Below are 57,671 nucleotides of genomic sequence, written 5' to 3' on the forward strand. Positions count from 1 at the left end.
ATTACGCATTAAAGTACATCGCATTTACCTTTAAACTGTTTCCGCACGGCATAGTGTTGCCGATAAACACCACTACGCCCAAACACAGCATTAAAGATATCAATTCGTTAGTTAATTTTTATGCGTTACATAACCAAGAATTACCTGATCAGGTAAAAGCAAACCCGTTTTTTGAAATTAGCCAAAGCGGGTATCAATTAACTGAGGGTACAGAGGTACACAGTGCATGTTTTGTTCACTTAGTACTTTGTAATTTGGTTTACTTAGGTCAAACGTTAGAACAACAGCCGGCGTACATAAAGCAGCAGATGATTTATGCTCAACAACAACTTCAAATAGAAAATTTAGATAATTATTTAACCAAGTTATTAGACTTTAGTCCTGTTAACAGGGTTTTATAATTACAAATACCGTCATTTTTACGCCTTTTGTGGATTAATCTGCTAAAAATTGCTATAAATAGCCGTTGAATAATAATATGAGCAAGCATTAATAACTAACCAGTTGGCATCATGATGCTATGCTTGTTCGTGACAATCTCACGTACACAGTTACCCAACCGGGTAGCTCGATTCAGTTAAAGGAAAATTTAATGTCTAAGCAAACCATTACGGTTATTAAAGGCGATGGTATTGGTCCAAGCATCATTGATTCAGCGCTTGAGATCCTAAATGCAGTTGGTTGCGATTATGAGTATGAATTTGTTGATGCGGGTCTTGCTGCACTTGAAAAAACAGGTGAGCTTTTACCACAAGCAACCCTTGATGCAATCGAACGCAACAAAATCACTTTAAAAGGCCCACTAACAACACCTGTAGGTGAAGGCTTTACGTCAATTAACGTTACATTACGTAAAAAGTTTAACTTGTACGCTAACGTTCGCCCAGTTAAGTCATTTGAAGGTACTAAAGCGCGTTACGACGACATTGATATCATCACAATCCGTGAAAATACTCAGGGCATGTACTCTGGTCTTGGCCAAGTTGTATCTGAAGATGGTACTGAAGCAGAGGCAATGTCAAAGATCACACGTGAAGGCGCTGAGAAAATCGTTACTTTTGCTTACGAACTAGCAAAGCGTGAAGGTCGTAAAAAAGTAACTGCTGTACACAAAGCAAACATTCTGAAATCGACATCGGGCCTTTTCTTGAAAGTAGCGCGTGAAGTTGCTGAGCGTTACCCTGAAATTGAATCTGCTGAAATGATTGTTGATGCGACATGTATGAAGTTAGTAATGAACCCAGAAGAATTCGACGTGATGGTTACAACTAACCTATTCGGTGACATCCTTTCTGATTTATGTGCTGGCCTTGTTGGTGGTTTAGGTATGGCACCAGGTGCAAATATTGGTAAAGATGCTGCTATTTTTGAAGCGGTACACGGTAGTGCACCAGATATCGCTGGTAAAAACCTTGCAAACCCAACATCTGTGATTCTTGCGTCTATTCAAATGCTAGAGTATTTAGGTGAAGCAGAAAAAGCTGAGCGTATTCGTAAAGCCATTGCTCACGTAATTAAAACAGGCGACCGTACTACACGCGACTTAGGTGGTAGCCACGGAACGACTGACTTTACCCAAGCAGTTATCGAAGCATTATAATTTTTAAAAAGGTGACGTAAGTCACCTTTTTTTATCGCATTTTCTTGCCTTTTACTTTCGTCATTTTAGACTACTACCCGCTGACAATCAGTAAACGAGGACCCAATGAAACTAATCAAATCAGCATTAGCTGTCGCGCTAGGTTTATCTACAAGCGCTGCCTTTGCTAATGACACACTAACACTAGAAGATTTAACAAAAATCCAATCAGTTGGCCAAACTGCAATTAGCCCAGATGGCGATGCAGTTGCATTTACCCGCTCTGTGCCACGTGAAATTTATGTAGAAAAAGATGGTTTTAACTACAGCGAACTTTATCTTACTGACGCTAAAGGTAATGAGCGCCCTTTCATTACTGGTAAAGTAAATATCTCAAGTCTTGAGTATTCCGCGGACGGTAAGTTTGTTTACTTCTTAGCAAAGTTTAAAGAAGACAAATTTAAAACCCTTTACCGCATTCCGGTAAATGGTGGTCAATGGCAAAAAGTAATTTCCTTAAAAGGCACGTCTATTTCGTCTTATGACCTAAGCCCAGACAACAAACACGTTGCGATTATTGCAAAGCCTGCTAAACCGAAAACAGACAAAGAATTGGCAAAATTAGGCTTTAAAGCAGAAACTTATGAGCTTGGTTTAACAACTGCAGAATTAATGGTTGTTGATTTAGCTGTAAACGAAAAGCCAATCGCCCTTGAAGGGTTAGGAATTGATCAATACGTAAGCGATGTTAACTGGTCAAGTGATGCTAAAAAGCTACTAGTTAAAACACAGCCTTCAGCACTTATCGACGATAAGTACATGAAATCAACATGGCATATCTTTGATCTTTCGAGCAAAAAAGTAGTTACTTCATTTGCAACTGAAGGCAAATTAGGTGCAGCTGAATTTTCACCAAATGGTAAGTATGTCGCAATTCTTGGTGCACAAGACAAGCACGACCCAGCAACAGGCCGCTTATATTTGGCAGATGCAGAATCAGGTAAAATTGAAAACTGGTTACCTAATTTTGAAGGCCACATCAGCGATTTCGAATGGGCAAATAAGTCAAATACTCTGCATTTCGTAGCGCAAATTGATACTGAGAGCTTTATCGCAACAATTAAGCCGGGTTCAAGTAAATACAAAACTAAGCTTAAACGCGGTAAATTAATTGCTGGCCGTTTATCTATTTCAGATTCAGATAAGACAGTTGCGTTTGCGGGTCACTCACGTAAACATCCGACTGAAGCGTTTATGCTACGTGGCAAAAAAGATATTCGCGTATCAGATTCAAACGCGTGGTTAAATGACAAACGTCTAGCTAAACAAGAAACTATCTCGTTCAAAGCCGAAGATGGAACACGTTTAGATGGCGTACTTGTTTATCCATTAGATTATCAAGAAGGTACTCGTTATCCGCTAATTATGTCGGTTCACGGTGGCCCTGAAAGTCACGACAAAGATGGGTGGGTAACTAACTACTCTCGTCCTGGTCAAGTAGCTGCTGCACGTGGTTACGCAGTTCTGTACCCTAACTACCGTGGTTCGACAGGTAAAGGCGTTGACTACTCTAAACTTGGTCAAAATGACTATGCAGGCGAAGAGTTCAACGATCTTGTTCGTTTTAAGCAACACCTTGTCGATAAAGGCTTAGTTGATACTAAACGCGTTGGTATTACAGGTGGTTCATACGGTGGTTATGCGTCAGCATGGGCCGCTACAAAACTCACTGAACATTTTGCAACATCAGTAATGTTTGTTGGTGTAACTAACCAATTATCAAAATTTGGTACTACTGACATTTCGAACGAAATGCACCTAGTACACGCGCGTTCTTACCCTTGGGACAAATGGCAATGGTATTTAGAGCGTTCACCTATTTATTGGGCTGGTCAATCTAAAACACCATTATTGATCATGCACGGTAAAGACGATCCTCGTGTTCACCCAGCACAATCAATGGAACTTTACCGTTATATGAAAGTACAAGGTAAAGACGTACGCTTAATTTACTACCCAGGCGAAGGTCACGGTAACAAGCGTATGGCTGCTAAATATGATTACAGCCTACGTTTAATGCGTTGGATGGATAACTACTTGTTAAATGGTAAAACTGAAATGCCAGAGTACAAGATTGACCACGCAGCAAATTTAAAAGCGAAAAAAGAAGAAAATAAGTAATTAGCTTCTCATTTGAATAAAGGCCCTATTTGGGCCTTTTTTTATATACAAAATTCCGAAATAAATTAACGTACTAATTCAGTAATAACAAATCATTGTATACACTTTCAAAAGATTGCATTTTCAATTCACCAGCAACCAAAGATAACCCAAAAAAACCACATTTTTAATTTTAATACTGATAATAATGAATTATTTATGTCAATTGAAGAATTCACCGTTGACAACAGTTAACAAAAATAATACAAATACGTTAATCAATTTTTAGAGCAAATTTAAATGACATTATTTCTTCTACTTACAGTCTTCGTCCTGGTCTTAATTAAGTCGCCAGCGGGGAGCTATTAGTTAATTTTGTCATACTGAAGTTAATAAGCCCCCGCAACTAGCGGGGGTTTTTTTTATCTACTGCACAGAGGAATGAGGATGGACAGTAATAAAATGTCGGGTGCTGAGCTTGTTGTTAAAGCGTTAAAAGCACTTAAGGTTAAATATATTTTTGGGTATCCCGGTGGTAGCGTATTAGATATTTATGATGCCCTATTTGCTGAGAACGAGCTTGATCATATTTTAGTGCGTCACGAGCAAGCTGCGACACATATGGCCGATGGTTTTGCGCGCGCAACAGGTGAAGTGGGCGTTGTACTTGCAACATCAGGGCCTGGTGCAACTAACTGCGTTACTGGTATTGCAACTGCTTATATGGATTCAATTCCAATGGTAGTTTTATCTGGCCAAGTACCCACCAATTTAATTGGCGATGACGCTTTTCAAGAAACGGATATTGTTGGTTGCTCACGTCCAATCGTAAAACACAGCTTTAACTGTCGTGATGCAGAAAAGATCCCAGAAACCCTAGCAAAAGCGTTTTATCTAGCTGCGTCAGGTCGACCTGGCCCCGTTGTTGTGGAATTGCCAAAAGATATATTGAATCCGGCACTTGCGTTTGATTACATTATGCCAGATGACATATCGATGCGTTCGTACAGCCCCAATACCAAAGGTCATCCAAAGCAAATCAAAAAAGCAGCATCCGCTATATTAAATGCTAAGCGCCTTGTTATTTACTCAGGCGGCGGCGTTGTGTTATCTGATACATCAGAGCAATTAACAGAGCTAGTTGAAAGCTTGAATGCACCTTGTACCAACACCCTTATGGGATTAGGTGGTATTTCAGGCACGCACCCTAACTTTATTGGTATGCTTGGCATGCACGGTAATTTGGAAGCAAACAAAGCAATGGCAAACGCAGATGTTATTCTTGCATTGGGTGCACGCTTTGACGACCGCGTAACCAATAATGTTAAGAAGTTTTGTCCCAACGCCACGATTGTTCAGGTTGATGTTGACCCTACATCTATCTCTAAAACCATTCACTGTCATATACCGGTTGTTGGCGATCTTGCGACTGTATTTGCACAATTGCAAAGTGCGATTAGTAAAAGCGAGATTCAAATTGATCGCGCTGCGCAAGAAGATTGGTGGCGACAAATTAATAATTGGCGCGAACAGCGTTGTTTAAGTTTTGAAACTGACTCAAAAAAAATTAAACCACAAGCAGCAATTAAAGCACTCTATGAAGTAACTAATGGTGACGCCTATATTAGTTCAGACGTGGGTCAGCACCAAATGTTCGCCGCACAACACTACCCTTTTGCAAAACCACGTCAGTGGATTAATTCTGGTGGCCTTGGCACTATGGGTTTTGGCTTTCCTGCAGCGATGGGAGTAAAACTCGCTTTTCCTGAAAAAGAATCAGTGTGTGTTACCGGCGATGGGTCTATTCAAATGAATATTCAAGAATTATCAACCTGTATGCAATACGGCTTGCCAGTAAAAATAGTGTCTTTAAATAACCGTTCACTTGGCATGGTACGCCAATGGCAAGACATGATTTATTCGGGTCGTCATTCATGTTCCTACATGGAATCCCTGCCTGATTTTGTAAAACTCGCAGAGAGCTATGGCCATATTGGTATACGCATTGACCACCCAAGCGAGCTTAATGAAAAGTTAAAAGAAGCATTTTCTCATAAAGACAAACTCGTATTTATCGACATCAATGTAGATGAAAATGAACACGTGTATCCAATGCAAATTCGTCATGGCTCAGTTGATGAGATGTGGCTGAAAAAAGGAGTAAAAGCATAATGCGTCATATTTTAAGCATTCTTTTGGAAAATGAGCCCGGCGCCCTATCACGTATTGTTGGTTTGTTTTCGCAGCGCGCCTACAACATTGACAGCTTAACTGTGGGTCCAACTGATGATGACTCATTATCGCGCATTACAATAACGACCACAGGTAATGACCGTATTCTTGAACAAATCACTAAGCAAGTTAATAAGTTAGTAGATGTACATAAAGTGATTGACCTGAGTGATGCAAGTCATATTGAACGTGAGTTATTATTAGTTAAAGTGATGGCACATGAAGAGAAAACACGTGCGGCCGTAACCCGTGTGGTTGATATTTTCGGTGCGTCTATTTTAGATATGGGTAAAACAACCTACACACTGCAGTTAGTTGGCGCAGTTGATAAGCTCGCATCTTTTATTGATACCTTAAAAAATGAAACAGAAGTGATTGAGGTTGTGCGCTCTGGTGCGGTTGGTTTAAGTCGTGGCGACAAAGCGTTAAGACCAAAGTAAATAGACAATTTCACTGTTTTGCAAACTAGGTTGGATTATTCAATGTAAATAACTACGTTGCAGGTTCAGCCTGGTTAGCATGTTTCTACCCAGTACCATTTTATCGAATAACTACCAAATGGGTTTAATTCACAGTTGAATAACAAACAATAAAAAAGGAGCTTAACGCTCCTTTTTAAAGTTATTGGGATGATAACTTTTACAAATTAGTTAACGCTGTCTTTAAGACCTTTACCTGCTTTGAAAGTAGGGATGTTAGCTGCAGCGATTTGAATTTCTTCACCAGTTTGTGGGTTACGGCCTGTGCGCGCTGCACGTGCTTTAACAGAGAAAGTACCGAAACCAACTAGCGCTACAGAGTTACCGTCTTTTAATGATGTAGACACTGCACCAGTGAATGCGTCTAATGCGCGAGCTGCTGCTGCTTTAGAAATTTCTGCGTCCGCAGCGATTTTTTCAACTAATTGTGCTTTGTTCATTATAGATTCCTATCTTTATTATTTTGCCTTTGCAGACCCTATAGTTATGCATTTTTTCTGGCTTGGCAATACGTATTTGTCATTTTTTAAGCAAAATCACCAAAAAAATTGATTTTAAGTTAGTAATTTAATGATCTTGTTGCTTAAACGGCCTGCTGCTTAGACTTTACGAGTAATTGTGTTGCGATAAAACAAAGCCATAGGCTTACAACCGGCGAAAGTAATAGGCTTAGAAGGTCTGCATAGTTTGCTAAAAAGTAACTTAAATCCATTTTTATCATCCCAGATATTGAGTATTTATTACTTAGTCGCATCGAGATCAAAAAAGGTTGAAAAAATAATATTTAATTTTAAAAAATGTTGCCGTTTGTTTTGTTTTTAAACAATTAACTGATAAAAATAGACTTAAAAGGATTAATTAGGATTTCGTAATGACAATTCTCACTAGTAAATGGAAGTTATCGGTTGTAACCCTGTTTTTAACTTCTTTTCATACTTCTCACGCACTAGAAAATAAAGATTTGGCAAAGCACGAACAATTCGAAAGTGACTTTATTTACCTTGGCGCTCAAATTGGCTCAATTCGGTATCAACACGGTTGCGAGCCTTGGGCTGTTAATTGTGATAAACGTGACACAGCGTTTAGTGGTCTAATTGGGTATCAATTTAAAAGCAATTATTTAATTGAATCATCCTTGATGAACTTAGGTGATGTAAATGCAACGTATTTTGAAAGTGGTATTAATGTACCTTACCAAGGAAAAATGAAAGCATGGGATGCTGCGATTGGCTATGATTTAGAACTGAGTGATAATTTTTACACATTCGCAAAAGTAGGTGTGCTTAATTGGTATGGTGAAACACAATCACCTTCACAAAAGCGTAAAGATGACGGTTTTACCACTACAGCGTCACTTGGCTTGAAATACAATGTTGCTGAAAACTGGCAAGCGCGTTTAACCTATCAATATATAAATGACTTAGGTAGCCAACAAATTGGGAGCAGTAATGGCCATATTGGTTGGCTAGGCTTGTCATATCAATTTAAACGTAAAAAACAAACTGATCCACAGCATATCGTTCCTGCTGCAAAACCTCAGCAAACTACAAAAGAAAAACCCATTCAAATACCAACTGTTAAAGAACTAACAAAAGTAGTTGCACAACAATCAATTACTACGTTGTTTGCATTCGATAGTAGTTATTTTGTGCCCTCAACTGAATTTAATGAGTTTTTAACACATATAAAAAGCTACCCAACAACTGAAATTACCATCAAAGCGTATACCGACAGTAAAGGCTCAGCTGAATATAACAACCGGCTTTCAAAACAACGTGCTGAAGCGATAAAAAATTATCTAGTAAGTCATGGAATCAACGAAAGCAGAATTACAGTTGCATTCTTTGGTGAAACTCACCCCATTATGGATAATGATACAGAAGATCATCGAAAACATAATCGTCGTGCAGTAGTCACATCGTCAGAAATTGAATTTAGAATTAATAAAGAGGTTCAGTAAATGGCTAAGTTTGTTAAGTTTTTATTGACCCTAAATGCATTTTTACTGCTCAGTGCTTGTGGTGGTGATAATTCTGGCCTACCTAAAAGTGATTGTGGTGGTGATAATAATCCCTGTGATCCCTACCCTGTTGCACTCGTCGTTACGCCTGATAATGTCACTGTGCCTACTGAAGTTGATATAAACTACACCGCCATGGTCACCTTGAGTGATGGCTCGACACATGATGTTACTGACAGTGCGTCTTGGCAAATCACTGAAAATTCTATTGCAACAATTACAGCCTCTGGTATAGCAACAACGGTTAGCGTTGGAGCCACAACTGTTTCTGCAAGTTATTCAGCAAGTAATGGTGTCACCGTATCAGATGACACTGCCTTAACCGTCAATGATGCTGATTTAATTGGGCTTGATGTTACGCCACTGCAGCATCAAACACTAGTAGGGTTAACGACAGAGTACCGTGCATATGCGCGTTATCAAAGTGGTCAACGGTTTGATGTAACACAATCTACTACCTGGCAAATACAAGACGCTGAACTAGCTGAGATCCAAGCAAACGATTCAGACTCTATTTCTGTAGTTGCAAAACAAACAGGTATTACTTATGTCAAAGCTGTATTTAAGTCACTCGAAAACCAAGGTCAACTTGCGATTATTGACAGCCCTGTTTCGTCACTTGTGATAACACCAATCGATAAACGACTCCCTCTTGGTACAAAAGCACAATATCAAGCGAACTTAATTCTTGAAAATGGACAGTCTATAGATGTAACACTGCAATCAAGCTGGAAAATTGAAGACGATACAATCGGTCAATTTAATAAAACACAAGTGTTTAATGCTGTAAATATTGGCTCAACGTCTATTTCAGCAACATTTACTTATGAAGATATTAACTTAGCTGACTCAACTTCTGTTACTGTTACAGATGCTGTTGCAGAACGTTTATTAATTACACCTCAAGATGGTGTATTTCCCTTAGGTACTCAAGGCCAGTATAAAGCTGAAGCGATTTACAGTGATGGTCACGTTGAAGATGTAACCCTTAGCAGCTCATGGAGATTAGCGGATGGCATTGGTTCGATTTCACCAAATGGTAATGACGCTGGCTATGCAATTGCTACCAGTATTGGTAAATCCACCGTTTCAGCTCAATTTGCAAACCTCATTGCCAACACTTCTGTTGAAGTAACGAATGCTGAACTTGTTGAGCTAACATTAACGCCTATTAATTATGTAACGCCTTCAGGTACACATGTTTCATATTCCGGTTATGCTCGTTTTACAGATGACTCTGTACAAAATGTTACTCAGTTAGGTGTTTGGTCAAGTTCTGAACAAGAAATAGCTAATATTGGCTTCACGGGAGCCCAATCTGGTATCGCAAAGACTTATACCCCTGGTGTTACCCAAATCTGTATTTATTATTTAGATAAGCAAGCTTGTACTTCACTCACTGTAACCGCAGCTGCATCAGAAAAACTGGTTATTACCCCAGTTGATGCACAAGTACCACTTGGTACAGAAGGCCAATATACTGCAACAGCACACTATACTGATGGCCACACAGCAGATGTAACCAACATTGCTACTTGGCAAATTAGTGATACAAACATCGCTACCATCGAAACCTCTGGCCTAAATGGTGGCTATACAATTAGTAAATATGTAGGGCAAACAAATGTATCGGCTAGCTTTGAATCACTTACAGACAGTACCTCGCTAACCATTACCGATGCTGAGCTTGTTAACTTAGTAATAAGCCCATCTAATTCAACTATTGCAAAAGGCAATAGCCAATCATATGAAGTTATAGGTCAATATACTGACGGAAGTTTTAAAAATTTAACTAGTCAAGCAACTTGGCAGTCAAATGATAACAATATTGCCTATATATCCTCACCTTCAGTTGCAGTCGGTGCAAATACCGGTAGCGTTAACATTATTGCGACAGTTCAAGGTCAACAAGTAACAGCGAAATTAACCGTTACTTCTGCCGAGATTACCCATATTGCAGTGATGCCTACTTCTTTAAGCATAGCTAAAGGCCATAGAGGTCAGTTAACAGCAACAGCCTACTATGCAGATTCGACATCTGCAGATATCACCCAAATCGCAACGTGGAAATCACTTGATGGCAGTATTGCAACAGTGACAGCTTCTGGCGCTAGTGGCGGATTGGTATATGGATTAGAACAAGGTCAAACAACCGTAACAGCCACTTATAGCGGAATGAAAGATGACGCGTTAATCACCGTCACAGAAGCTGTACTTGAACAAGTTGTGATAGAGCCAAAAGTTGCAACTGTTGCAGCTGGTGTTAATCAAGTATATACCCTTCGTGCAATCTATTCTGATGGTACATCTAATAATGTAACATCATCAGCGAGCTGGGTCTCTAGTACAAGCGCTGTCGCAACAGTGGATACTGCAGGCTTAGCTACAACATACACTGCAGGTCAAACAAATATTACTGGTCAATATCAAGGCATGAATGATTCTGGTGTGCTAACAGTCACACAGGCAGTTATCACTGAGCTACAAGTCACACCGGTAAATATTAAAAAACCAAAAGGCAGCCAAGGACAATACACTGCTAAAGCTATCTATTCTGACAAAACAATAAAAGATGTGACAACTCAAGCGCTTTGGCAATCGGCAGATGCAAGTATCGTGTCTATCGAAACAGGTTCAGTAAACCCAGGCCTCGCGTTTGGTGAAAATGTTGGAACCACTGAAATTTCAGCCCAATTTGACGGTCAAACCGGTAAAACTAATGCAACGGTTACCGATGCTGAGCTTGTATCCATCAACGTATCACCAGTTACAAAAACAACCTATGTAGGTGGTCAAGTACAGTATCAGGCATTTGGTATTTATACTGACGCATCAAATAAAGAACTTACCAAATTTGCAACCTGGTTTAGTAATGATACAAGCATTGCATCCATTGATGCTGCGGGAGTGGCAACTGGAAATTCTGCAGGTGATGTAATAATAACTGCTAGTTATAACAGCATTACATCAAATGACGCTAACCTGACTGTTGGTCCTGCTATTATAGAAAGACTTGTTGTTTACCCTACCCCTCAAGAGACGCCTGCTGGTTCAGAAATACAGTTCAAAGCGCATGCTTATTTCAGTGACTCAAGTAACTTTGATGTTACTAAATTGGTAAATTGGCAATCTTTAGAACAATCGATTGCAGTTCATAATGGTAATGGTTTATTTGCAACACTAGTTGAAGGTGCTACAGCCGTTCAAGCTGATTATCAGGGGCTAACGTCTACTGGTGAGCTTATAGTTACAGCCGCAGTTATCGATTCATTAACTATTTCGCCAGTTAGCGCTGAACTCAATGTGAGTGAAACAAAACAATTTAAAACTTTCGTAAATTACTCTAATGGTACAAGTTTCGAAGTTACTAACAGTTCAAATTGGCAAATTAGTGATACTTCGATTGCTACGGTTTCAACGTCGGGTCTAGTAACAGCGAATCAGCAAGGTAACACCCAAGTGCAAGCTGAATACAGCGGTAAAATTGCTCTTGCAGATATCACAGTGACAGGCAAAGCAATTGACCGTATATCTGTTACACCATTCTTAAAACAAATTAATGAAGGTGAAACCTTTAATTTTCAAGCACAAGCAATTCACCCTGATGGTTCTTTTACCAATGTTACAACACTTGCTACATGGAAATCGGATAATACAGGCGTTGCAACAGTTATTACCTCAGGAGCAGATGGAGGCCTCGCGACCGGTAATAATGATGGTGTTGCTCGAATTTCTGCCACTTATGCTGGGCTAACGGGTAATGGTCAACTTACTGTGTTAGCACTACCGCCACAATTGACCGGTATTGTGATTGAGCCTGCAAATGTTAATGTCTACGTTAATGGTTCTCGTCAGCTCAGTGCGTACGCTATATATGACAATGATTTTACCAATTTAATTGACGTTACCAATACCAGTGATTGGACAATTGATGATGATTCGTTGGCATTCATTTCAACCCCAGGTCTCGTAAATGGTACGTTAATTGGCACAACAGAGGTTAATGCAACATTCCAAGGTCAAACAGGCTCGGCTCAAATTAACGTATTTGATGATCCAGTCGAATATCTCGAAATATCACCTAACGACCCAGAAGTGCCAATTGAAACAATAGGCAGATTTAAGGTAATTGCAGCTTACGTTTCTGGCCATATTGAAGATGTAACAACACAGGCAACTTGGACATCGTCTGATACCTCGGTGGTATCTATCGTGCCGACAGGCGCAGATGGCGGAACCGCAAGCGCAATTGCGGTTGGTACATCTAAAATCAAAGCGATGTTTAAGGGAGAGTTTGATACTACCGTTGCAACGGTTACTGGCCCAACTCTGTCAAATGTGTATATTGACCCAACTTCATTTTCGGTTCACGTCAGTGCCGATGGTAAATCTGAAGTAAAAGCAAAAGCCTATGCTGATTTTTCTGATGGCAATACACTCGATGTAACACAAGATGGTCAATGGCGCATGGCTGATGAATCCATAGCATTTGTGAACCCGCAAGGCCCAAATATCTTTGTAGTAGGTGTAAGCCCCGGAAACACAGAATTACTGTTTAACTATGCAGGGATGAGTGATACAGCCGATGTCGAAGTATATGCATCACAACTTAAAGAGATAATTGTCTCGCCAGCTAATGAGGTTGTTCCCGAGTCACAGACAATCCAATATACCGCAAAGGGGGTATACGCAAACGGCACTGAGCTTGATATCACAGAATCGGTAAATTGGACGATTGAAGATGATTCAATCGCTACCGTTAACGAAAGCAATGGCAAAGTAACGACTAAGCAACGTGGCGTAACTAACGTTATCGCAAGCTCCAACGGCACTTCAGGTGAAGCTAAACTAACCGTTTCTGAGTTCTCGCTTTATTATATGGAAGTAAACCCTGAACCAATTAATATGCGAGTGGGTCAATCCCAACAATTGGCGTGTTACGCCGTTTACGTATTGATTGATGACACAAGTGTTCAGCAGCGAATTGATGTAACAACACAAGCTGACTGGCAGCTAAGATTCTCGTCAGACTTTGTTGAATTAAGTTCAAGTGGTTATATATCTGCAAAATCGACAGGTACAAATCAAGTTGAGTGTCGTTTAGATAATGGAAATGGGTCATTCACCGTACATGAAGTAGATTTAACCGTGACATACTAAAAATAAAAAACCCGCTAGCCCAGCGGGTTTTTGCTTTTCATAAACTCATAAATACTCGGGATATAAACTTAAAATCATCTTTTAGGCTTTAAGTTAGAATCATCATGCCAAAATTAAACTGAACATTAAGTGAACCAAGTAAAACACGCTAGAATCCGTTTTGCCTGAGTGTTAAATTGTAAAAAACAGAAAAACGATATCGCTATGGATTTCAAACAGAAAATAAATGCTAAACGTCCGTTGAATCAAACTAACAATACTAAAACCGCACTTGAGAGCGATCGTGGACGTATTATAAATAGCGCAGGATTGCGAAGATTGCAGCAAAAAACTCAAGTGTTTCCCCTTGAGCGCAATGCAGCCGTTCGTTCACGTCTCACCCACTCTCTCGAAGTGCAACAAAATGGCCGATTTATTGTACACACCATATTTAATACACTGAGCGAAGTCCAACTTACCCAATACGGGTTGAAACCACTTGAGCGTGAATTAGAAAGTTTAGTTGAAATGGCGTGCTTGATGCACGATATCGGTAATCCTGCGTTTGGTCATTTTGGTGAAGCCGCGATAAATGCTTGGTTTAGTAAATACTTAAAGGCTCATCCGCTTTCAAAGCACGCATTTTCAAAAAATATGGGTGAAGAATCCCCGCTTTCACCTACGCATTCGATACTACACGAACTTTGTCATTACGAAGGTAATGCACAGGCGATAAGAAATGTTCACAGTTTATTTGCGCTTAACCTAACCTATTGTCAAACAGCCAGTATCTTAAAATACACACGTTGTGGCACATTGCCTAAACAGCAAGTGCCAGCAAATAAACAGTATTTAATGAAAAAAGTTGGCTATTACTTTAGTGAAAGTGAATTTATTGAAACGCTTTGTGGCGAACTTGGCATAGAGTTAGGTCATCGCCATCCTGCCAGTTACATTATGGAAGCCGCTGACGATATTGCATACTGTTTAGCTGACATAGAGGATGCAGTAGAAAAAGGATTAATCTCGATCCCTTTCTTAATAGACGTATTAGACCGAGAGTACCGCAATGTACTATCACAGTTTAATATTAATGAAGATGAACTTAACTTATTTATGCAGCGTAAGTGCGAACATGCCTACGATTACGCACAAAAACACGATTACAATATCGAAAACAATTTCTTCATTCGTCTGCGCGTTAACTTGCTCCACCCGTTAGTAAAACACAGTGCAATTCGATTTTGCGATAATATTGAAGAAATTTTCCATGGTAGCTTTAATGCCTCTCTTATTGAAGACAATAGCTGTCAACATGCTATTACGAAAGCCCTTAAGTCAGTAGCGTTTAAATATGTATTTTGTCATCACGAAGTGCAGCAGCTTGAATTACAAGGACACAAGATTATAACTACGTTGCTTAACGAATATGCGTGTTTGCTCGACTATTCCCAGAACGACTTTAATAAACTACTCGCAGGTGAATTTAATTTTTCGGTTGAATCGCGCTTACTAAACCGAATTTCATCGAAATATCTGTCCGTATATAAAAAATCGGTCGATGCATTGGATGCGTTGAAACAAAACGACCCGATCTACGAGTTTTATTATCGTGCACGTTTAATACAAGATTTTATCGGCAATATGACAGATCAATTTGCCTATGATACGTACCGAAAACTAACGGTAATTGAGTAGATTTAAACTTAAATTGCGTCGCATAATGCGAAAGCTTCCTGAATCCGCCTTAGTATTCATTAGAAATCAACGAATTAACTAAGGCACATTCATTGCTCAGATAAAGAAAACTATTATTTGAGTACCTGATATGGCGCAATTTAGTCTTAACGTAGCAAAATCTATTGGAAACGAAATTGGCGAATGGTTTAAAGCAAATATCACCGACTTTAACACTAGTCTTGCCTTAACCTGTCATTCGACACATCTGTTCGACATTTATATTTGGGGTGATGTTGCCTATCGAAATCAAGACAGGCAAATAACCGCTGATCTAATGAATGGACTAAAAAAGTGTTATACCGGTCGCTCTTGGGTACTAGTTAACAAAGAAACCCGTATTGTTTACGCAGCGAGTGATGAATTTGGTACGTTTCCGTTACTGGTGTATCAGCATCAACAACATACCATTATTGCAAGCTCGCGAACTGCCCTAATCAATTGCTTAGAAGATAACGTTGAATTTAATAAGACAGCCTTACGTAACCTGCTTGCGCTGGGGCAGCTTTTTAACAGCGATTGTATAATTAAGTACACCCAACATTTTACTGGTGAATCTCTGATTAAGGTTAACCTTAACAATCACACGCTTGAGAAACAAAAAATACAGGCGCAATATGCTAAATGTTTTAACAAAAACACCAAATATAGCCACGCAAAAGATGCGTTTATTGAAGCAGTAAGAAATTGCTTCAAAAACGATAGTAATCCGTTAGTATCTTTGTCGGGCGGTTTAGATTCTCGCGCTATCTTATCTGCATGTGAGGTTTTAAACTTAAAGCCCGAAGGACTGTGTTATGGCGAAGTTAATAGTACGGATGTTCAGTATGCGATTAAGCTAGCTAATGCATGTAATTTAAAACTGTTTCATTCAAAAAACTCAGCCACGCATTTTGATAGACAAACGATAAAAAGAATTACCACGGCAAGCATTGGCGAAGTCCCGTTTCACCATGCGCATGCGTTAATCGACAATCAACTATTAGATCAAACCCAAGGTCGAACAATTATAACCGGTACAGGCGCAGAAACGTATCGTGCGTTTTACTACGACCGAGGCATGCCAGGTTTTCGTTTCTTCGGGCAGAGCTCACTTAACAAGTATACAGTGCCACGCATCGAACGTTATATCAGTGAAGAATTAACAAAACAAACGTGGCCAATCGCTCAACTGCTTTTAAAAGACAGTGTTAGTATGGAAAAAACGCTTAACGATTTTATGAAAGCGCACATCTGTAACTATGTCGATGCAGCGAAGCAGGCTGATCAATTTTACTTAAAAGCCCGTTGCCAACGAATGGTTGTCGCTGGGCAGCAATTACTCGACAGTCACTATAATCGCACACACCCATTTTTAAATGATGAGGTCGTGTGTACGATGTTGAATCTACCTGCCAAGTACAAATTACACAGCGCTTTTCATCGCAAACTAATATCTGATTTATCGCCGAAACTTGCAGCACTACCTTGGGACAAAACGAATAAACCTTTAAACCAGGGTTTAACACTTGGACAAAAATACCCAGGGTTAGTCAGCCGGTTTGGTTTAAACGGGTATTTTGGTAAGCGCTCTAAACCTATGTACCAATATGATTATTCAGAAGTTAGTCAAAGCGTGTTATTAGCAACCGTAAATTTACTTGGACTTGATGATAAAGACAAAGCGGCGCTAATTTCACAAATAAGGCAATATAAGCTTGAGAACTATATAATCGGTTTTGGTCTAGTTTGGCTTAATTGCGTCGACAAATCGCAAATATTGAAAGCAAGTTAGATGCTACACTTTTTCACAAATTGACAAGCTTATGACAAACCTTGGCCCGAGCTTACTGATATATTATCGCTCGACTGTTTACCACCCCGACCAAAGGTAAATAATTAAACCCTAAAGGCCCAGCTTATAAAGATTCCGAATTACTCAAAGATTGGGCCTTTTTTTGAGTTCCTCTTGTAAGAAACATTACTTCACATAACTTTGGCGAAAAATGTAAGCGTTTAACGCATTAGCATCGTTTTGAACTTTAACAATAAGTAAGTATGATGTGTTCTTTACGCCTCAACTAAACAAAAGCGCAATAAAAGGCAATTCACTTAGCATGTGTAACGCACGGTTATCGTAGTTAGGTAACTTATAATATTCAAAAAAAGTTTGGGATTGCGTTAGGTTAAACAAAACGCCTTTGCAATTCTCACAATGTGAAAGTGTTATTTCATCCAAGTTTTTATCAAAAAGTGTTTTTGAACATTGCGGGCATACGTGTTTACTTGCCGTGCCTTTAGTAGTGTTTAAATGCGTTGAAAAAGCGCTAAAGTTAAATCTTCCCTTACCATTAAGCGCAGCATAGTACTTTTCAGGTAGCCATGAATAACCGCATTTACAACCAAAGCCTATTTCCCCATAACCTTTCCACACCTGTAAATCACATTCTTTACACGCACAACGCATATTTTGTCCCCCATTCTTTTGAATTAGAAGCGTATTAAAACTTCAACAAAGCTGGGACGTTTATGTGTTAAAGGGTGTATTTCAGTGTTGATTGGCTAAATAGGATGTACATGGGTGTTATGGTAAATCCGCTTTCAATAAACCAACACCCTACAGATAGCTTTATCGGTTCTCAGCAATTTTTGCGCGTATTAATAAGACTAAAGGCGGTGTTAAAACATGAGCTCTTAGGTGAGAATCAAGCCCAAGTGTCAATATGCTCCTCATCATCTTCACTTGTATGGCTTTCTTTTGTCGTATCTTCTTTTTGTTTTTTAAGTTCGGAAAGAGTTGCCTCATTCTTTTTAAGGCGCACTTTTGTAGCCTTATTATCGCTCACGCCAACGACATATAAGGTAGATTTGTCCACTGGGTGCACAGTGTTAATACGCGGCAAAAATGGGATTAAAATATCCATACATTACTCCTAGAACTTACCTATATATCGGCTAGGTTATAGTTTGCTTTAATATTAACGGTTTAAGCAATTTAAGTTGATGCCATGGAGTTCCAGTAACATAGCTTCTTTTTCGAAGTCTGCTTGTAATAGAGGTTGTTCTTGCCACCAATTATGCTCAAACGTTACATCTATCGAGTGCTCTAAAAACTTGATCTGGTCAATTTTAACAAAGTCACATTGACGCTTTTGTGTAAACAACAGTGCTAATCTAAAGATAGAAATCGCCTGCATAAATTCTTTAAAATCTGTATTTGAGTCAAGCTGTTCAGATTCAAATTTTAATTTCTTTCGATGATTCCGTACTAATAAGGTTAACAGCTGCTGTTCTTCTTGGCTAAAACCGGGAAGTAAACTATTCGCGATTATGTAAGCTGAATGCTTACGAATGTTAGACGAACTTATGCTTAAGCCTACTTCATATACGTCTGCAGCAAAAAAGACGATTTTCTGCAATTGCAAATTTACATTCCAACCTTTGTTTGCATGTTCAAACAACCAAGTAAGCATCGCTTTTACACGACTAGATTGACTTTTATCACAGTCAAAACGCTGGGCGAAGTTATCAATGCTTTGCTGCTTTAGGTTCTGATTGTCGCTGCAATCAATTAACTCGTGTAGTACCCCCTCGCGTAATGAGAAATCACAATACGATAACGACTTAATATTGAGTAACTCAAAGCACGCAATGGCAATCGCGACAGCAGAGCAGATAATACCTTTACGCTCTTCACTCAGTCCTAGCAACTCGATATATTCAATATCGCCAAACGAAATCAACTTATGCTTGATTACGTTTAAGTCTGATAAAGTGATTTGATCATGCTCTGAGTCATTAACGAGTGTGTGCTGTACGATACTCAAAATTGCTTTAAAGCTACCCGATGTACCAATAGCGCACTGCCAGTTGGTATTTTGATATGCATTAAGAATTGGCTCTATTTCTTGGCTCGCAGCAACAATGGCACGGTTAAAACTATCATGTGAAATAGAATTATCAGCAAAAAACATTTGCTGAAATGTAACACATCCCATGCTTCGGCTAGCAAGCTGATGCGTATTGGATCCTTTGCCAACAATAAACTCGGTGCTGCCACCGCCAATATCTATCACCAGTCTTATATCGTTATCAACACGATAATTAGCAACGCCTTGGTAAATTAACCGTGCTTCTTCCAATCCAGAAATTACATCAATATTAAATGGAATGATTTTTTTCGCACGTTGAATAAAGTGATATTTATTTTTTGCTTTTCGTACCGTGTATGTGGCTACGATTTTTACGTGATTTGCGTTAAACCCTTGCAGCGTTGTCGCAAACTCTTTTAATGCAGTTTCAGCTCTGACTATCGCGTCATCGCTTAAATTGCCGGCTGCGTCTAACCCTTCAGCTAAATGCACTTTTAGTTTTTCTTTGTGTAAGATTTCTAAACGGCCGCTTATTTGCCTTGCAACAATCAACTGGAAACTATTTGAACCAATATCTAACGCAGCAATTGTTGCAGTGCTTTTCATTAAGAGTTTTCTCGCTTTTTCAGGTAATCATAAATTGCAATTTGAGAGCGAAGCTTCATTTTATTGCCTCTACGAACGTAGTGGTTGCGTTGGCTTGAGTCTATTAATCGCGCTTTAGCACGGTCTTTAAATTGCAATTCAAGAATATCAATTATTATTTGTTTTAACGCATTATCGTAAATTGGAGTCGCCACTTCAACTCGATGATCGAGGTTTCGCGTCATCCAATCTGCCGACGAAATATAGACCTTTTCGTCACCCGAATTATGAAAAACCATAACTCGAGGATGCTCTAAAAATCGGTCGATAATACTGATAATACGAATATTTTCTGAAATTCCCTTAATATTGGGAATCAAACTACACATACCGCGAACGATAATACGAACTTGCACCCCAAAGGTCGACGCCTCATAAAGCTTATCAACCAAGCCCGTATCAACTAAGTTATTGACCTTAAGCGTAATTGCAGCTGGTTGCTTTAACTTTGCTTGGCTAATTTCGCTGTCGATTAGTTGATAGATTTTTTCACGCGCATTTACCGGTGAAACCATTAAATGTTCAAAGTTAAACGACTTGTAACTGTATTCAATAAAACGGAATACATCGGTGGCTTCGCGAGTTAGGTAAGAATGTTTAGTAAACAAGCTAAAGTCAGTATAAATATTTGCGGTTTTTTCATGAAAATTGCCAGTACCAATGTGTGCATACTTTTCAATCACACCTTTTTCTTTACGGTACACCAAACATAATTTTGAATGTACTTTTAAACTTGGAATACCAAATATTACTTTTACACCCGCTTCTTTTAACAATCGAGACCATTCAATATTATTTTCTTCGTCAAAGCGCGCTTTTAGCTCCACCATCACAGTGACTTTTTTACCATTTCTCGCCGCGTTGAGTAGCGCACTGATCACACGTGAGTGCTTTGCAACTCGGTAAATGTTGATCTTAATTTGCGTCACTTTTGGGTCGTAACTTGCTTGCCTTAAAAATTCAGTGAGGTGATTAAAGGTATGATAGGGATAATAAAGTAAAATATCACCAAGACTAATCGCTTTAAAAACATTGTCTTGCTGACTAAATTCTTTATTTTTTAAGGCCGGTAATGGACGGTTTTCAAGGTATTTACGCCCAACATTCGGAAATCCGATAAAGTCCTTAAAATTACGATATCGTGCCGAACCAATAGTCGAATCATATTGTTTAACACCCAATTTTTTACACAAAATTCGTAGCATTGCTTCGGGCATATCATCATCATATACCAAGCGCGTAGGCTCAGAGTTTAAGCGTTGTTTTAACCCTTTAGACATTTTATCAAGTAAACCTTCGTCTACTTCATCATCAAGGTTGTACTCAGCGTCGCGCGTCAGTTTGAACGCGTGACCTGATATGTCATCAAACTTATAAAGCCCGGTAAAAATATCGCGCAAAAAGTACTTTATTAAGTCATCTATTACGACAATGTGCTTATCTTTTTTGTTACGTTTGCTAGGTAAAATGACAAAGCGATTAATGGTTTGTGGCACTTCAAGTGCTGCATATTGCTCTCGCTCACCGTTAAGCGAAACCAAAATATAAACACACGAATCATTTAGGTGAATTTTCTTCTCTGGGGCATCACTGACTTTAATTGGCGTCATGTGATCGAGTACATTATTGATAAAATACTCGCTTAACCATGCTCGTGCTGCTTCATCTAGCTGTTCTGGCTTTGAGATGTAAATATTATAACGCGCTAAATCGATTAAAATTTGTTGGTAAATATCGTCAAACTTCTCGTTGAGCTTGAGTACTTTCTCTTGAATTTCGGCAAGTAACTGAATGTGCGTAGAAGGAAGCTTTTTAACTTCATCGAGTAAAATTCTGCGTTTAACATCGGCAACACGTACTTTAAAAAACTCATCAAGATTATTAGAGAATATGCCTAAAAAGCGGATGCGCTCAATAATCGGGTTAGTTTGATCTTTTGCTTCTTGTAACACGCGTTCGTTGAAAGACAACCAACTTAATTCTTTTTCAAAATATAACGGCGTCGCCGAGATATTAGATTCCATTTCCATGTAATACTAATTTATGCAATTAACTTATAGATTAGTTTATGTATTTTTTATTGCACAATTATTACGTGTTAACAGTAACTTAAAAAACGCGCCAAACGAGTCCAATAAAATCCATTTATAATGGCATGGGTTTACATAAACTCTTTTTGTCATTTGCACAGCGCGCGCACTTTTTACAGACAAAGCGAGGGGTATTAACTAACGCCGCTAGCTTTTCTAGCTTTTGCTCAATTTCTTTGCGCTTCCATTCACACAAAGTTTTACTCACATCTAACCTCAAATAACTAATCTAACGCCGTTGTTGAAACGGCTACTTTACTACCAGACCAAACAAACTAAGTCCAAATTGCGCTTTACGCTAAGCCCTAGTGATAAATTAAACACTATTTTATAAAACAAGCGTAATTTGACCTAATACTTTTATTTTTAATTAGGGAGTTTCTGTTGCATTTAAAATGTACATATTACTTTAATTATCTTTCAACATTAATGTATTAGCTATTGAGTACATTAAAATTGCAGTGTTGATAATTTTCCCCTTGATAAGCTGCTTTCTTAATCAAACCTGATACTAATTATTCGACTAATTTTGTCGTCAGGTTAAACATAAACCATCAAACAAGACAAAATACCCACTTGACCAATTTAATCAATAAAACACACTAAAAATGACAATTTAACTTGTATATACAGGCCTATACAAGCTAATTTTAAAGCACCAACCAACAAGGTTAAGATGTTGTTTTTATTGATATGTTATTTTTTGAAATATAGTATTCACAATTAAGATGCTATTTTTTATTGCAAAGCATTAAAATTCATGTTTTTCTATAAATACAAAAGCCAAACAGGCTTATTATTTAAAAGGTTTATATCATGCTAAATACACTGAACACTATTCATCACCATCATACAACGGAGTAGCTTTCAGGTATTTCGCTGGAGGGCTATTCCGAAAATATGTCCTCTGGTAATCAACAAGAATGAGCCCGAGGACAACCTCGGGCTTTTTTGTAGCCCAAATTAAATTTAACGCATTATTAGAATTAAATATTGGGAATGAGAAAATGAGTGATAACAACCGTCTACGCATTGCGATTCAAAAATCAGGGCGTTTATCAAAAGACTGCCAAGACCTACTTAAACAACTGGGTGTAAAACTAAACTTACGTGAACAACGCTTAATTGCACACGCTACTAACATGCCAATTGACGTATTGCGTGTACGTGATGACGATATCCCAGGGTTGGTAATGGACGGCGTGTGTGACTTAGGCATCGTTGGCGAAAATGTTCTCGTTGAAAGCCAAGCTGAACGTGCTGCACAAAGTCTAAATGCCGAGGTGACTAAACTTGCAAAACTCGATTTTGGTTACTGCCGCCTAGCACTTGCCTGGCCACAAGAGTTAGGTCAGTTGCCGTTGAGTTGGTTTGAAGGCAAAAAGATTGCGACTACCTACCCTGAGATTTTAAAGCAATATCTTAAAAATCAAGGGATCAACGCATCGACTGTGCTACTTTCAGGGTCAGTTGAAGTCGCGCCGCGTGCAGGCCTTGCCGATGCAATTTGTGATTTGGTTTCAACGGGTGCGACACTCGAAGCAAATGGTCTTTTGCAAGGCGAAACCATCTTAGAGTCTAACGCCTGTTTAATTCAAAACCCGTCAATGGATAACCAGCAAAAGCAAGCGTTGCTTGATACTTTACTACCTCGTCTAAAAGCGGTGCGCCAAGCTAAAGAAAGTAAATATATTATGCTTCACGCGCCTAAAGCGGGATTAGACGAAATTTGCGAATTGTTACCAGGTACGGGCAAACCAACCGTATTATCACTTGCCGGCACTGACGATTTAGTTGCGTTGCACATGGTTTCTAGTGAAACGCTTTTCTGGGAAACCATGGAAGCATTAAAAGAAAAAGGTGCAAGCTCGATTCTTGTAATGCCAATCGAAAAGATGATGGAGTAAACCGTGAACGTTTGGTCGCAACTTTCCGCTGCACAACAAGACGCTTTATTGGCACGCCCTGCTCAACAAGATCAGAGCGCACTGCAAGCGCGTGTTCAAACTATTATCGATACCGTCAAAGAAAATGGCGATAAAGCGATACTTGATTTTAATCAGCAGTTCGATAATAACCAAAGTGAACAGCTTATTGTGCCACAAAGTGAAATTGATAATTCACCCGCGCTATTAAGTACTGAATTAAAAACCGCTATTGATATTGCGTTTAAAAACATTACTAAATTTCACCAAGCACAATTACCCGTTACGAAAATTATTGAAACACAACCTGGCGTGTGTTGCGAGCTGCGTTATCAACCAATTCAAGCAGTTGGAATTTATGTACCTGGTGGTACTGCTCCCCTGCCTTCGTCGGTATTAATGCAAGGTGCCCTTGCAAAACTCAGTGGCGCTAAAACCATTGTGTTAGCAACACCGGTTAAAGGCGATATGGCGATTAATCCTGCCATTTTGTATGCTGCAAAATTATGTGGTGTGACCACGCTTATTAAATCAGGTGGTGCAGGTGTTATTGCAGCAATGGCTTTCGGTACGGATTCCGTACCCAAAGTAAATAAAATCTTTGGCCCGGGTAACAGCTATGTGACGATGGCAAAACAGTTAGTTGCTCAGCAAGCTACTGGTGTTGCAATTGATATGCCTGCGGGTCCTTCTGAAGTGCTTGTAATTGCCGATGAAGGCGCAAACCCCGCTTTTGTTGCCGCAGATTTACTATCACAGGCCGAACACGGTGAAGATTCTCAAGTAGTTTTAGTATCAAACTGCGAAACGTTAATAAATGAAACCAAACGTGAAATTGACGCGCAACTAAGTACACTTTCTCGTAAGGCGATTGCTCAAAAAGCATTGTTAAACTCGCCTTTTATATTAGTTGATAGCATTGAGAGTGCGATTAAGGTATCAAACCAATATGGGCCGGAGCACTTAATTGTACAAACACGTGATGCTGCAGATATTGTAGATAAATTCTATAACGTTGGTTCGTTGTTTGTTGGCGATTATACGCCTGAATCAGCTGGCGACTATGCCTCAGGTACAAATCACGTGTTACCGACGTACGGCTATAGCCAAGTTTATTCCGCGCTTAACTTAATGGACTTCTTTAGAACCTATACAGTGCAAACCATTTCACAGTCTGGCTTAGCGCAACTTGCAAACAGTATCTTGCCGCTAGCAGAAGCTGAGGGATTAGACGCACACGCAAACGCGGTGTCAATCAGGTTACAGGAGGCCAAATTATGAGCCGTGAATTTGCCCCAGAATATATTCAATCACTGAAAGCGTATAGCTCTGCAAAAAGCGAAAAACTAAGTGGTTCAACGTGGTTAAACGCCAATGAAAGTCCTTATGCAAAAGAGTATGCACTAAATTTAGATAACTTAAACCGTTACCCAGATCCGCAACCTGAAAACGTGATCAACGCATACGCGCGCTATAGCAATCTTACAGGCGAAAACATTTTGATGACACGTGGTGCAGATGAAGGTATTGAGTTATTGGTACGTACCTTTTGTCAAAATGGTAAAGACAGCATCGCACAATTTTTACCGACTTACGGCATGTATAAGGTAACCGCAGAAAGTGCCAATGTTGCGTTAGTAAATTTAAGCCAAGCGCTTTTAATTGATGCACCACAGTCAGAGCTTTTAGATTGTGTTGGTAACGCCAAGTTGGTATTTGTCTGTAATCCAAATAACCCAACCGGTAACGTGCTTCCACTGTCTCGAATCGAAGAGATTGTAAAAGCATTTGAAGATAAAGCCATTGTCGTCGTTGACGAAGCTTATATTGAATTTTGTGAAGAATTTACAGCGGCAGGGTTAATCGAAAAGTATCAAAACCTGGTGGTTTTAAGAACCTTATCAAAGGCATTTGCATTAGCGGGTTTACGCACCGGATTTGTGTTAAGCAATCCAGAGCTAATTAAAACAATGCGCAAGGTGCTAGCGCCGTACCCTGTATCGAGTGTGGTTGCCGCAATAGCCGAACAAGCGCTTACAAGCTGCAACATCAGTAGCGTTAAACGCCAAGTGTCAATTATAAACAACAATCGTGCAACACTTATTAATCAGTTATCTGCGTGCAAACACGTGCGTAAGGTGCTACCGAGTTTTGCAAATTTTGTCACTATCCAGCTGAGCGATAAAAACCACATAGCGGCGGCTATGCAAAGTGGCTTAATTATGCGCCCTTTTACACTTTATGGCGAAGATAATTGGCTACGAATCAGTATTGGGTCAGAGCAAGAGCTTAACGTTGTATTCAACTGGCTACTAGAAATAAACGGATAATAATTATGGCAGTTCCTTACTTATTTATAGATAGAGACGGTACTTTAGTAGAAGAGCCAGCTATCGACAAACAACTTGATACACTCGAAAAGTTAGTTTTTGAGCCAGGCGTTATACCTGCGCTGTTACAACTGCAAGCTGCAGGTTATAAACTGGTTATGGTATCTAACCAAGATGGCTTAGGCACAGATAGTTTCCCACAGGCCGACTTTGACGCTCCGCATAATAAAATGATGCAGGTTTTTAGCGCATCGAACATCACTTTTGATGAGGTATTAATTTGCCCACACTTTGACGATGAAAATTGCGCCTGCAGAAAGCCAAAAACAGGGTTACTAAAAAAGCTGATGCAATCTGGCAATGTAGATTTAGCAAACTCCTATGTGATTGGCGACCGCCAAACCGATATTCAACTTGCTGAAAACCTGTGCTGTGAAGGTATTTTGTATACAGGCAACTGGCCTGAGATCGTAACTAAACTCACGACGCGTAATCGTACCGGCGAAGTTAATCGCAATACCAGCGAAACCCAAATCTCAGTTAGCGTAAACCTTGATTCGGGCAAACAAGGGGAAGTACAAACGGGACTTGGCTTTTTTGACCACATGCTCGACCAAATTCGTACGCACAGTAATATCGGCCTTAATATTAAGGCGTCTGGTGATTTACACATTGATGAACATCACCTTGTTGAAGATGTGGGTATTGCACTTGGTCAAGCACTTAAACAAGCGCTGAGTACCAAAACACAAATTGGCCGCTATGGTTTTTCGTTGCCAATGGATGAGTGTAAAGCAGACGCACAAATTGATTTATCGGGTCGTGCATCGTTCGTACTAAATGCTAATTTCTCACGCGAAAAAGTGGGAGACATGGATGTGCAAATGGTTGAGCACTTCTTCAAGAGCCTCACTGATAATGCAGCAATTAGCCTAATTTTAAGTGTGTCAGACGGTAATTGCCATCATCAAGTTGAAGGGCTATTTAAAGCGTTTTCACGTGCACTGCGCATGGCAATTGCCAAAGATGTTACCCAAACCACTGCCAGTTCTAAAGGATGTTTATGATAGCCATAATTAACACCGGTTGTGCAAACATTAATTCGGTTCGATTTGCATTTGAGCGTTTAGGCGCTCAGGTTGAAATTATCACAGAGCCAGAAAAACTTAACGATTTTCCTCGTGCTGTGCTGCCTGGTGTAGGTCATGCTTCAGTAGCAATGAAACGCTTAATTGATAACAACTGGCAAGATGCTATACGCAATTACAAAAAGCCTTTACTGGGTATTTGTTTGGGTATGCAGTTAATGTGCGATGAAACTGAAGAAGGTGGAGTGAAGACCCTTAGCCTCATTCCTGGAAAACTAAATGCGCTTAAAAGCGAGAGCCTAACACTACCGCATATGGGCTGGAATAATTTAGATTTAAAGTCAGACCACCCTATTTTAGCGGGCATCAATGGCAACGACCAAGTGTATTACGTGCATAGTTTTGCTCATGTGCCGAATCAATACACATTGGCATCAAGCAATTATAGTACTGAATTTTCAGCTATTATTGCCAAAGATAATTTTATTGGCATGCAATTTCACCCTGAAAAATCAGCCCGCGTTGGCGAACGTTTGCTGAAAAACTTTTTAGCGTTATAGGAACAATAATGATTATTCCCGCATTAGATATTTTACAAAATCGAATTGTTAGACTATACCAAGGCAAGTACGACACGGCACAATTTTATGATTTTGACTTTAAACAACGGTTAACAGAGTACGCAAATTCAGGCGCTGAACGAATTCACATTGTTGATCTTGAAGGCGCCCGTGATCCGGACAAAAAGCAATGGCAGTTCATACAAGAAGCATCAAACGAGCTCAAACTACCCTTTCAAATCGGCGGCGGCATTCGAAGCGAGTCAGACATATCCACTTGGCTGAGCGCAGGCGTACATCAAGTGGTGATTGGCTCGAAAGCAGTGACGGACAAGAGCCAAGTAAAGAATTGGATAAACACATTCGGCGCCGCTAAATTTGTAATCGCACTGGATGTTAACAAAGACGGTGAGACTTGGCGCCCTGCTACCCACGGTTGGCTCGAAAAATCCCCTTACGATCTGTTTGAATTTATTGAATTCTATAAAGAATTGGGCGTAAAAGACTTTTTGTGCACTGACATTAGTAAAGACGGCACAATGACCGGCCCTTCATTTAAACTATACCAAGACATTCTTTCAAAGTTTGATGATATTCGCGTGCAAGCATCAGGCGGTGTTAGTTCCCTTGAGGATATTAAGCAGTTAAAAGCGCTTAGTGTCGGTGGTGTAATTTTAGGTAAATCATTACTCGATAATGCGTTTAGCGCTAAGGAGGCTGTAACGTGTTATCAAAACGCATAATTCCTTGTTTAGACGTTAAAAATAATCAAGTTGTAAAAGGCGTTAAGTTCAAAGAGCACGAAATTGTGGGCGATATATTGGAACTTGCCGAGGCGTACTCGCAAGCAGGTGCCGATGAGCTAGTGTTCTATGAAATTACAGCGAGTGTTGAAAAGCGTTTACTTGATGTTACTTGGGTGGAGCAAATTGCCCGTTATATCAATATCCCATTTTGCGTTGCGGGCGGCATTAAATCGGTCGCCGACGCTGCAAAAGTACTCGAAATGGGCGCGGATAAGATCAGCATTAATAGCCCTGCAATAGCAAGGCCTGAGCTTATCAAAGAGTTACATGATGAATTTGGTAAACAGTGTGTTGTGGTTGGTATCGACAGTTTTTACGACAAAACCACAGGCGAATACCTCGTATATCAACTAACGGGCGATCCTAACGCATCAAGCCAAACACGCTATAAAACTCATGAATGGGTTAAGCAAGTGCAAGACTTAGGTGCCGGTGAAATTGTACTTAACTGCATGAACCAAGACGGCGTAAGAAAGGGTTATGACAATCAACAATTAAGTGAAATACGTGCGATTTGTGACGTTCCTTTAATTGCCTCTGGCGGCGCGGGTAAAATTCAAGATTTTGCCGACGTATTTTTACAAAGTAATGTCGATGGCGCACTTGCTGCATCAGTTTTTCACAAAGGCTTAATTGATATAACCGAGCTAAAACAAACCCTGAATCAACAGACAATTCCGGTGCGATTATGAAATTAGATCTATGCAATATTTCTGCTCTTGATTTTGATAAAAGTGAGCTTATTCCCGCGATTGTACAGGATGTGCAATCGGGGCAAATTTTAATGCAGGGCTTTTGTAATCTAGCGGCAGTTCAAACGACTCTAAAAATTGGTAAAGTAACTTTTTATAGCCGTTCAAAACAGCGTTTATGGACAAAAGGCGAAAGCTCTGAAAACTATCTGGAATTAGTATCAATGCATACTGATTGTGACCAAGATTCGTTATTAATACTCGCAAAACCGCAAGGTCCAACTTGTCACTTAGGCACACAGAGTTGTTTTGGTGATGCGAGCACCGACTTAAGCTTTTTAGGTACGCTTAACAGTGTTATTGCAAAGCGAAAAAATGACGACCCAGCCGAAAGTTACACTGCAAGTTTATTTGCCAAAGAGTTGAGTCGCAGTTGTCAAAAGGTGGGCGAAGAAGGTGTTGAAGTTGCCTTAGCAGCAATGAAAAATGACAACGAAGAGTTACTCAATGAATCAGCTGATTTACTGTATCACTTATTAGTTCTGTTACAACGACAAAACCTAGATATTAGCCAAGTTATTAATGTACTAAAAAATAGACATAAATAAGCTCTACTCGTTAACCAAGGTTGCAATAGCAACCTTGGGCATCAGTTAAAATAGTCGCGCCTAATGCGTTGTGCTCGGTATTGTCGTTGATGTACTGCTCGACAAGACCTTCGCCTTCGCTACAAAACATTCCTGTTGCATAAGGACCAAGATAGGTTAACTTACCATTTTGGTTGATTACTGCGACTGCAGGTACCGAAGGTATATTAAAACGATTATTATTTTTAAGCGTTATAGCATGATTTTTAAAGCCGTGTTCCGATGCAAGGTTTTTCACTGACACAACATGGCTTTGGGCAACATACTCACAAAAGCAATTATCCATTGTAAAGTGCACTACAGCCCCATTTCTAATACCTAAAGTTTCTTCAATTAGCGATGTAAATCGATGATCAAATTGAGTGTCCATCGCGTTACTCAAAAGTAAGCCGTTTACATCAAATTGCTTTGCTTTTAAGGTCGACAAGTACAATACACTGCTGGTTAAAATAACTGACCATACCGCTAACACAACCCAATGTAATTTAGAGATCAAAGCGTGATAACTCGCGGTTTAAGTTTTCAATATCGTTCTTCATCTCTTTAAAGCGTTGGCCGGACTCATTAGTATTGTGTTTTAATTGCTCTGAATTATGTGATAAGCGCTGTGTCGATTCAGAAATACTCGCCGACACCGTTGCTTGCTCGTTTGCAGCACTTGCAACCGACGCCATGTTATTAACCATACTTTCAATATTATCAACCACGCCCAGCATCATGTTAGATGCGTCTTTTGCCTGTGCAACCGTGTCTTCTGCTTGAACTAAACACTTGTCCATTTGCTCAACCGAAGATGACGCCTCATTAATTAACGCCGCAGTAATTTCACTGATCTGCTCTGCATTTTGACGCGTTTTCATCGCAAGCTGCCTTACTTCGTCTGCAACAACTGCAAATCCACGGCCGTGCTCACCGGCGCGAGCTGATTCAATTGCAGCATTTAACGCTAATAAGTTGGTTTGATCTGAAATCGATTTAATGGCATTCATGACTTCTTCAATTTGATTACACTTTAACGCAAGTTCACCAATTGTTTGCGATGTAGCCGCTAAGTCACCTTTCAGCCCTTCGATATTTTGCGCAGAACTATCAATAATTTGCTTTGTTTTATCAGTTCGGTTAAACGCATCGCTTGCACTTTCATTTGCTTCACTTGCTTGGCTCGCAACGTTCGCATTTGCCACTGTCATTTGTTCCGTTGCGGTTGCAATTAAGTTGATTTGACTGACATTTTCGTCGGTCGCACGCTCTACATCGTTAGTTAAATCTAACACAGCTTCAGAGCGTAGTAACACACCTTCACTTACGGTTTTGGTTTGTTTTATAAATCCACTTAACGAGGTCATTAACTTTTGATAATCAGAGCCATCTGATTGCTTGTTTGTAAACGTGGTTAAGTCGAACTTACCCTCTTTACTCAACACATCATGTATTGATTCTGATAATTTATACGCACTTACCGCCTCTCTATGCGTTAATTTAGCGACATACATTAGTACGCCGCCTTCGGTAATCGCAAAAAGCGCATGAATGATTAAAATGTAAAACGCTAAATGCCCTTGTTCAAATATGTAAATCGAGGCGCCTTGCGACTGCACAATAAAAAACAGAATATGATGAACGGCTATAAATAACACGCTCGACAAAATCACCTGCCAATCGCGGTAAAAACTTAAAAATGCCAGCATTACAAATATTTCGAAGTGTAATTCCGTTAACCCCATGGCTTGTTGAATATGGAGTGCTGCAAATAACTGAACCGCTATACCGACAGCATGGCGGGTAACTGATGCAAACGGTGCAGTGTTAATTAAAAATAGCGGCAATACGACAATAAGCAGGCCAATTGCAATACCTTCAAACCAGGTATCGGTAAAGAATGCGATAATTAACGTAATAATAAACTGGCCAATTAATACCGCAGAGAAAATCCGGTTTGCTTTTTCAATCCAAGGGTAATTCATTTAAACTTCCAAATAGTGCTCATAAATAAACGGTAATACAACACGAGTTGTACGTTTTGTAATGCCGAACGGCTCATTTTCCTATGCTACAATTTTAAATCTAAATTAAAAATTAGTATTTGATTTAGCTTTTGTTTATTGCAAATTTAACAATTAATTTTAAGCGTGATTAAATGCTAAACAATACACTTGTTGATAATTGATAAATCACAATATTGCTTACGTTAAGCATAGATTTTCTTTTTAAGTCTCGCTATGCTGATGACAAATTATTAGGGATAGCATTATGTTTCGTAAAATTTCTGCTGCATCGCTGTTTTTGCTTTTAGTTGGCTGCGGTTCAACACTCACTCCGACACAAACAGCCTACGTCGATAACTTGACCCCATGTGGAAAAATTCAAGGTTTAGTTGATGGTTTTGAAAATCAATTCGAGCCGCTTAAAGCAACACGTGTTCAAACTAAGTTCGGCGATGTGTGGACACCAAAGTACCATTTGCTAGGCAATAGTTGTCAAATTCTCGGTATGAATAACGAAAGAGTGTCTTACAAGTGTGCAAAGCAATACGATAACGAATCACAAAGCCGTGACGCGTTTGACTTAGCCGTAAATCAAGTAGCACAATGTTTGGGCAGCCAATGGCAAACAAATAACACAGCACAAAATCAAAGCCAACGAACGACATTTAAAAACGCCGAGCACGATGCCGTTATTAGTATTCAAAGCGGACAAACAAACGCCAAGTATAATAAAACGTGGCAAACATCCTTTGAAGTTGGCGGTTTAATTAAAAAATAAGTCCATATATTCATTATAAAAAATCAATAAAAAGGGCCCACAGTTGTGAGCCCTTTTTAATATTTTTCTTAGCTAAAGTAATAAACTAAGTTACCAAGCTAAATTACTTAGTTAAGTCATCAAAAAACTTCTTAACACCATCAAAGAATCCTTGCTCTTTTGGACGATGGCGCGAGCTATCACCGCCCATGCTCTCATCCAATTCGCGTAATAATTCTTTTTGACGTTCGTTTAAGTTAACCGGTGTTTCAATAATAACTTTACAGATTAAATCACCCACTGCACCGCCGCGAACAGACTTAACGCCTTTACCGCGCATACGGAACATTTTATCCGTCTGACATTCTGAAGGAATTTTCAGTTTTGCACGACCGTCTAGCGTTGGTACTTCAATTTCGCCACCAAGTGCTGCTGTGGTAAAGCTAAGAGGAACTTCACAATATAAATTGCTGCCGTCACGAACAAAAATTGGGTGTTCACGAACAGAAACCTGCACGTATAAATCACCTGCTGGTGCTCCGTGTTGCCCTGCTTCACCTTCGCCAGCTAAACGAATACGGTCGCCAGTATCAACACCTGCTGGAATTTTCACAGACAAGGTCTTGGTTTTTTCTACGCGGCCCTGACCATGACACTTATTACATGGATCTGAGATAATTTGACCGCTACCATTACATGTAGGACATGTTTGCTGAACAGCAAAGAAGCCTTGGCGCATTTGTACTTGGCCATGACCATGACAGGTACCACATGTTTGTGGCTTAGAGCCTTTCTTCGCGCCAGAACCATCACATGGTTCACATGACACCCAAGTTGGTACTTTAATTTCAACGTCTTTACCGCGAACTGCTTCTTCTAGACTTAAATCTAGGTTGTAGCGTAAGTCAGCACCACGTTGTTGGCGAGATTGACGTCGGCCACCGCCGCCGCCACCAAAAATATCGCCGAATACGTCACCAAAAATATCGCCAAAATCTGCACCGCCGCCAAAGCCACCGTGACCGCCGCCACCACCTTGTTCAAAGGCTGCGTGACCAAATTGGTCGTATGTTTGACGTTTTTGACTGTCGCCAAGTATTTCGTATGCTTCTTTTACTTCTTTAAACTTAGCTTCTAAGTCTTTGTCGCCTGCGGTACGATCTGGGTGATACTTCATAGCAAGGCGTTTGTATGCCTTTTTAATATCACGATCGCTAGCGTCTTTTGCAACGCCTAGTACTTCATAATAATCGCGTTTTGACATAATTACTGCTTTCCCCGTTAGTTGGCTAACTGCATTTGCATTGCCCCAGCGGGGTCTTTAGCCTCAAAATTCATAAAACCTTTAGATACACTAAGGGCGCGTCTGAGTCGAAACCCGCGCGCCCTCTTTAAAGTAAATTACTTTTTATCGTCTTTTACTTCTTCAAACTCAGCGTCAACAACGTCGTCATCTTGCTGTGCTTGTTGCTGTTGGCCTGCGTCGCCGCCAGCTTGTTGCGCTTGTGCATTTGCTTGCGCAATTTCCATTAGTTTTTGCGATTTTTCGATAAGCGCTTGCGTTTTCGCTTCGATTTCAGCTTTGTCATCGCCTTTCACTGCTGTTTCTAGCTCTGAAAGTGCTGCTTCAATCGCTGCTTTATCGTCAGCTGGTAGTGCGTCACCTGCTTCTTCGATTTGCTTGCGTGTACCGTGAACCATTGCATCACCTTGGTTACGCGCTTGTACTAGTTCTTCAAACTTCTTATCTTCTTCTGCGTTTGCTTCCGCATCACGTACCATTGCATCGATTTCATCATCGCTCAGACCTGAAGACGCTTGGATTGTGATCTTCTGCTCTTTACCCGTGTCTTTATCTTTTGCAGATACGTGTAAGATACCATCAGCGTCAACGTCAAACGTTACTTCAATTTGTGGTGCACCGCGTTGTGCAGGGCGAATACCTTCTAGGTTGAATTGACCTAGTGATTTGTTCGCGCTTGATTGCTTACGCTCACCTTGAAGTACGTGAATTGTTACCGCGCTTTGGTTGTCTTCAGCAGTTGAGAATACTTGTGACTTCTTCGTTGGAATCGTTGTATTCTTCTCGATTAATGCAGTCATAACCTGACCCATTGTCTCGATACCTAGCGAAAGAGGAATAACGTCTAGTAGTAGTACGTCTTTTACGTCACCCGCTAAAACACCACCTTGAACCGCAGCACCCATAGCAACTGCTTCATCAGGGTTTACGTCTTTACGAGGCTCTTTACCGAAGAAATCAGTAACTGCTTTTTGTACTAGTGGCATACGTGTTTGACCACCCACTAGAATTACATCGTTAACATCGCTAACAGAAAGATCTGCGTCAGCTAATGCCTTTTTAAGTGGCTCTAGTGATTGCGTTACGAGATCTTCAACAAGTGACTCTAACTTAGCACGCGTTAGTTTAACGTTCATGTGCTTAGGACCTGACGCATCAGCAGTTACATACGGAAGGTTAACTTCTGTTTGTTGTGCACTTGAAAGTTCGATCTTCGCTTTTTCTGCAGCTTCTTTAACACGCTGCATCGCAAGTGGATCCGTCTTTAAGTTGATGCCTTGGTCTTTTTTGAATTCTTCAACTAGGTAGTTGATAACGCGGTTATCGAAATCTTCACCACCTAAGTGCGTGTCACCATTGGTTGCTAATACTTCAAACGTGTGCTCGCCTTCTACTTCATCAATTTCGATGATAGAGATATCGAATGTACCACCACCTAAGTCGTAAACAGCAACTACGTTATCGCCTTGCTTCTTATCCATGCCATATGCAAGTGCAGCAGCCGTTGGTTCGTTGATAATACGTTTAACATCAAGGCCCGCGATACGACCCGCGTCTTTTGTCGCTTGACGTTGAGCATCGTTAAAGTATGCCGGTACAGTAATTACTGCGCCAGTTACCGCTTCACCTAAGAAATCTTCTGCTGTTTTCTTCATTTTCTTAAGAACTTCAGCTGAAATTTGTGGTGCAGCGCGTTTTTCGCCTTTCGCTTCTACCCATGCATCGCCATTGTCTGCTTTAACAATTTTGAATGGCATGATGTCGATATCACGTTGTACTTCTTCGTCTTCAAAACGACGACCGATTAAACGCTTGATTGCGAATAATGTATTTGTTGGGTTTGTTACCGCTTGACGCTTTGCAGGTTGACCTACAAGCGTTTCACCTTCGTCAGTGTATGCGATAATTGATGGGGTTGTACGATCACCCTCTGCATTTTCAATTACGCGTGGCTTATCGCCGTCTAATACTGCAACACATGAGTTTGTTGTGCCTAAGTCGATACCAATAATCTTACCCATGGAACCTCTCCTACTTCTTTAATTCTGTATCAAAAAATGATTAATTCGTTTAGATGGTTACTTAATAGGGGTGGGGTAATGACAATTCAACTGTAAAACGTAAATTTTTTTTAAAATTTTGAAATTTTTTTTGCAATGATGAATTTTGATACAACAAGTGGTCATACCACTGTATTTTTGTTATAAACAAACTAGTTACAATAACAAATGAATTTCTTATGCATTTTGATCAATTATTAGACCAAGTTAATTCACGTCTTACCCAGTTAACCTTCCCTGCAAACTGGTGCCAAGGCCGCACAGCCTTCGGTGGTATTTCTGCAGCTATGCTGTACACCGCAATGCGCACTGTAATTAATGACGAACGTACGTTACTGTCACTGAGTACTAATTTTGTTGGCCCGCTGATCGCCGATGCGCCATTTAATATTGAGCTTTCACTTTTGCGTGAAGGTAAAAATGCATCACAGATTGAAGCAAGAATTATTCAAGACGGAAAAGTCGCGGTGATTGCCCTTGCATGCTTTGCAATAAAACGTGATTCAAATGTGATTGTTGAAAATAAAGCGACATGCCCGTTGGCACCGGTTAATGAAGAAAACCTTACCCCTTATATAGAAGGCGTAACTCCCCAATTTTTCCAACACATGAGTTTTAACATTCAAAAAGGTGCTATGCCGTTTTCAAATGCATCGAATGGCGAACTTGCAGGATGGATGCGTTTAAAAGAAACACCGAGAGATTTAACTGTTGCGCATATATTAGCGCTGACAGATGCGTGGCCGCCTGCACAATTACAAATGTATGCAAACGTTGCTCCTGCTAGTTCAATGTCTTGGTATATTGAGTTTTTACCTCACCAGCCATTAGCAGCTGACGCTTGGCTTGGTTTTGATGCGTTTACCCATCATAGTCGCGATGGGTATGCCTGTGAAGAAGCGAACATTTATAATCAGGCGGGTGAATTATTGGCTATGAGTCGCCAAACCGTTGCGCTGTTTGATTAAGCTAAAAGTTATTATTTAAGCGCTCATTAAATGGGCGCTTAAATGCCACCGATGCTCACCTAATATAACGCTATTAATCTAATTTGCATTGCTCAATAAAAAACCAACAATAAAGACATTTAAAACTAATTTACCGCTTCAAACCCAGCTTTTAGTTTAGTTATCATATCGTCGCTAATTTTAGTATTGCATGCAAAATATAAACTCGTTGCTTCTTGTTTAAATTTGAATACCTTGGTTAATTCAGGAGTGGTTTTGTCAATTTCGCGCTGTGTTTTGTATTGCTTTTCGTTCAATACAATAAGATCAAGTACATGTTTACGCTGCTTCATAATGTGGAACAATCTATCGACATTCTCAATCACTAATAATTGCGCGCCTAATTTAAACCCGTGTTGCGTTAAATAATGATGGCTAAAATTGTTTTCTATTACCGCGGTTTTGTATTCTTTTGCGGCGAGAATTGACTCTAATTTAATTTGTTTTTCGGGTAAGGCATAAAAATAAGCCGTAAAGTGGCTTAGTTTAGCAACCCACTTAAAATGAGGTTCACGCATTGGTAAACGAGCGAGCGAAAAGATACACGCATTTGGGTCGCGTAGCACCCCGTTATAAGCAAGTGACCAGCCAAGTACATTTAGCTCATAATCAATATTTGCAGCATTTAACGCACGATGTACTTTATCGAAATTGGGCCCGACAAATTTCCCGTGCTCATTGTAATATTGAAAGCCACTTAAATTTTCAGTGAATACCGTCAGTTTACCGAACGCACTAATAGGCATTAAGCATAATAAGACATACAGTGCGGCTAATCGGTTTACCATCTTTACCTTTTTGATAAATCACGGGGTTTCATACTGTTAAGTGTAAACCCTGTTATTGACTTTAGAAACTATAAGAGCAAAAAAGGTGCCATTTGGCACCTTTTTTAATTTACTTACTGTTCATCGCATCAATTAACAAGGCAGAAATTTTGGCTCCCTCTCGCAATGTACTTTCAGACGCTTGTTTACCACTGTGTGACGCATCGGTAAACGGCGCAATTTCCATCATATCTGCGCCCGTAATTGGGAACTCTTTAGCAAGTGCATTTAAAATTAGCATTGCTTCATCTGGCGTCATACCATCGTATTCAGGTGTACCCGTTGCCGCTGCAAATGTTGCATCAAGAGCATCGATATCAAAACTGACGTAAAGCTCGTCGACATTATCTGCTTTTAGCTGTGCAATTACTTGGTCAACAATCGCTTGTGCGCCCTTTTCTCGAATCTCATGCGCCCAATGCTGTTTAACACCAAATGTTGATTCCCAATGAGTTTTATCTTTACCACTTGAGCGAATACCAAACTGAATTAAATGATGTGGTGCCGGTAAAAACTCCAGAATATGTGTACACCAAGAGCCAAAACATAAATCAATACCTAAACGCTCAACAAGTAAGTCGGTGTGTGCATCAAAGTGAATAATTGCAGTGCGTTTACCTTGCGCACGTTTTGCCTTTAAGTACGACTTAGTTAATGGGTAACTAATTGAGTGGTCGCCACCAATACCAAAAATCCCTTTATCTGGGAAATTGGCGTAAAAGTCATCACAGACATCTTCGGTAATTGATAATGGGCTTACGTGATAATCGCTGCTTTCATCTTGATAAAGCGCTTTTTGACAGTTTGAAATCGTACCGTCGTTTAAGTATTTATCATGTAGCAGGTGTGGAATAACGCGCACATCACCTAAATCGAATGTTTTCGCATTTGGTTGTTGTTCCATTAAGGTGCTGCGTAAAAATAGCGGCCCCCAGTTTGCGCCGCGTAAAATGCCACCGCCGCAATCTGAACTAATGCCTAACGTTACTGCGCTATATTCACTTTGTTCAATAGTTTGCAGACTATCACGCCACAGCGAATCGATGTTTTCGGTCTGACCATAGATTGACTGGTGCAGCGCTTCTTTTCGCTCTTTCGCCGTGTTAACAGTGAAAACACCATTACCCGGTGGGCATAAGCAATTTGTTACTTTTTCTATAAATGTGTTTTTAGAGTCGCTCATATTCAGCTCCGAACAAAGCATAATCAGTCATATAATTATGCATAGATTAAAAATTTATTGCTGGAAATACCATTTATTACTAAATCCGCTCGTTACAAAACTAAGCAAGGTATCTTTTAATGGTCTTTAATTATTAACTCTTTGTATTTGTTAAAAATTGGTTTAGTCGATAAACCCAACAATAATCTACATGCCCCTTTCTTAGAGGCTTTGCCTTTGAATGTCAAATCAACTACAAGAAACAACCCGTAATCACCTGAAGATTTATTCAAGCTAACTGCATAGCTTTTCATATAATTATCAAGTTCTAATTTGTAACTAAATGATTTATAATGCGTTCGCTTAACAATTACATACAATCAGGAAACGTTTAATGGAACTAAACACAGCGCCGCAAACTCGCCGTTCGCAAGTTCAATTCGCAGGTCAAACTGGCCAATTTTTTTCAATCTGGATAGTTAATATTGTGCTTACTGTACTCACCCTTGGCATTTATTCTGCTTGGGCTAAAGTCAGAACACATCGCTACTTTTACAGTAATACCAGTGTCGATGGGCACCAATTTACCTATCTTGCTAATCCAATCCAAATTTTAATTGGCCGCATTATTGCCGTCGTATTATTTGCTATATACGTTGGTAGCGTTCAATTTGTTCCAATTCTTGGCTTATTTATTATGCTTATCGCACTGTTTTTAATGCCTTGGGTTATTAACCGCAGTATGCGATTCCAACACCGCATGACAAGCTATCGAAATGTACGTTTTGGTTTTAACGGCAGCTATGGCGAAGCGTTTCTTGTTTTCATTATTTTCCCAATTTTATCGGTATTTACCTTTTACCTATTAGTGCCTTGGGTGATGAAGAAAATTAATTCCTATATTTTAAACAACATTACTTATGGTGATCGCAAAGTTGAGGCAACGCTGTCTACAACAGATTACTATGTTGCCGCATTGTTAGTTGTTGCAGTGTCAATTGGTGCCATGTTTGGTTTTGCAATTGTTATCGGTATCGGCGCCGCTATTTTTGGTGCGACTGTTGATATGGCTAATTTAGATTCAGCAGGTATGAGTGCTGCCGCATTTGTAATTGCGCCAGTTGCTGCGCTGTTGTATATCGGTATGTTTGCGCTTATTACCGGTATTTATCAAGCACGTATTCGCGCACACAACTTTGCTAACAGCGAAATCAAAGACGTTGCTAAATTTGAGTCAACAATTACTGAGATGCAATTTACACGTTTAGTATTCTTTAACTTAATCGCGATTGGTTTGTCACTTGGCTTAGCTTACCCGTGGGCAAAAATTCGTGCAGCACGTTATTTTGCAAACGGTACGTTTGTAGAAATCCATGAAAACGCAGATAACGTGATTGATGATATGACCTGTGATCAATCCGCTATTGGTGAAGAAATCGCAGAAGTATTCGACTTAGATATTGCCATCACCTGATGAGTCAACTAGTCGATGGTAAACTCTATCAAGCTGGCAGCACACGCTCGTGTGCTGTTAAGCTGGTAGTAACAGAATCTCATATCAGTATCATTCAAGACGGTGTTGAATATGGAGCCCATAATTTAAGCTCTATTTCGTTGAGTGATGCAATTCCCGGGGTCGCAACCGAAGTTCGCTTTGAAAATGGCGACATGTTTATTCCCAATGACAAATCTTGGCGTGTTCAACGCCAAACAGGTTCACTGCTTAGCACGTTAGAAAGTCATAAAATCAGTGTGTTTGCCAGTATCATTTTAGCGCCGCTACTCATTTATTGGCTTATTATGGTTGCTATGCCTGCGCTTGCCAGCAAAAGTGTTGATTGGTTGCCACCAAGTGTGCCGAACTACATGGGCGAGCAAAGTTTTACGATTTTAGAAAAGGCGTTTCTTGAGCCATCTGAACTTAATGAACCCACACAACAACATATCGAACAGCTGTTTTCAAATGCCACAACGGCTTTGAATTTAGACAAAGAGCGCTATCAAATATTTACATACCAAAGCGCGTACTTTGGTGCTAACGCACTTGCGCTACCTGACGGTACTGTAATCGTAACCGACGATCTTATTACGCAATTACGCGAATATGGTGAAAACAAGTTAGATAGCATGTTAATGGCTATTATTTTGCATGAAATTGGTCATGTTGAAGGTAAACACGGTATGCGTTTAGTCGCGCAGTCTTTATCAAATGCCATTGTGTTTGCGCTGTTATTTGGCGATCTCGAAACCGTAGGCGAGCTATTTGTTGGTGCCAGCTCGACCTTAGTGCAAGCTAGCTTTTCACGCGATATGGAAAGTGAGGCGGATGATTTTGCACTTAAACATTTAACTGAATTAGGTTACTCACCCAGTGCCTTTGCCGATGCCATGGATAGCTTTGATGCAAACGGCTCAGGTGATTTTCTTAAGTACCTAAGCTCGCACCCTGCTATAAAAGAGCGTATTGAAAAGGCCAAACGCTTTAAATAATACCAACTGCATAAAAGTGCAGAGGTATACTTAGAGCGTATTGGTCTCTATGGTCTAAATTCTGTTCAAATCCAAAGCATTTTGATCGCGGCGTTGCTTTGTAGCCTTGCGGGCTACGTTAAGAAGCAACAACAAAGAACAAAACGCTTTGGGTGAAACTGTAAGCAGCACTTGCTTGGCGTTTATGCTGTGGGTGCAGGGTAATAGCACAACGCCTTAATCGCTCATTTATGTAAATAATTACACTACAATCGCTCTACTTCGTCTAAATGCCAAACAAACAGCTGTAGAAATCGACTACAAAAGTCAACACTCTTTAATTACCAATATTCTCTAACGGCAATTATTTTACCGTTAGAGAATTCAAATAAACTCACAATATTATCACTTGAACGCGCATACCATTTACCATTAACACGTTGTTGCCAAGTACTTTTTTGCTTAACAAATGCTGCATTTAACGCGAACTCGATATGTATTATCTCAGTTTTTACATTACGCGTGCGCGTTTGCTTCATGCGTTCGTTAAGTGCATTCACCCACTGCTCTTTGTTTAAATGAATTTGGAAACTTGGTTGATAATATTCAAATTGCGTTGCTGTTAACTGAGATAAGCGAACGATTGTACTTTGCTTATCAATTGAATCATTGAGCGTAATAAACTGTGTTACTTGGGCGCGCATGTGTTTTTCAGAAAGTGGCTCAGCTGACGCATAACAAAATTGCGTAGAAAATAATAACAAAACGATTACGTACCAGTTTCGCAATTGATTAGATTCCCAAATTGATTTACTGTTAAAAATTCTACAATAAACAACTTAAACGTTAAGTCAAAGGTTTTGCGATGGCGAAAGAGTACCATTCACTTGCAGCATTTTACCCATTTTATTTATCCCAACACACTAACGTTCTGTGTAGAAGATTGCATTTTTGCGGTTCGTTAATTGGCCTATTTTGTTTGCTTTTTGCTGTGCTAAACCAAAACTACTGGTTAATCTTAGCCGGTATTGGCGTTGGCTATCTGTTCGCTTGGATTGGACACTTTGTATTTGAAAAAAACAGGCCAGCCACATTTCAATACCCACTCTATAGTTTTGTATGCGACTGGCTTATGTTTCGCGACATACTGTTGCGACGAATTCCTTGGTAAATGAATTACTTGAGTGTGTTGATGTTTTCGTTTTAATTTAAACTTAATAACTGTTTTATCACATTAATAGGAAGTACTTTTTCAACTTCTGTCGCTAGTTTCTCTATCTGATTATCTTTTTCACTTTCATAGTCAAATCCAGTTGCACCAGTTAAGCCTGCCCACTCGAGGAGTTGTGATAAAAAGCGTGGGTTGTCTAGTACACCGTGTAAATACGTCGCTTTTATTTGCCCATCTTGTGATTCATAGCCATCGAATTCACCGTTTGCAAGTTTAAACAATCGTTTTACCGTTGCGGTTTCAATTGTTTTACCTGCATGAATTTCATAGCCTGAAATAGCACTTCCACTCGTTAAGCAATGTGCCTTTGTTTGACTTAAAGTTTTCGCGCCTTGTAAAGTGGTTTCAATTGGCAAGTAATTTAGGCCAACCATTTCATCTCTATTAGACTCAATATGTTTAGGATCATAAAGTCGTTTCCCTAACATTTGCATACCACCACAAATCGCAAATACTTTGCCGCCATAGCGCAATTGACGCGCGATAAATTGCTGCCAATGGTTATCAACAAGAAACGACAAATCACCCATGACACTTTTTGAACCGGGTAAGATAAGCAAGTCACACTTATCTACTGCGTTTGGCGTACGGGCATATCTTAGATTGACGTTTGGATGCAATCTTAACACATCAAAATCCGTATGATTTGATATGCGAGGGTAAACCACTACCGTAATATTAATTGCGTTATTTGTGCTTAATATTTGATTAAAATCGAGTGCATCTTCTGGCTCTATATATAAATCAGGTATATAAGGAATTGTTGCGAGTACCGGAATACCTAACTTGTTTTCAAGCCATTGGTTGCCCGGTAGCAGTAAATTTATATCTCCTCTGAATTTATTAATTACAAACCCAACCACTCGGGCTTTTTCTGTATCAGATAACAACTCATATGTACCAACAAGGTGTGCGAATACACCGCCTTTATCTATATCGGCAACGATAATTACCGGACAATCTGCCGCTTCTGCAAAGCCCATATTAGCTATATCACGATCGCGTAAATTAATCTCAGCAGGCGAGCCAGCGCCTTCGACAATCACTGCATCAAATTGTTGCGCTAAGCGTTGATGTGATTCAAGCACAGCACCAAGTAATTGCGGCTTCATTTGATGATAATCAACCGCATCTGAATTACCAATTGCTTTACCATGCACAATAACTTGCGCGCCAATATCAGAATTTGGTTTTAACAACACCGGATTCATATCAACATGAGGTTCAATTCTAGCCGCATCAGCTTGTACAGCCTGCGCACGACCAATTTCGCCCCCCTCTGCGGTAACCGCGCTATTAAGCGCCATGTTTTGCGGCTTAAACGGCACTACTTTGACATTATGGTTGGCTAATATACGGCAAAGTGCCGCGACCAGCACACTTTTCCCAGCGTCTGAGGTTGTGCCTTGAACCATCAATGTATGCTTGGCTTTCATACAAATCTCTATACATATTTTTGCTGCACACTAACAAATTAACGGACCATTGTCCTTTACAATTTTGCATGCTAATTCAAACTGTTATTAATATTTGCCAAGTTAGAGCATACAGGATGAAAAAAGTATTCCACTTAGGATTAGATAAAGCACAAGTTGAAGGTGCTAAACTCGCTATCGTACCCGGTGATCCAGCACGTGCAGAGCGCATTGCAAACGAGCTTGAAAACCCTATCGCACTTGCAAAAACACGTGAATATCATGTCTTTTTGGCCTATATCAAACAACAGCCGGTAATCGTATGTTCTACCGGTATCGGCGGGCCAAGTACGTCTATCGCAGTTGAAGAACTAGCACAGCTAGGAATTAAAACGTTTTTGCGCGTTGGTACAACGGGCGCAATTCAGCCAAACATTAACGAAGGTGATCTATTAATTAGTCATGCATCTGTTCGTTTAGATGGTGCAAGCCAACATTTTGCACCAATTCAATACCCAGCCGTTGCCGATTTCTTTGCAACCAATGCGATGGTAAGTGCGTGTGATGAATTAGGTGCAACCTATCACTTGGGTATAACCGCTTCATCAGATACCTTCTACCCAGGACAAGAACGTTACGACACCTATTCAGGCTATGTGACAAAAACCTTCCAAGGTAGTTTTGACGAATGGCAAAAGCTTGGTGTTATGAACTACGAAATGGAGTCAGCAACGTTATTTACGATGTGTTCTGCTCTTGGTTTAAAAGCAGCCTGTGTTGCCGGTGTGCTGGTTAATAGAACGCGCAGTGAGATCCCTGATGTTGACCATCAAATCGTTGAAAAGAAAGCGGTTAGCGCTGTAATTAAAGCCGCTGAATTATTGGTATAGTTTAGCGTTACTACACCATAAAATGAGGAAGTGATTACACTTCCTCAATTGTTACCTTAATATTACTACCAAGACTCATCGCAACCGCATTAGCAACCCCTTGTTGGTTTGCTTTACCTGCTGTTTGCTTAATCACTATTTCGCTTATTCCGTGAAATCCAGTTTGTCGATTATGTAACTGCACTTGATTGAGCGCTGCTTGCAAAGGCGATAAGCTTGGACTGTACGCCGCATTTTCAAGGTAGACACCAAAGTATTGGTGCCCATCTACATGCTTAATTTGACACGCTGAAAAATTACCAGAGTATGGCGCATAGCTTTGTTCAACATACGCATTTAAGTCGCGACACTGTGTTAATGACTGACTAAACAATGGTGTATGGTTATCTAAATCACTAGGGCCAAATGCGTCGGGCAGGTATTGCTGTATGGTTTTCTCGACACCGTGGACATTTATTAATGGTTGTTTGTCTAACTGAATTTCATTAATAAACTGACGACAATAGCCACAAGGTGAAGCATTAATTACGAGCTTTTCAATTGCTTCAACCCCGTGTAACAATGCGTTATGAATCGCACTTTGTTCAGCATGAACGACTAGGCTCAACGCTTGATGGGAAAATTCTAAATTAGCGCCGAAAAATAAGCGCCCTTCACCGCCGCTCTCAATCGCTAGGGCTGCCACTTTAAACTGTGAAACCGGTGCAATTGCATATTCAGACACCCATTTTAATAACGCGTCATAGAATGATTGCTCGCTATCAAACTGAGACTTAAGTGAAATGAGTTCTTGATGAGTTAAGTAAGACTTGTTGTTGGTGTAATCCGATAACACCGTTTCAAAATTATTATTCGCTTGCATATTTAATGAAAACTCAAAAAATGGCGGTTCACACTACTGGTATTGTAAATGGAATACTAAGGTCAATTGTCCGCTTTTCAAAATAAATCGATATATTTAAGTTAATATCAAGTGAAAATTTAAATCATACCTGCGCCGTTAGGGGCAGCTACATAGCTGACAAATAAGTTATCATACTTTGACCGAACTCAATGATTATAAAGATTTATTTTGCAATATATGCTAGAGTTCGCGGGTAAAATAAAAACTGGTAACGGCGCGTTCATACACTATACTTGCTTAATGTTAACGTATGGAATTTGCGAAAGCCGTGCAGGATTAAAAAGTGCAAATGATGAAAACTCTCTCCCGCGTTGCGTTATTCACAACTGGGTTTATTGTTGCTATATATTTAGTATTAGCCTTGTCGCTCACGCAAGGTGTTGCATTATCACACCATGAGGATTCCCCAGTAAATACGGTCGAGCTTAACCCTAATGACCTAGATGCAAATCAGCCCAATATTTTCTCCTCTTTATTTAGTTATATTGACATTATTAGCAGTGATGGTGAGTTGTATGTGCAGCTCGAAAGTACAGAAAAACATGTAGTTGCCGTGCCGCTTAGTAAAATGTTCAGTGACATGTTGTTATTTTCCAATCTACCGCTACTCATTTTATTAGGCTTTGCAATCTTAATGCCGTTCGCCATCACATCTAAAAAGCAAAAGTCATTAAATAAAGCGATTTCGATTCTTAATAACAAAACCGATAACCTGCTTAGCGCATTTAATCTGGATTTACCAAAGTACGAAACAGAGAATAACCTAGCACGCTTAAACCATTCTATTAGCTCACTCACCGATGCCGTTGAACGTTATAAAAAAGACACCGAAACCAGTATATTTCAAGATAAGCTGACAGGACTTGCTGATCGTCACGCGTATTTAGGGCATTTAAAAGAGCAGTTAAACCATGCTGAGCAAGCAGCAAAAAAACAAGCATTACTGTTTATTGACCTCGACGGGTTTAAACAAGTTAACGACTCATTTGGCCATAGTTTTGGCGATGAAGTGCTCATCCAAGTTGCAGAGCGTTTGCGCACGATAGTAAGAAATCATAACCTGTCATCTCAACACCCAATAAATGGTATAGAACAAAATTTATCGCGCTTAGGTGGTGATGAATTTTCAATATTTATCAGTGATTTACTTGAGCCATCACTGGCTGTTAACGTTGCCCAAAATGTATTACATGAAATTGAACGTGATTTTGTATTAGGCAATAAAGTGGTAAAAATTGGCGCGAGCATTGGCATTGCCATCTACCCGGATAGCGCTTCAAGTCCATTTGCCCTTTTACAAATGGCCGACGTAGCTATGTATCGCGCCAAAACTGACGGGCGCGGCATATTCCGCGTTTACTCGCCTGAAATGGGCAGTAAAATGCGACGCTATCATTACTTGCTTGAAGAAATGCGTCTCGCGTTAGGCAGTAATAACTTTTCGTTATCATTTCAACCAATTGTGCATGTTGATGATTGCAGCATTGATTATTTCGAATGTTTAGTCAGATGGCACCACCCAGTCGAAGGGACCATAACGCCCACTGAATTTATCCCAATTGCTGAAGAGTCTAATTTAATTCTCGAACTTGGCGACTGGATTTTATTTGAAGCGTGCCGCCAAATGTCAGCGTGGTATAACGCAGGTATGACGAAGGTACGCATTTCTGTCAATATATCAGGCGTGCAGTTAAAACACCGTAAACTCTATGATTGGGTAATAGAAACCATCGAAAAAGCGGGGTTACCGCCAAAAGCCCTGATGTTGGAAATCACTGAGTCGTGCTTTATTGAAGCGTCGCGTGAAACCACTGAAAGCCTACAAAAACTTAGAGAAAAAGGCATTACCATCGCAATAGATGACTTTGGTACAGGCTTTAGTTCACTGTGTACGCTCGCTGAATTACCCGTCGATGTTATTAAAATTGATAAATTATTCATTGATCAGGCGAATGATAATCCGAAATATAATAAAATACTTAATTCCATTAGTGAGCTGGGTAAAGATCTCAACCTTAAAGTGGTTGCAGAGGGCGTTGAATGTGCCGAACAATTTGAACTCGTAAGAAAAATGGGTATCCAATGTGTGCAAGGCTATTTAGTATCAAAACCAGAAACTTCAAATAACGTTGGCACCAAAGTATTGCGTACTAATTTAAATCATATCGCGGCAACAGGTACCAATATATGGCTACCGGAAAACGAACCAATGCCGCGACATAAACTTCATTCCGTAAAGTAGGGAAATCAAAAAATGAAACACATATTAAAAATAATCACGATCTGCCTCGCATTTACAAGTTGTTTAGTTAAAGCCGATTTACAACAAGCTATTGATGCTGCGAATGAAGGAGACTTTGAAACGGCGCTATTTCATTTTAATTATTTAGTCGAAAATAATTATGGCCCAGCTATGTATCACTTAGGCCAAATGCATGAATTTGGTTATGGTTTACCACGTAATCCAAAAAAAGCAGCAGAATTGTATGCTAAGGGCGTAAAACTAGGTGAAGCCGATGCGATGTTTGCACTTGCAACCTTATATCAAGACGGCAAAGGCGTTAAAAAAGACCTACAAAAAGCCGTTTCGCTTTACGAGAGTTCAGCAAAAAAAGGGCTGGCTGCAGCACAATTTAATTTAGGTGTCATGTATGCCAACGGCACCGGTGTTATCCAAGACTTTTATGCAGCAAAAGATTGGTACACAAAAGCAGCTGCGCAAAACTACGCGGCGGCACAATTTAATCTCGCACTACTTTATTTTGAAGGCCAAGGTGTGGATAAAAGCATTGAAATGTCGTTTATTTGGAATACAGTCGCTGAATTTAATGGCCATAAAGATGCCAGCCATAGTCGTAAGCTTGATGAGCGAAAAATGTCACCATCGGAAGTAAAAGAAGCATCTGAAAAAGCGAATGAGCTGTATCAAAAAATCCTTGCAGGTAAGTACTACGGTGACGACCGTCGTATCTAATTGCAATTTATCACAATTACAGGCATGGTTCTTAATTTAAGGACCGCCTGTGCTTAACTTCATACTTTTCCTCGTTATTTGTGCGTTAATTGCGCTTATTATTAAATCTTCTATTCAAAATGCACAACAAGCTAAGATAAACATTGAGTCACAACAAGCGTTTTTATCAGAAAACAAAAAACGTTACGAAATCATAGAAACTGCGTCAGGCCTGCAATATGAAGTAATCACACCGTGTGATTCGGGAGAGCACCCCACAATGCAATCAAAGGTGACGTGCCATTATCACGGTACATTACTTGATGGTACGGTATTCGACTCATCGGTTGAACGTAACACGCCTCTCTCATTTAAACTAAACCAAGTGATCCCAGGTTGGACTGAAGTGTTACAACAAATGAAGTGTGGCGAAAAAGTAAAAGCCTTTATCCCTTATAACTTAGCGTATGGAAAACGCGCTGTTGGAAAAATTCCGCCAGCGTCATTATTAGTATTTGAAATTGAACTTATCGCGATAGACTAATAGGCGCGTTTACACTGAGACTTAAAGCGCTACACGCCGTAATAAGCGATTAATCGAAGCGCTATCCCAGGTTCATCGTCAAAATCGTAGCGCTCTCTAAATTCAACAAATGGTTCAGCTTCAAAAAATAACCAATGCTCAAAAAAACGCGTTCGCCAGCGATAAGATGCATAATAGCTTCGCTCACCACTGAAACTATCTTTTAGCCACACACCCGTTACACCAGCTTGATCATTGTTATAAGTATGACTGTGGAAAATACCAAGCGACACACGATTAGTCGGTTCACTTTCAACATAGCGGGTGTTAAATGCGAAGTTTAGAGTCTGGTCGCTTTCTATTTGTCTATCAAGTCGTGTATTAACTCGCGCTCCCCACCCGTCTTCAAGGTAGTATTCAATGCTTGGTGAAACAGTAAAGCGCCATTTTTCAATTTTTTGCTGATATTTGAGGCGGCTTTGTGCATAAAGATTTGAGCGGCTAACACCGATTCTATGCTCAATGTTTAACCGCTGTTTTTGTAACATATACCAGTTTAATGCTGCGTTAACATGATTATCTTGATCTTGACCTGAGCTACTTTGAAAAGGAAGTCGATCTTCTTCTGCTTCGTCATTATCGATAATAACGCTTAGCTTGTTTTCTAAATTAGGTAAATCGAGTGAGACTTTAAATTGATTATCAAAATCCGATAAGTCTCTTGCTCTTGGCGCAAAACCTAGTGAAACATAGCCCTTAGCTGTGGCGCGTGTTTTTTCGCTACCTTCACTTACCAATAATTGATCAAGCCACTGCGCAGAATTTTGCATATGGGTATTAAGCTGGGTTTGTAAAAACGTTGCGCTATCCGTAACCGTTTTTTTAACTTCCAGTGTTAATGGTGGTTTTGCGGACTTTTCTCTGGAGGCGGAATTACTCGCTTGAGACAGGAAAGGGACTACTAATAACGTCAGAATAGATAAACGACTACAAGAATTTAATAACACTCCCTCTCCTTATTGGGACGTTAGCTTATCGCCTCTTTTGGTGCCTTAAAGTACTTATAAAGGCCAATTAGTGACGCTGCTATCCAAAACAATTCAATTACAAAACTTGCTAAATTAAAATTATAACAGAGGCTTATAAGTAATAAAATTGCACCAGACAGATTCATCATGTTGTAACCGATACCCGTTGGTTTTACTTTCTCTAACTGTAATAAAAAGAACGCACCAACGACAAGAAACGTACCGGTCATACCGATAATATCAAAAATTATTGAGATCAATTGAAAACTCCAAGCTTTAGCGCCCAAATTTGCTGGCCCTTTCCGTGGGGAGGGCGATTTTCATCCATGAAACAGCTTGTAGTTGAGGTTAACCCTCAAACCGAATAATTTTATCTTACCGATAGGTCGTTACCATGACATATGTCCCCTATTAACGCTTATTTGCATTAATCTATTTTGGCCTTACCACCAATGACTTTAAATGCAGCGGCTCCACGGATAATCTGCTCACGGGCAAACATTTGATGACAATTTGGGCAATGGCACGCGTTTTCACAGTAATTTACGGCTATCCGTTCTTTAAAACACTTAACTAACGCGCCTTTACCATTTTTGTGATACTTAAATAGCTTAGCACCACAACCTGCACACACTACTTTAACCACGCGCTCAGGTAATTTTTTGTTCGGTTTAGCCATAATGTTCTGTTTTAGTCAGTTGCGGTTTTTTTTGTAGTTTACGTTGTAATGTTCTGCGGTGCATACCGAGTTGTCGTGCTGTTTCAGATACGTTTCCATTATTAATTTTTAATACCTGATTAATGTGTTCCCATTCTAGTTGCTCGCTCGAAATGGGGGTTTCATCAAAGGCTATTTCGGTTTTTTCGCCCGTTAAGGCAGCAACAACGGATTTAGTATCAGCAGGTTTTGCTAAATAATCATTTGCGCCTAGTCGTATCGCTTCTACCGCTGTTGCAATGCTGGCAAAGCCTGTTAGCAATACAATTTTGCAATTCGGTAACAACGCTCTTAACGGTTTAATTAATGGCAGACTAATTTGAGCGCCAAGTTTCATATCAAGCAGGATGTATTCTGGTAAGTACTGTCTTGCCTTGATCAGCACCTCGTCAGCATTAATTACGCGCTCCACACTAAACCCGTGTTTAGTCATACGCCTGGCAAGTGTTTGACCGTATGCATTATCGTCTTCAACAATTAATAATTTCATAGTAATGGCAACCTTACACTTACTTTTGCGCCGACGTCTTGATTATTAGCAATAATCAATTTTCCGCCCAATTTGTTAACCGTGGTATTAGATAAAAAGAGGGCTATGCCCATGCCTTTTTGACTTTTAATTGTTTCGTGACCTAATGAATCAAGTAGATCTAAATCAAAGCCAGCGCCAGTATCTTCAATGTCAATATTCAATTGACCGTCACTCTCGCCGACATTGATTTCGATTTGATTACTTTGATTTTGTCTATTCGCATCGACAGCGTTTTGCACTAAGTTAATCAGCGCTGAAAGTAATAAACTATCCGAGCTGATTTTACTTGATGTTGAAGCTAAATTCGTTAACACAATTCGCTGCTCAGGAAAGTGTAATAAACACGCATCATAAAACTCATTAATCACCGTATTAACACATTTTTCTTTAATTTTGTTTTCTTTAATTTGGCTTGCGTAATCACGAAAATAAGCCAATTGTTCAGTACATTGAGTCAGTGGCTGCGACATTTCATTGATAAGTGAATTGTTTTCGCCGATTTCATCGAGTAAATCTTCATAGATCATTTGTAGGTTGGCAATCGGTGTTGCCAAATGGTGTGTGACTTGTGCAGCAGCTGTACCCAGAGCCATTAATTGTTCACTGCGCAACGTTTCTTCCCGCTGTATTGCCATCTGGCGCTCTTTATTGGCATTGGCTTTAACCAAGGCACTAATTGTGGTGGTAACAACCAGCGCTGACAATACAAAATTAATCCACATTCCTAAAAAATGCTCTTGCATATCCATATGATGCATCGTGTGTTTTGGCATATTAAACACCAATAATGTGTAAAAGCTGACAGCGGTAAGCGAGCACACAGCAAGCCAGCGAAGCGGCAAACACACAGCAGCGATGATAAGCGGAAGTAATAATAACGAAACAAACGCGTTGGTTGCCCCGCCACTATAAAGTAATAGCAAACTCAAGAACGAAATATCAGCCAATATTTGCAGTGCCAACGCAAAATTAGTCGCATTAAGACGCGAAAAATAAACAATACTTGCTAAATGGAATAAGGTTTCAAACGCAATAACCAGCAGTAGTACACCAACGTAATCATTTTTGCTAACCGAAAAATGCAGCACAATGACGCTAATGAGCTGAATAGCGATAGACACGGTTCGTAAGAATAACAATCGGCTGATCGGTTTTCGATAAGCCAGCGCCGGTTCAGCACTAAGAAATTTAGCAAGCAAAGTCATAACTAACTCTTTTAAACAAAGACAAAACGCACTGTATCTGGTATAACCAGTTCAACACACAAAGAAATCACAATAAGGGTTGCTAATGAAGTATGCCAAAATTACCGGTTGGGGAAAATGCATTCCGCCAGTAAAACTGACAAATGATGATCTAAGCCAAATTATGGACACCAACGATGAATGGATCACCACACGTACAGGAATAAAAGAAAGGCGCATCTCTCATCAAAGTACCGCAGAACTTGCCACTATTGCAGCAAAAAATGCACTTGATTGTGCTGGCATCAAAAACGCAGACGAAATAGATTTAGTACTTTTAGCAACCTGCTCTCCGTCTACCATGGTTGCAAACACGGCATCAGAAGTTCAAAAAAACCTAAATGCAACGGGTGCGGCTGCATGTGATGTAAATGCGGCATGTTCTGGCTTTTTGTACGCATTACAAAACGCAACCGCACAAATTCAATCAGGCATGATTAAAAAAGCAGTTGTCATTGGCGCTGAACGTATGACTTGGTATGTAAATTGGCAACGTCGTGACAGCGGTGTACTTTTTGGTGATGGTGCCGGTGCTGTAGTGCTTGAGGCAAGCGATGACAAAACAGGCCTTCTCGGCACAAAGACAGGTTGTGACAGCGAAGATAGAGAAATTCTACACATCACAAATTCAGGTACCAACACCGATAAATATCAGCCAGTTGGCCCATCTGACCTATTATTCGAAGGTCGCGAGATATTTAAGCGTGCGGTAAAAGGTATGACGACTGCAGTTGATGATGTATTAACGCAAGTCGGCAGCGAAATTACCGACATTGATGTACTTATTCCTCACCAAGCGAACCTACGTATTATTCAAGCAATTCAATCTAAAGTGAATTTACCCGATGACGCAGTAATGGTAAATATTGATAAATACGGCAATACCTCTGCTGCAACCATTCCTATTGCGATTTGTGAAGCTGTTGAAAATGGCCTGATTAAAGAAAACAGCCGCGTAATTTCTGCCGCATTTGGTGCTGGTCTAACATGGGCTGCTAGTTTTATTCAATGGGGTGAGCGCGTAACGCCGATTATTCCAGCAAGTCATAGTTTAACTCCTTGCGACAAAAGCGGGCTAGAACTAATCGCCGATGCGGTAAAACACTGCCAATAACCTTTCTTTAAGCCCGTGTTTATGCGGGCTTTCTTATTTGCAAAATTCCCTTTTAACACTACGCTTTAAATAGTGATATATGCGCCATACCGAGTGGAATGGAGTGCAATTTAGCGATTGTTTAAAGGGTATTACTATGCATGAGCAAACTTCCAACATTGAAAAAAGACGCTCATTACGGCTCGACATGGAAAAAGAACTCATTGGATTAGAGTGGCAATGCGAAGATGGCAAAATAATAAAACGCCAAGCAATGTGCATTGATGTTTCGAACGGTGGATTAAAAGTGAATATCGACCGACCTATCATTACAAATCAACCAATTAAAGTAACGTTTCGCGATAAACTGGGTGCTTCGAATCATTTTTATGCAACAGTGTTACGCGAGAGCGAAGTTCACGATTGGTACGATGTAGCTATGGTATTTGTCGAACAAGGAGAGGATAAATGATTATTCTTGTTGGCGGTGAAAAAGGCGGTAGCGGTAAAAGTTGTCTTGCGCAAAATGTTGCTGTATACCTTACTCTACAAAATTATACCGTTTTGATTGTAGATTGTGACCCACAGCGAACTTCATCAGATTGGGTCCAAGCTCGTAATACGAATCCTCAGTTACCATTGATTAATTGTGTGCAATTGTACGGTAAAATCCGCAATGATCTTCTTAGCCTTGAAAACCATTATGATTATGTTATCGTCGATTGTGGTGGGCAAGATAACTTAGCGCTACGCGCTGCAATGTCGGTTGCTGATCACACACTCATTCCACTTAGGCCAAAACGCAGGGATTTAAAAACAGTACCTCATATGGAAGACATACTTACAACCTGCAAAATGGTTAACCCAAAACTTAATGCCGCGTTTGTTATTACACAGTGTCCTTCGTTGCCTAATCAAGCCTCGCGTATTTTAGAAGCGAAAGAAGTGTGTGCGTCATATGGTATACCGGTACTTAATTCAATAACCCACAGTCGAAACATCTACGATGACAGCGAAGAAAACGGGAAGTCTGTGATTGAAATTGAACCTGATGGTAAAGCTGCGCTCGAAATAAAAGCCATTGTTGATGAATTACTAACGATGGAAGTGGTTCACGGCCATGAGTTTAATTGATTTAAAAAAAGGACATGGTAACAACCGAAAGAAAAAAATTTCGGTTGATGAGTTTATTGAGCAAGCAAACCTGTATGCGCAAGGTAAAGATACAACCCTCGATAAATCACGACACATAAAAAAAGGGCGAAAGTACAAAAATGCTACTTTCACCCTTTCGCCTGATCACATTAAACAGCTTGATGCGCTGTCAAAGCAGTCAGGGTTATCTAAATCTTATATTCTGCGCTTATTAATTGCTGAACTTGCCGAAGGGGATGATCTAACGATTGATTCACTGTTAGATCATATCGAAGCCAAGTGAACTTGCGTTAGCTATACTTATTTTGTAAATACTTCAAAACAGCGCGTACACCAAATGCCTCACCACCAACAGGTCGGCCAGGTAACTTACGGATATTCCACGCCATTACATCAAAGTGCACCCATGAAATGTCTTGTTCAATAAATTCTTGTAAGTAAAGTGCAGCGGTGATCGCACCACCAAATGGGCCTGACGCGCAGTTTGTCATATCTGCAACCGTGCTGTTTAGCAAATCTTTGTAGGCTTTATGTAATGGTAAATGCCATACCGGATCTTGTACGTCATCTGCAGCTAATTCTAGCCCCTCAACAAGTGATTTATCATCACTGAAAAAGCCCGGTAACTCTGTGCCAAGGGCAATACGGCACGCACCGGTAAGCGTTGCAAAGTCAATGAGCGTATCTGGCTTTTCTGTTACCGCTTCAGCGAGTGCATCACATAACACTAAGCGCCCTTCTGCATCGGTATTGTCAATTTCAACGGTAATGCCTTTACGTGTTTTAATAACATCGCCCGGACGTAATGCATTATCTGACACCGCATTTTCCACCGCAGGGATCATCACTCGCAAATTAATTGGTAAGTTAAACGCCATAATCATATGCGCTAAACCAAGTACGTGTGCAGCGCCACCCATGTCTTTTTTCATTAAACGCATGCCTGATGCCGGCTTTAGATCTAACCCGCCTGAATCGAAACACACGCCTTTACCCACTAAGGTTACTTTCGGCGCATTTTTATCACCCCAACGTAAATCAAGTAAACGTGGTTTGTTTGCACTTGCTCGGCCTACTGCATGAATTGTTGGGTAATTTTGCTCTAAAAGTTCATCGCCAACGATTTGAGAAAACTCGCCGGAAAACTCATCAGCCATATCAGACATTATTTCTGCAAGGTGTTGTGGCATCATGTCACCTGCAGGCATGTTCACAAGGTCGCGAACAATTGAAACACCCTTTACGTACGTTGTAACTTCATCAAACAAGGCTTTATCAGCAATAGCGAGTTTTACGCTTACTGGTTTAGATTCTTTGTAGGGTGTGAAGTCATAGGCACCTAACGCAAAGCTGGTTGCTACTAACTTGTTTGTGTTTGCATCATTATTGAGTAAATAAGTACCCGCTGGTAACTGCGAAGCGAGGTCGCCACATGACCAAAGTTCGTTAGTATCGTTACAAAAGAACACGGCTTCGCTTAATGTGCCACTTTCAAAATTTGGTACTAACAACAAACCACGGCCTTCAAAGCTTAGTGATTTAAGCCAGTTTTTAGTTACGTCAGATTGTTTTTCTTGCCACGCGTCAAATTCTGCACTTGATTTAATGCTAAGCGGGATCCCTTCAGATTTATTAACAAGGGCTTGCGTCATATTTTGGCCTTTATAATTTACACACTTTGGCTATAGCATAACAAACTATTGTTCGCGTTGTCTTACATTCGCGATAGAATTTAATAGGATAGCGCCTGTTATTTCAGCGCAATATAATAGGCGATGTTAAAAATTATTTATTATCAGTTTTGTTAAACGCACTGGGCAATACTTCAACACCAACAAGTTTTCCGAGTTTTACAATTAATGGAATGGTAATAGGCGCAAACGGTAAAATTGCAAAAATACCTAAACCAACGCCTTTAAGTACATCAAGAAACTGTTGATTTGCTTGCTTTAGTTCTGCTTTATTTGCTTTGCCTTGGGTGTAGTTTCGGTAGGTGATCAGCATATCGATGGTTTCTTGCTTTTCTTGTGCAAGCGCATACTTAACTTGCAACATCTGACGGCGCACTTTCAAGCGACTTCGTTGCTGTTTGATTTTAAGCACCCGAACAGGGGCTTTATGGAAATATTTCATCGTACGCATAATTACATTTTCGCACAACAATCAGAAAAGGTATAAGCGAAATCTGTAAAAAGTTGTTTGTATTGAAAAATCAGGAATATGCGGAACTCGCCTTGAGTACGGCGAGTAGACTGCTTTTAATCGCCTCACCGTTTTAGACTGCTACGATGCCTTTGGTTGGCTTATTTAAATCGATTAAACCAATTTAATGTATCTAGGTAAGTTTCTTTTTTTGCAAATGGTGATGTCAGAATATTTATATGGTCATAATCAATTTTGTGGTTGTAGCGTTTACCATACATATTGAGTACTTG

General features: G+C 40.0%; 52 protein-coding genes (2 of these 52 only partly in view). 30 read left to right on the forward strand and 22 right to left on the reverse strand.

The window, feature by feature from the left end; genetic code table 11:
- From AC2IOM_RS15000 to ilvN, 5 genes are all read left to right on the forward strand, one after another.
- Nucleotides 1-401: the end of a hypothetical protein gene (locus tag AC2IOM_RS15000; RefSeq protein ID WP_486360251.1), read on the forward strand. Its footprint begins 1,201 nt before the window's first position; 401 of the gene's 1,602 nt are visible here — the last part of the coding sequence; its start codon lies off the left edge, out of view; it ends in the stop codon at nucleotides 399-401.
- A gap of 191 nt (nucleotides 402-592) precedes the next feature.
- A complete protein-coding gene (locus AC2IOM_RS15005; RefSeq protein ID WP_010559151.1) occupies nucleotides 593-1,600 on the forward strand; it encodes an isocitrate dehydrogenase in 1,008 nt (335 codons plus the stop codon).
- Between the two features lie 105 nt (nucleotides 1,601-1,705).
- A complete protein-coding gene (locus AC2IOM_RS15010; protein ID WP_486360252.1) occupies nucleotides 1,706-3,760 on the forward strand; it encodes an alpha/beta hydrolase family protein in 2,055 nt (684 codons plus the stop codon).
- Between the two features lie 426 nt (nucleotides 3,761-4,186).
- On the forward strand, nucleotides 4,187-5,911 hold the full coding sequence (locus AC2IOM_RS15015; protein ID WP_138630737.1) for an acetolactate synthase 3 large subunit: 1,725 nt from the start codon (nucleotides 4,187-4,189) through the stop codon (nucleotides 5,909-5,911).
- Nucleotides 5,911-6,411, forward strand: coding sequence for an acetolactate synthase small subunit (gene ilvN / locus AC2IOM_RS15020; RefSeq protein ID WP_010559148.1), 501 nt, complete (start codon nucleotides 5,911-5,913; stop codon nucleotides 6,409-6,411). The genes AC2IOM_RS15015 and ilvN overlap by 1 nt, the downstream gene beginning before the upstream one ends.
- Nucleotides 6,412-6,617: 206 nt before the next feature.
- On the opposite strand, the gene AC2IOM_RS15025 is transcribed toward ilvN, so the two are convergent.
- Complete coding sequence (locus AC2IOM_RS15025; RefSeq protein ID WP_010559147.1) at nucleotides 6,618-6,890, reverse strand: HU family DNA-binding protein; 273 nt, start codon at nucleotides 6,888-6,890, stop codon at nucleotides 6,618-6,620.
- A 431-nt stretch (nucleotides 6,891-7,321) separates the two neighbouring features.
- Here AC2IOM_RS15025 and AC2IOM_RS15030 point away from each other — a divergent pair, with 431 nt between their 5' ends.
- The 4 genes from AC2IOM_RS15030 (at nucleotide 7,322) to AC2IOM_RS15045 (ending at nucleotide 17,120) form a co-directional block, all read left to right on the forward strand.
- The gene (locus AC2IOM_RS15030; protein ID WP_486360253.1) at nucleotides 7,322-8,410 is read left to right on the forward strand and encodes an OmpA family protein; all 1,089 of its coding nucleotides are present in this window, start codon (nucleotides 7,322-7,324) and stop codon (nucleotides 8,408-8,410) included.
- Nucleotides 8,411-13,630, forward strand: a complete 5,220-nt coding sequence (locus AC2IOM_RS15035) for a beta strand repeat-containing protein (protein WP_486360254.1) — start codon at nucleotides 8,411-8,413, stop codon at nucleotides 13,628-13,630.
- Nucleotides 13,631-13,834: 204 nt separating this feature from the next.
- Nucleotides 13,835-15,307, forward strand: coding sequence for a dGTPase (gene dgt / locus AC2IOM_RS15040; RefSeq protein WP_486360255.1), 1,473 nt, complete (start codon nucleotides 13,835-13,837; stop codon nucleotides 15,305-15,307).
- A gap of 130 nt (nucleotides 15,308-15,437) precedes the next feature.
- Nucleotides 15,438-17,120, forward strand: a complete 1,683-nt coding sequence (locus tag AC2IOM_RS15045; RefSeq protein ID WP_486360256.1) for an asparagine synthase (glutamine-hydrolyzing) — start codon at nucleotides 15,438-15,440, stop codon at nucleotides 17,118-17,120.
- A 282-nt stretch (nucleotides 17,121-17,402) separates the two neighbouring features.
- Here the strand turns inward: AC2IOM_RS15045 and AC2IOM_RS15050 are convergent, their stop codons facing one another.
- The 4 genes from AC2IOM_RS15050 to ppk1 all read right to left on the reverse strand — a co-directional run bounded on the left by AC2IOM_RS15050 (nucleotide 17,403) and on the right by ppk1 (nucleotide 21,872).
- Nucleotides 17,403-17,792 (reverse strand): hypothetical protein, encoded by a 390-nt coding sequence (locus AC2IOM_RS15050; protein ID WP_486360257.1) that lies wholly within the window; start codon nucleotides 17,790-17,792, stop codon nucleotides 17,403-17,405.
- A gap of 238 nt (nucleotides 17,793-18,030) precedes the next feature.
- Nucleotides 18,031-18,249 (reverse strand): hypothetical protein, encoded by a 219-nt coding sequence (locus tag AC2IOM_RS15055; protein WP_486360258.1) that lies wholly within the window; start codon nucleotides 18,247-18,249, stop codon nucleotides 18,031-18,033.
- Nucleotides 18,250-18,303: 54 nt separating this feature from the next.
- Nucleotides 18,304-19,803 carry a Ppx/GppA phosphatase family protein gene (locus AC2IOM_RS15060; RefSeq protein ID WP_486360259.1) on the reverse strand — a complete coding sequence of 500 codons (1,500 nt, stop codon included), beginning with the start codon at nucleotides 19,801-19,803 and terminating at the stop codon, nucleotides 18,304-18,306.
- Complete coding sequence (ppk1, locus tag AC2IOM_RS15065) at nucleotides 19,803-21,872, reverse strand: polyphosphate kinase 1 (protein ID WP_486360260.1); 2,070 nt, start codon at nucleotides 21,870-21,872, stop codon at nucleotides 19,803-19,805. Before ppk1 ends, AC2IOM_RS15060 begins: the two co-directional genes overlap by 1 nt.
- A 1,067-nt stretch (nucleotides 21,873-22,939) precedes the next feature.
- Between ppk1 and hisG the strand changes: the two genes are divergently transcribed.
- Genes hisG through hisIE form a run of 8 tightly spaced genes read left to right on the forward strand, consistent with a single transcriptional unit; the run spans nucleotide 22,940 to nucleotide 29,941 of the window.
- Nucleotides 22,940-23,839, forward strand: a complete 900-nt coding sequence (hisG, locus tag AC2IOM_RS15070; RefSeq protein WP_010559139.1) for an ATP phosphoribosyltransferase — start codon at nucleotides 22,940-22,942, stop codon at nucleotides 23,837-23,839.
- A 3-nt stretch (nucleotides 23,840-23,842) separates the two neighbouring features.
- A complete protein-coding gene (gene hisD, locus AC2IOM_RS15075) occupies nucleotides 23,843-25,138 on the forward strand; it encodes a histidinol dehydrogenase (protein ID WP_486360261.1) in 1,296 nt (431 codons plus the stop codon).
- Nucleotides 25,135-26,187: a histidinol-phosphate transaminase gene (gene hisC, locus AC2IOM_RS15080; protein WP_486360262.1), complete on the forward strand. Its 1,053-nt coding sequence runs from the start codon at nucleotides 25,135-25,137 to the stop codon at nucleotides 26,185-26,187. The genes hisD and hisC overlap by 4 nt, the downstream gene beginning before the upstream one ends.
- 5 nt (nucleotides 26,188-26,192) lie before the next feature.
- Nucleotides 26,193-27,254 carry a bifunctional histidinol-phosphatase/imidazoleglycerol-phosphate dehydratase HisB gene (gene hisB, locus AC2IOM_RS15085; RefSeq protein WP_138630759.1) on the forward strand — a complete coding sequence of 354 codons (1,062 nt, stop codon included), beginning with the start codon at nucleotides 26,193-26,195 and terminating at the stop codon, nucleotides 27,252-27,254.
- Nucleotides 27,251-27,835 carry an imidazole glycerol phosphate synthase subunit HisH gene (gene hisH, locus AC2IOM_RS15090; RefSeq protein ID WP_486360263.1) on the forward strand — a complete coding sequence of 195 codons (585 nt, stop codon included), beginning with the start codon at nucleotides 27,251-27,253 and terminating at the stop codon, nucleotides 27,833-27,835. The genes hisB and hisH overlap by 4 nt, the downstream gene beginning before the upstream one ends.
- A gap of 8 nt (nucleotides 27,836-27,843) precedes the next feature.
- Nucleotides 27,844-28,578, forward strand: coding sequence for a 1-(5-phosphoribosyl)-5-[(5-phosphoribosylamino)methylideneamino]imidazole-4-carboxamide isomerase (hisA, locus tag AC2IOM_RS15095; protein ID WP_486360264.1), 735 nt, complete (start codon nucleotides 27,844-27,846; stop codon nucleotides 28,576-28,578).
- Nucleotides 28,560-29,333, forward strand: coding sequence for an imidazole glycerol phosphate synthase subunit HisF (gene hisF, locus AC2IOM_RS15100; protein WP_138630765.1), 774 nt, complete (start codon nucleotides 28,560-28,562; stop codon nucleotides 29,331-29,333). The genes hisA and hisF overlap by 19 nt, the downstream gene beginning before the upstream one ends.
- Nucleotides 29,330-29,941 (forward strand): bifunctional phosphoribosyl-AMP cyclohydrolase/phosphoribosyl-ATP diphosphatase HisIE, encoded by a 612-nt coding sequence (gene hisIE, locus AC2IOM_RS15105; RefSeq protein WP_486360265.1) that lies wholly within the window; start codon nucleotides 29,330-29,332, stop codon nucleotides 29,939-29,941. The genes hisF and hisIE overlap by 4 nt, the downstream gene beginning before the upstream one ends.
- A gap of 10 nt (nucleotides 29,942-29,951) precedes the next feature.
- Here the strand turns inward: hisIE and AC2IOM_RS15110 are convergent, their stop codons facing one another.
- Both AC2IOM_RS15110 and AC2IOM_RS15115 read right to left on the reverse strand, forming a co-directional pair.
- Nucleotides 29,952-30,476 (reverse strand): DUF6436 domain-containing protein, encoded by a 525-nt coding sequence (locus AC2IOM_RS15110; protein WP_486360266.1) that lies wholly within the window; start codon nucleotides 30,474-30,476, stop codon nucleotides 29,952-29,954.
- Entirely contained in the window at nucleotides 30,466-31,944 is a 1,479-nt protein-coding gene (locus AC2IOM_RS15115; RefSeq protein WP_486360267.1) for a methyl-accepting chemotaxis protein, read from the reverse strand. Before AC2IOM_RS15115 ends, AC2IOM_RS15110 begins: the two co-directional genes overlap by 11 nt.
- 286 nt (nucleotides 31,945-32,230) lie before the next feature.
- On the opposite strand from AC2IOM_RS15115, the gene AC2IOM_RS15120 reads away from it, so the two are divergent.
- Nucleotides 32,231-32,743 carry a hypothetical protein gene (locus AC2IOM_RS15120; RefSeq protein ID WP_486360268.1) on the forward strand — a complete coding sequence of 171 codons (513 nt, stop codon included), beginning with the start codon at nucleotides 32,231-32,233 and terminating at the stop codon, nucleotides 32,741-32,743.
- 103 nt (nucleotides 32,744-32,846) lie between these two features.
- Here the strand turns inward: AC2IOM_RS15120 and dnaJ are convergent, their stop codons facing one another.
- Both dnaJ and dnaK read right to left on the reverse strand, forming a co-directional pair.
- Nucleotides 32,847-33,986: a molecular chaperone DnaJ gene (gene dnaJ / locus AC2IOM_RS15125; RefSeq protein WP_100915229.1), complete on the reverse strand. Its 1,140-nt coding sequence runs from the start codon at nucleotides 33,984-33,986 to the stop codon at nucleotides 32,847-32,849.
- A gap of 137 nt (nucleotides 33,987-34,123) precedes the next feature.
- Nucleotides 34,124-36,046 carry a molecular chaperone DnaK gene (dnaK, locus tag AC2IOM_RS15130; protein WP_010559127.1) on the reverse strand — a complete coding sequence of 641 codons (1,923 nt, stop codon included), beginning with the start codon at nucleotides 36,044-36,046 and terminating at the stop codon, nucleotides 34,124-34,126.
- A gap of 218 nt (nucleotides 36,047-36,264) precedes the next feature.
- Between dnaK and AC2IOM_RS15135 the strand changes: the two genes are divergently transcribed.
- Nucleotides 36,265-37,053 carry a thioesterase family protein gene (locus AC2IOM_RS15135; RefSeq protein WP_486360269.1) on the forward strand — a complete coding sequence of 263 codons (789 nt, stop codon included), beginning with the start codon at nucleotides 36,265-36,267 and terminating at the stop codon, nucleotides 37,051-37,053.
- A 125-nt stretch (nucleotides 37,054-37,178) separates the two neighbouring features.
- On the opposite strand, the gene AC2IOM_RS15140 is transcribed toward AC2IOM_RS15135, so the two are convergent.
- Nucleotides 37,179-37,880: an amino acid ABC transporter substrate-binding protein gene (locus AC2IOM_RS15140; RefSeq protein ID WP_486360270.1), complete on the reverse strand. Its 702-nt coding sequence runs from the start codon at nucleotides 37,878-37,880 to the stop codon at nucleotides 37,179-37,181.
- 109 nt (nucleotides 37,881-37,989) lie between these two features.
- Nucleotides 37,990-39,102, reverse strand: coding sequence for an arginase family protein (locus tag AC2IOM_RS15145; RefSeq protein ID WP_486360271.1), 1,113 nt, complete (start codon nucleotides 39,100-39,102; stop codon nucleotides 37,990-37,992).
- Nucleotides 39,103-39,475: 373 nt separating this feature from the next.
- Here AC2IOM_RS15145 and AC2IOM_RS15150 point away from each other — a divergent pair, with 373 nt between their 5' ends.
- Together AC2IOM_RS15150 and AC2IOM_RS15155 are read left to right on the forward strand one after the other, a co-directional pair.
- The gene (locus AC2IOM_RS15150; RefSeq protein WP_486360272.1) at nucleotides 39,476-40,555 is read left to right on the forward strand and encodes a YjgN family protein; all 1,080 of its coding nucleotides are present in this window, start codon (nucleotides 39,476-39,478) and stop codon (nucleotides 40,553-40,555) included.
- The gene (locus AC2IOM_RS15155) at nucleotides 40,555-41,571 is read left to right on the forward strand and encodes a M48 family metallopeptidase (protein ID WP_486360273.1); all 1,017 of its coding nucleotides are present in this window, start codon (nucleotides 40,555-40,557) and stop codon (nucleotides 41,569-41,571) included. Before AC2IOM_RS15150 ends, AC2IOM_RS15155 begins: the two co-directional genes overlap by 1 nt.
- 320 nt (nucleotides 41,572-41,891) lie before the next feature.
- Here the strand turns inward: AC2IOM_RS15155 and AC2IOM_RS15160 are convergent, their stop codons facing one another.
- Nucleotides 41,892-42,314, reverse strand: a complete 423-nt coding sequence (locus AC2IOM_RS15160; RefSeq protein WP_486360274.1) for a hypothetical protein — start codon at nucleotides 42,312-42,314, stop codon at nucleotides 41,892-41,894.
- A 101-nt stretch (nucleotides 42,315-42,415) separates the two neighbouring features.
- On the opposite strand from AC2IOM_RS15160, the gene AC2IOM_RS15165 reads away from it, so the two are divergent.
- Nucleotides 42,416-42,721, forward strand: a complete 306-nt coding sequence (locus AC2IOM_RS15165; RefSeq protein WP_054978798.1) for an Mpo1-like protein — start codon at nucleotides 42,416-42,418, stop codon at nucleotides 42,719-42,721.
- Nucleotides 42,722-42,753: 32 nt separating this feature from the next.
- Here the strand turns inward: AC2IOM_RS15165 and AC2IOM_RS15170 are convergent, their stop codons facing one another.
- A complete protein-coding gene (locus AC2IOM_RS15170; RefSeq protein ID WP_486360275.1) occupies nucleotides 42,754-44,217 on the reverse strand; it encodes a cobyric acid synthase in 1,464 nt (487 codons plus the stop codon).
- Nucleotides 44,218-44,333: 116 nt separating this feature from the next.
- Here AC2IOM_RS15170 and udp point away from each other — a divergent pair, with 116 nt between their 5' ends.
- Nucleotides 44,334-45,086 (forward strand): uridine phosphorylase, encoded by a 753-nt coding sequence (gene udp / locus AC2IOM_RS15175; protein WP_010559117.1) that lies wholly within the window; start codon nucleotides 44,334-44,336, stop codon nucleotides 45,084-45,086.
- Nucleotides 45,087-45,120: 34 nt separating this feature from the next.
- Here the strand turns inward: udp and cdd are convergent, their stop codons facing one another.
- On the reverse strand, nucleotides 45,121-45,948 hold the full coding sequence (gene cdd, locus AC2IOM_RS15180) for a cytidine deaminase (RefSeq protein ID WP_486360276.1): 828 nt from the start codon (nucleotides 45,946-45,948) through the stop codon (nucleotides 45,121-45,123).
- A 334-nt stretch (nucleotides 45,949-46,282) separates the two neighbouring features.
- Between cdd and AC2IOM_RS15185 the strand changes: the two genes are divergently transcribed.
- Genes AC2IOM_RS15185 through bamJ form a run of 3 tightly spaced genes read left to right on the forward strand, consistent with a single transcriptional unit; the run spans nucleotide 46,283 to nucleotide 49,487 of the window.
- Nucleotides 46,283-48,232 carry a putative bifunctional diguanylate cyclase/phosphodiesterase gene (locus AC2IOM_RS15185; protein ID WP_105172859.1) on the forward strand — a complete coding sequence of 650 codons (1,950 nt, stop codon included), beginning with the start codon at nucleotides 46,283-46,285 and terminating at the stop codon, nucleotides 48,230-48,232.
- Between the two features lie 12 nt (nucleotides 48,233-48,244).
- Complete coding sequence (locus tag AC2IOM_RS15190; protein ID WP_486360277.1) at nucleotides 48,245-48,964, forward strand: tetratricopeptide repeat protein; 720 nt, start codon at nucleotides 48,245-48,247, stop codon at nucleotides 48,962-48,964.
- Nucleotides 48,965-49,013: 49 nt separating this feature from the next.
- Complete coding sequence (bamJ, locus tag AC2IOM_RS15195) at nucleotides 49,014-49,487, forward strand: BamJ family beta-barrel-assembly machinery protein (protein WP_486360278.1); 474 nt, start codon at nucleotides 49,014-49,016, stop codon at nucleotides 49,485-49,487.
- Nucleotides 49,488-49,516: 29 nt separating this feature from the next.
- Here bamJ and AC2IOM_RS15200 read toward each other — a convergent pair whose 3' ends face one another.
- The 5 genes from AC2IOM_RS15200 to AC2IOM_RS15220 all read right to left on the reverse strand — a co-directional run bounded on the left by AC2IOM_RS15200 (nucleotide 49,517) and on the right by AC2IOM_RS15220 (nucleotide 52,949).
- A complete protein-coding gene (locus AC2IOM_RS15200) occupies nucleotides 49,517-50,473 on the reverse strand; it encodes a hypothetical protein (protein ID WP_486360279.1) in 957 nt (318 codons plus the stop codon).
- A gap of 20 nt (nucleotides 50,474-50,493) precedes the next feature.
- Nucleotides 50,494-50,754, reverse strand: coding sequence for a CBU_0592 family membrane protein (locus tag AC2IOM_RS15205; protein ID WP_054978850.1), 261 nt, complete (start codon nucleotides 50,752-50,754; stop codon nucleotides 50,494-50,496).
- A gap of 167 nt (nucleotides 50,755-50,921) precedes the next feature.
- Nucleotides 50,922-51,173 (reverse strand): hypothetical protein, encoded by a 252-nt coding sequence (locus AC2IOM_RS15210; protein WP_486360280.1) that lies wholly within the window; start codon nucleotides 51,171-51,173, stop codon nucleotides 50,922-50,924.
- Nucleotides 51,166-51,702: a response regulator transcription factor gene (locus AC2IOM_RS15215; protein ID WP_486360281.1), complete on the reverse strand. Its 537-nt coding sequence runs from the start codon at nucleotides 51,700-51,702 to the stop codon at nucleotides 51,166-51,168. The genes AC2IOM_RS15210 and AC2IOM_RS15215 overlap by 8 nt, the downstream gene beginning before the upstream one ends.
- Entirely contained in the window at nucleotides 51,699-52,949 is a 1,251-nt protein-coding gene (locus AC2IOM_RS15220; protein WP_486360282.1) for an ATP-binding protein, read from the reverse strand. Before AC2IOM_RS15220 ends, AC2IOM_RS15215 begins: the two co-directional genes overlap by 4 nt.
- Nucleotides 52,950-53,034: 85 nt before the next feature.
- Between AC2IOM_RS15220 and AC2IOM_RS15225 the strand changes: the two genes are divergently transcribed.
- The 4 genes from AC2IOM_RS15225 to AC2IOM_RS15240 all read left to right on the forward strand — a co-directional run bounded on the left by AC2IOM_RS15225 (nucleotide 53,035) and on the right by AC2IOM_RS15240 (nucleotide 55,519).
- Nucleotides 53,035-54,102 carry a ketoacyl-ACP synthase III gene (locus AC2IOM_RS15225; RefSeq protein WP_105172852.1) on the forward strand — a complete coding sequence of 356 codons (1,068 nt, stop codon included), beginning with the start codon at nucleotides 53,035-53,037 and terminating at the stop codon, nucleotides 54,100-54,102.
- 136 nt (nucleotides 54,103-54,238) lie between these two features.
- Nucleotides 54,239-54,553 (forward strand): PilZ domain-containing protein, encoded by a 315-nt coding sequence (locus AC2IOM_RS15230; protein WP_157813568.1) that lies wholly within the window; start codon nucleotides 54,239-54,241, stop codon nucleotides 54,551-54,553.
- The gene (locus AC2IOM_RS15235) at nucleotides 54,550-55,215 is read left to right on the forward strand and encodes an AAA family ATPase (protein ID WP_486360283.1); all 666 of its coding nucleotides are present in this window, start codon (nucleotides 54,550-54,552) and stop codon (nucleotides 55,213-55,215) included. Before AC2IOM_RS15230 ends, AC2IOM_RS15235 begins: the two co-directional genes overlap by 4 nt.
- Nucleotides 55,202-55,519 carry a ribbon-helix-helix domain-containing protein gene (locus AC2IOM_RS15240; RefSeq protein WP_486360284.1) on the forward strand — a complete coding sequence of 106 codons (318 nt, stop codon included), beginning with the start codon at nucleotides 55,202-55,204 and terminating at the stop codon, nucleotides 55,517-55,519. The genes AC2IOM_RS15235 and AC2IOM_RS15240 overlap by 14 nt, the downstream gene beginning before the upstream one ends.
- Nucleotides 55,520-55,526: 7 nt before the next feature.
- Here AC2IOM_RS15240 and AC2IOM_RS15245 read toward each other — a convergent pair whose 3' ends face one another.
- The 3 genes from AC2IOM_RS15245 to AC2IOM_RS15255 all read right to left on the reverse strand — a co-directional run.
- Nucleotides 55,527-56,888, reverse strand: a complete 1,362-nt coding sequence (locus tag AC2IOM_RS15245) for a leucyl aminopeptidase family protein (protein WP_486360285.1) — start codon at nucleotides 56,886-56,888, stop codon at nucleotides 55,527-55,529.
- 133 nt (nucleotides 56,889-57,021) lie between these two features.
- Nucleotides 57,022-57,378, reverse strand: coding sequence for a hypothetical protein (locus tag AC2IOM_RS15250; protein WP_486360286.1), 357 nt, complete (start codon nucleotides 57,376-57,378; stop codon nucleotides 57,022-57,024).
- 161 nt (nucleotides 57,379-57,539) lie between these two features.
- Nucleotides 57,540-57,671, reverse strand: the final stretch of a protein-coding gene (locus tag AC2IOM_RS15255; RefSeq protein WP_486360287.1) for an alpha/beta fold hydrolase. It continues 765 nt past the right edge of the window; 132 of the gene's 897 nt are visible here — the last part of the coding sequence; the start codon falls outside the window, past its right edge — the gene reads right to left on this strand; it ends in the stop codon at nucleotides 57,540-57,542.

The sequence above is a fragment of the Pseudoalteromonas sp. NS-SX12 genome, assembly GCF_057367955.1.

Coding starts and splice junctions, on each gene's coding strand:
- AC2IOM_RS15120 (WP_486360268.1), top strand. CDS start 32,231: ATGTTTCGTAAAATTTCTGCTGCATCGCTGTTTTTGCTTTTAGTTGGC.
- AC2IOM_RS15250 (WP_486360286.1), bottom strand. CDS start 57,378: ATGCGTACGATGAAATATTTCCATAAAGCCCCTGTTCGGGTGCTTAAA.
- AC2IOM_RS15010 (WP_486360252.1), top strand. CDS start 1,706: ATGAAACTAATCAAATCAGCATTAGCTGTCGCGCTAGGTTTATCTACA.
- AC2IOM_RS15220 (WP_486360282.1), bottom strand. CDS start 52,949: ATGACTTTGCTTGCTAAATTTCTTAGTGCTGAACCGGCGCTGGCTTAT.
- dnaJ (WP_100915229.1), bottom strand. CDS start 33,986: ATGTCAAAACGCGATTATTATGAAGTACTAGGCGTTGCAAAAGACGCT.
- AC2IOM_RS15165 (WP_054978798.1), top strand. CDS start 42,416: ATGGCGAAAGAGTACCATTCACTTGCAGCATTTTACCCATTTTATTTA.
- hisC (WP_486360262.1), top strand. CDS start 25,135: ATGAGCCGTGAATTTGCCCCAGAATATATTCAATCACTGAAAGCGTAT.
- AC2IOM_RS15235 (WP_486360283.1), top strand. CDS start 54,550: ATGATTATTCTTGTTGGCGGTGAAAAAGGCGGTAGCGGTAAAAGTTGT.
- cdd (WP_486360276.1), bottom strand. CDS start 45,948: ATGCAAGCGAATAATAATTTTGAAACGGTGTTATCGGATTACACCAAC.
- AC2IOM_RS15135 (WP_486360269.1), top strand. CDS start 36,265: ATGCATTTTGATCAATTATTAGACCAAGTTAATTCACGTCTTACCCAG.
- AC2IOM_RS15230 (WP_157813568.1), top strand. CDS start 54,239: ATGCATGAGCAAACTTCCAACATTGAAAAAAGACGCTCATTACGGCTC.
- dgt (WP_486360255.1), top strand. CDS start 13,835: ATGGATTTCAAACAGAAAATAAATGCTAAACGTCCGTTGAATCAAACT.
- AC2IOM_RS15055 (WP_486360258.1), bottom strand. CDS start 18,249: ATGGATATTTTAATCCCATTTTTGCCGCGTATTAACACTGTGCACCCA.
- hisH (WP_486360263.1), top strand. CDS start 27,251: ATGATAGCCATAATTAACACCGGTTGTGCAAACATTAATTCGGTTCGA.
- AC2IOM_RS15035 (WP_486360254.1), top strand. CDS start 8,411: ATGGCTAAGTTTGTTAAGTTTTTATTGACCCTAAATGCATTTTTACTG.
- ppk1 (WP_486360260.1), bottom strand. CDS start 21,872: ATGGAAATGGAATCTAATATCTCGGCGACGCCGTTATATTTTGAAAAA.
- AC2IOM_RS15170 (WP_486360275.1), bottom strand. CDS start 44,217: ATGAAAGCCAAGCATACATTGATGGTTCAAGGCACAACCTCAGACGCT.
- AC2IOM_RS15215 (WP_486360281.1), bottom strand. CDS start 51,702: ATGAAATTATTAATTGTTGAAGACGATAATGCATACGGTCAAACACTT.
- dnaK (WP_010559127.1), bottom strand. CDS start 36,046: ATGGGTAAGATTATTGGTATCGACTTAGGCACAACAAACTCATGTGTT.
- AC2IOM_RS15060 (WP_486360259.1), bottom strand. CDS start 19,803: ATGAAAAGCACTGCAACAATTGCTGCGTTAGATATTGGTTCAAATAGT.
- AC2IOM_RS15225 (WP_105172852.1), top strand. CDS start 53,035: ATGAAGTATGCCAAAATTACCGGTTGGGGAAAATGCATTCCGCCAGTA.
- hisA (WP_486360264.1), top strand. CDS start 27,844: ATGATTATTCCCGCATTAGATATTTTACAAAATCGAATTGTTAGACTA.
- AC2IOM_RS15115 (WP_486360267.1), bottom strand. CDS start 31,944: ATGAATTACCCTTGGATTGAAAAAGCAAACCGGATTTTCTCTGCGGTA.
- AC2IOM_RS15185 (WP_105172859.1), top strand. CDS start 46,283: ATGAAAACTCTCTCCCGCGTTGCGTTATTCACAACTGGGTTTATTGTT.
- AC2IOM_RS15240 (WP_486360284.1), top strand. CDS start 55,202: ATGAGTTTAATTGATTTAAAAAAAGGACATGGTAACAACCGAAAGAAA.
- AC2IOM_RS15045 (WP_486360256.1), top strand. CDS start 15,438: ATGGCGCAATTTAGTCTTAACGTAGCAAAATCTATTGGAAACGAAATT.
- AC2IOM_RS15155 (WP_486360273.1), top strand. CDS start 40,555: ATGAGTCAACTAGTCGATGGTAAACTCTATCAAGCTGGCAGCACACGC.
- udp (WP_010559117.1), top strand. CDS start 44,334: ATGAAAAAAGTATTCCACTTAGGATTAGATAAAGCACAAGTTGAAGGT.
- AC2IOM_RS15150 (WP_486360272.1), top strand. CDS start 39,476: ATGGAACTAAACACAGCGCCGCAAACTCGCCGTTCGCAAGTTCAATTC.
- AC2IOM_RS15190 (WP_486360277.1), top strand. CDS start 48,245: ATGAAACACATATTAAAAATAATCACGATCTGCCTCGCATTTACAAGT.
- AC2IOM_RS15025 (WP_010559147.1), bottom strand. CDS start 6,890: ATGAACAAAGCACAATTAGTTGAAAAAATCGCTGCGGACGCAGAAATT.
- ilvN (WP_010559148.1), top strand. CDS start 5,911: ATGCGTCATATTTTAAGCATTCTTTTGGAAAATGAGCCCGGCGCCCTA.
- AC2IOM_RS15245 (WP_486360285.1), bottom strand. CDS start 56,888: ATGACGCAAGCCCTTGTTAATAAATCTGAAGGGATCCCGCTTAGCATT.
- AC2IOM_RS15145 (WP_486360271.1), bottom strand. CDS start 39,102: ATGAGCGACTCTAAAAACACATTTATAGAAAAAGTAACAAATTGCTTA.
- hisG (WP_010559139.1), top strand. CDS start 22,940: ATGAGTGATAACAACCGTCTACGCATTGCGATTCAAAAATCAGGGCGT.
- AC2IOM_RS15140 (WP_486360270.1), bottom strand. CDS start 37,880: ATGGTAAACCGATTAGCCGCACTGTATGTCTTATTATGCTTAATGCCT.
- hisIE (WP_486360265.1), top strand. CDS start 29,330: ATGAAATTAGATCTATGCAATATTTCTGCTCTTGATTTTGATAAAAGT.
- AC2IOM_RS15005 (WP_010559151.1), top strand. CDS start 593: ATGTCTAAGCAAACCATTACGGTTATTAAAGGCGATGGTATTGGTCCA.
- AC2IOM_RS15015 (WP_138630737.1), top strand. CDS start 4,187: ATGGACAGTAATAAAATGTCGGGTGCTGAGCTTGTTGTTAAAGCGTTA.
- AC2IOM_RS15050 (WP_486360257.1), bottom strand. CDS start 17,792: ATGCGTTGTGCGTGTAAAGAATGTGATTTACAGGTGTGGAAAGGTTAT.
- AC2IOM_RS15210 (WP_486360280.1), bottom strand. CDS start 51,173: ATGGCTAAACCGAACAAAAAATTACCTGAGCGCGTGGTTAAAGTAGTG.
- hisB (WP_138630759.1), top strand. CDS start 26,193: ATGGCAGTTCCTTACTTATTTATAGATAGAGACGGTACTTTAGTAGAA.
- AC2IOM_RS15030 (WP_486360253.1), top strand. CDS start 7,322: ATGACAATTCTCACTAGTAAATGGAAGTTATCGGTTGTAACCCTGTTT.